Origin of the sequence: Buttiauxella warmboldiae, assembly GCF_003818135.1 — a bacterium.
Lineage (GTDB): Bacteria > Pseudomonadota > Gammaproteobacteria > Enterobacterales > Enterobacteriaceae > Buttiauxella > Buttiauxella warmboldiae.
On sequence record NZ_RPOH01000047.1, the window covers coordinates 1 to 57,671 of the forward strand.

General features: G+C 54.3%; 52 protein-coding genes, 1 pseudogene and 1 riboswitch (1 of these 54 running past the window's edge). Of the genes and pseudogenes, 32 read left to right on the plus strand and 21 right to left on the minus strand.

The window, feature by feature from the left end:
- Positions 1–48: 48 nt before the first annotated feature.
- A complete protein-coding gene (gene serA, locus EHN07_RS12210; RefSeq protein ID WP_124024411.1) occupies positions 49–1,287 on the minus strand; it encodes a phosphoglycerate dehydrogenase in 1,239 nt (412 codons plus the stop codon).
- A 282-nt stretch (positions 1,288–1,569) separates the two neighbouring features.
- Positions 1,570–2,229 (minus strand): ribose-5-phosphate isomerase RpiA, encoded by a 660-nt coding sequence (rpiA, locus tag EHN07_RS12215; RefSeq protein WP_124024412.1) that lies wholly within the window; start codon positions 2,227–2,229, stop codon positions 1,570–1,572.
- A 167-nt stretch (positions 2,230–2,396) separates the two neighbouring features.
- Here rpiA and argP point away from each other — a divergent pair, with 167 nt between their 5' ends.
- A complete protein-coding gene (gene argP, locus EHN07_RS12220; RefSeq protein WP_124024413.1) occupies positions 2,397–3,296 on the plus strand; it encodes a DNA-binding transcriptional regulator ArgP in 900 nt (299 codons plus the stop codon).
- 43 nt (positions 3,297–3,339) lie between these two features.
- Here argP and EHN07_RS12225 read toward each other — a convergent pair whose 3' ends face one another.
- From EHN07_RS12225 to tkt, 7 genes are all read right to left on the minus strand, one after another.
- Entirely contained in the window at positions 3,340–4,071 is a 732-nt protein-coding gene (locus EHN07_RS12225) for an oxidative stress defense protein (protein ID WP_124024414.1), read from the minus strand.
- Between the two features lie 108 nt (positions 4,072–4,179).
- Positions 4,180–4,815 carry an arginine exporter ArgO gene (gene argO / locus EHN07_RS12230; RefSeq protein ID WP_124024415.1) on the minus strand — a complete coding sequence of 212 codons (636 nt, stop codon included), beginning with the start codon at positions 4,813–4,815 and terminating at the stop codon, positions 4,180–4,182.
- A 134-nt stretch (positions 4,816–4,949) separates the two neighbouring features.
- Entirely contained in the window at positions 4,950–5,810 is an 861-nt protein-coding gene (mscS, locus tag EHN07_RS12235; RefSeq protein ID WP_124024416.1) for a small-conductance mechanosensitive channel MscS, read from the minus strand.
- Between the two features lie 178 nt (positions 5,811–5,988).
- Positions 5,989–7,065 (minus strand): class II fructose-bisphosphate aldolase, encoded by a 1,077-nt coding sequence (gene fbaA, locus EHN07_RS12240; RefSeq protein WP_124024417.1) that lies wholly within the window; start codon positions 7,063–7,065, stop codon positions 5,989–5,991.
- Positions 7,066–7,167: 102 nt separating this feature from the next.
- Positions 7,168–8,331, minus strand: coding sequence for a phosphoglycerate kinase (gene pgk, locus EHN07_RS12245; protein WP_124024418.1), 1,164 nt, complete (start codon positions 8,329–8,331; stop codon positions 7,168–7,170).
- 49 nt (positions 8,332–8,380) lie between these two features.
- The gene (gene epd / locus EHN07_RS12250) at positions 8,381–9,400 is read right to left on the minus strand and encodes an erythrose-4-phosphate dehydrogenase (RefSeq protein ID WP_124024419.1); all 1,020 of its coding nucleotides are present in this window, start codon (positions 9,398–9,400) and stop codon (positions 8,381–8,383) included.
- A gap of 331 nt (positions 9,401–9,731) precedes the next feature.
- Entirely contained in the window at positions 9,732–11,723 is a 1,992-nt protein-coding gene (gene tkt, locus EHN07_RS12255; RefSeq protein WP_124024420.1) for a transketolase, read from the minus strand.
- Positions 11,724–11,987: 264 nt separating this feature from the next.
- On the opposite strand from tkt, the gene loiP reads away from it, so the two are divergent.
- Positions 11,988–12,746 carry a metalloprotease LoiP gene (gene loiP, locus EHN07_RS12260; RefSeq protein WP_124024421.1) on the plus strand — a complete coding sequence of 253 codons (759 nt, stop codon included), beginning with the start codon at positions 11,988–11,990 and terminating at the stop codon, positions 12,744–12,746.
- A gap of 93 nt (positions 12,747–12,839) precedes the next feature.
- On the opposite strand, the gene speB is transcribed toward loiP, so the two are convergent.
- From speB to yqgB, 3 genes are all read right to left on the minus strand, one after another.
- Positions 12,840–13,760 carry an agmatinase gene (gene speB / locus EHN07_RS12265; RefSeq protein ID WP_124024422.1) on the minus strand — a complete coding sequence of 307 codons (921 nt, stop codon included), beginning with the start codon at positions 13,758–13,760 and terminating at the stop codon, positions 12,840–12,842.
- Positions 13,761–13,925: 165 nt separating this feature from the next.
- A complete protein-coding gene (gene speA / locus EHN07_RS12270) occupies positions 13,926–15,902 on the minus strand; it encodes a biosynthetic arginine decarboxylase (RefSeq protein ID WP_124024423.1) in 1,977 nt (658 codons plus the stop codon).
- Positions 15,895–16,041 carry an acid stress response protein YqgB gene (gene yqgB, locus EHN07_RS12275; protein ID WP_148085469.1) on the minus strand — a complete coding sequence of 49 codons (147 nt, stop codon included), beginning with the start codon at positions 16,039–16,041 and terminating at the stop codon, positions 15,895–15,897. Before yqgB ends, speA begins: the two co-directional genes overlap by 8 nt.
- 685 nt (positions 16,042–16,726) lie before the next feature.
- Between yqgB and metK the strand changes: the two genes are divergently transcribed.
- From metK to ruvX, 8 genes are all read left to right on the plus strand, one after another.
- The gene (gene metK / locus EHN07_RS12285) at positions 16,727–17,881 is read left to right on the plus strand and encodes a methionine adenosyltransferase (RefSeq protein WP_124024424.1); all 1,155 of its coding nucleotides are present in this window, start codon (positions 16,727–16,729) and stop codon (positions 17,879–17,881) included.
- Positions 17,882–18,271: 390 nt separating this feature from the next.
- Positions 18,272–19,666: a sugar porter family MFS transporter gene (locus EHN07_RS12290; protein ID WP_124024425.1), complete on the plus strand. Its 1,395-nt coding sequence runs from the start codon at positions 18,272–18,274 to the stop codon at positions 19,664–19,666.
- A 72-nt stretch (positions 19,667–19,738) separates the two neighbouring features.
- Positions 19,739–20,254, plus strand: a complete 516-nt coding sequence (locus EHN07_RS12295) for a SprT family zinc-dependent metalloprotease (RefSeq protein ID WP_124024426.1) — start codon at positions 19,739–19,741, stop codon at positions 20,252–20,254.
- A gap of 92 nt (positions 20,255–20,346) precedes the next feature.
- Positions 20,347–21,054, plus strand: a complete 708-nt coding sequence (gene endA, locus EHN07_RS12300) for a deoxyribonuclease I (RefSeq protein ID WP_124024427.1) — start codon at positions 20,347–20,349, stop codon at positions 21,052–21,054.
- Between the two features lie 53 nt (positions 21,055–21,107).
- Positions 21,108–21,839, plus strand: a complete 732-nt coding sequence (gene rsmE, locus EHN07_RS12305) for a 16S rRNA (uracil(1498)-N(3))-methyltransferase (RefSeq protein ID WP_124024428.1) — start codon at positions 21,108–21,110, stop codon at positions 21,837–21,839.
- Between the two features lie 15 nt (positions 21,840–21,854).
- A complete protein-coding gene (gene gshB / locus EHN07_RS12310) occupies positions 21,855–22,802 on the plus strand; it encodes a glutathione synthase (RefSeq protein ID WP_124024429.1) in 948 nt (315 codons plus the stop codon).
- 95 nt (positions 22,803–22,897) lie between these two features.
- Positions 22,898–23,461, plus strand: coding sequence for a YqgE/AlgH family protein (locus tag EHN07_RS12315; protein WP_124024430.1), 564 nt, complete (start codon positions 22,898–22,900; stop codon positions 23,459–23,461).
- Positions 23,461–23,880: a Holliday junction resolvase RuvX gene (gene ruvX, locus EHN07_RS12320; RefSeq protein WP_124024431.1), complete on the plus strand. Its 420-nt coding sequence runs from the start codon at positions 23,461–23,463 to the stop codon at positions 23,878–23,880. Before EHN07_RS12315 ends, ruvX begins: the two co-directional genes overlap by 1 nt.
- On the opposite strand, the pseudogene EHN07_RS20885 reads toward ruvX, so the two are convergent.
- Together EHN07_RS20885 and EHN07_RS12325 are read right to left on the minus strand one after the other, a co-directional pair.
- Positions 23,877–23,999, minus strand: a pseudogene (locus EHN07_RS20885) (type II toxin-antitoxin system HicB family antitoxin); the annotation flags it as partial. The gene ruvX and the pseudogene EHN07_RS20885 overlap by 4 nt on opposite strands.
- 48 nt (positions 24,000–24,047) lie before the next feature.
- A complete protein-coding gene (locus EHN07_RS12325) occupies positions 24,048–25,037 on the minus strand; it encodes a type IV pilus twitching motility protein PilT (protein WP_124024432.1) in 990 nt (329 codons plus the stop codon).
- Between the two features lie 15 nt (positions 25,038–25,052).
- Between EHN07_RS12325 and EHN07_RS12330 the strand changes: the two genes are divergently transcribed.
- Genes EHN07_RS12330 through hemW form a run of 5 tightly spaced genes read left to right on the plus strand, consistent with a single transcriptional unit; the run spans position 25,053 to position 28,368 of the window.
- On the plus strand, positions 25,053–25,757 hold the full coding sequence (locus tag EHN07_RS12330) for a YggS family pyridoxal phosphate-dependent enzyme (protein WP_124024465.1): 705 nt from the start codon (positions 25,053–25,055) through the stop codon (positions 25,755–25,757).
- A 26-nt stretch (positions 25,758–25,783) separates the two neighbouring features.
- Positions 25,784–26,338: a YggT family protein gene (locus EHN07_RS12335; protein ID WP_124024433.1), complete on the plus strand. Its 555-nt coding sequence runs from the start codon at positions 25,784–25,786 to the stop codon at positions 26,336–26,338.
- The gene (gene yggU / locus EHN07_RS12340; protein WP_124024434.1) at positions 26,335–26,625 is read left to right on the plus strand and encodes a DUF167 family protein YggU; all 291 of its coding nucleotides are present in this window, start codon (positions 26,335–26,337) and stop codon (positions 26,623–26,625) included. The genes EHN07_RS12335 and yggU overlap by 4 nt, the downstream gene beginning before the upstream one ends.
- A gap of 20 nt (positions 26,626–26,645) precedes the next feature.
- Positions 26,646–27,239, plus strand: coding sequence for an XTP/dITP diphosphatase (locus EHN07_RS12345; RefSeq protein ID WP_124024435.1), 594 nt, complete (start codon positions 26,646–26,648; stop codon positions 27,237–27,239).
- On the plus strand, positions 27,232–28,368 hold the full coding sequence (gene hemW / locus EHN07_RS12350) for a radical SAM family heme chaperone HemW (protein WP_124024436.1): 1,137 nt from the start codon (positions 27,232–27,234) through the stop codon (positions 28,366–28,368). Before EHN07_RS12345 ends, hemW begins: the two co-directional genes overlap by 8 nt.
- Before the next feature lie 41 nt (positions 28,369–28,409).
- Here hemW and EHN07_RS12355 read toward each other — a convergent pair whose 3' ends face one another.
- Together EHN07_RS12355 and sgrT are read right to left on the minus strand one after the other, a co-directional pair.
- Entirely contained in the window at positions 28,410–29,588 is a 1,179-nt protein-coding gene (locus EHN07_RS12355; RefSeq protein ID WP_124024437.1) for a sugar efflux transporter, read from the minus strand.
- A 198-nt stretch (positions 29,589–29,786) separates the two neighbouring features.
- Complete coding sequence (gene sgrT, locus EHN07_RS12360; RefSeq protein WP_124024438.1) at positions 29,787–29,948, minus strand: glucose uptake inhibitor SgrT; 162 nt, start codon at positions 29,946–29,948, stop codon at positions 29,787–29,789.
- Between the two features lie 88 nt (positions 29,949–30,036).
- Between sgrT and sgrR the strand changes: the two genes are divergently transcribed.
- The 4 genes from sgrR (at position 30,037) to thiQ (ending at position 35,127) form a co-directional block, all read left to right on the plus strand.
- Positions 30,037–31,695, plus strand: coding sequence for an HTH-type transcriptional regulator SgrR (gene sgrR, locus EHN07_RS12365; RefSeq protein WP_124024439.1), 1,659 nt, complete (start codon positions 30,037–30,039; stop codon positions 31,693–31,695).
- A gap of 35 nt (positions 31,696–31,730) precedes the next feature.
- Positions 31,731–31,830, plus strand: a riboswitch (TPP riboswitch).
- A gap of 36 nt (positions 31,831–31,866) precedes the next feature.
- Positions 31,867–32,850 (plus strand): thiamine ABC transporter substrate binding subunit, encoded by a 984-nt coding sequence (thiB, locus tag EHN07_RS12370; RefSeq protein ID WP_124024440.1) that lies wholly within the window; start codon positions 31,867–31,869, stop codon positions 32,848–32,850.
- On the plus strand, positions 32,826–34,439 hold the full coding sequence (thiP, locus tag EHN07_RS12375) for a thiamine/thiamine pyrophosphate ABC transporter permease ThiP (protein ID WP_124024441.1): 1,614 nt from the start codon (positions 32,826–32,828) through the stop codon (positions 34,437–34,439). Before thiB ends, thiP begins: the two co-directional genes overlap by 25 nt.
- Positions 34,423–35,127 (plus strand): thiamine ABC transporter ATP-binding protein ThiQ, encoded by a 705-nt coding sequence (thiQ, locus tag EHN07_RS12380; protein ID WP_124024442.1) that lies wholly within the window; start codon positions 34,423–34,425, stop codon positions 35,125–35,127. Before thiP ends, thiQ begins: the two co-directional genes overlap by 17 nt.
- Here thiQ and EHN07_RS12385 read toward each other — a convergent pair.
- Positions 35,111–35,884, minus strand: a complete 774-nt coding sequence (locus EHN07_RS12385; RefSeq protein WP_124024443.1) for a DedA family protein — start codon at positions 35,882–35,884, stop codon at positions 35,111–35,113. The genes thiQ and EHN07_RS12385 overlap by 17 nt on opposite strands.
- 216 nt (positions 35,885–36,100) lie before the next feature.
- On the minus strand, positions 36,101–36,946 hold the full coding sequence (gene araC, locus EHN07_RS12390) for an arabinose operon transcriptional regulator AraC (protein ID WP_124024466.1): 846 nt from the start codon (positions 36,944–36,946) through the stop codon (positions 36,101–36,103).
- Between the two features lie 342 nt (positions 36,947–37,288).
- Between araC and araB the strand changes: the two genes are divergently transcribed.
- The 6 genes from araB (at position 37,289) to rluA (ending at position 47,425) form a co-directional block, all read left to right on the plus strand.
- Entirely contained in the window at positions 37,289–38,995 is a 1,707-nt protein-coding gene (gene araB, locus EHN07_RS12395) for a ribulokinase (RefSeq protein ID WP_124024444.1), read from the plus strand.
- A gap of 10 nt (positions 38,996–39,005) precedes the next feature.
- Entirely contained in the window at positions 39,006–40,508 is a 1,503-nt protein-coding gene (gene araA, locus EHN07_RS12400) for an L-arabinose isomerase (protein WP_124024445.1), read from the plus strand.
- 75 nt (positions 40,509–40,583) lie between these two features.
- Positions 40,584–41,279, plus strand: coding sequence for an L-ribulose-5-phosphate 4-epimerase (gene araD, locus EHN07_RS12405; RefSeq protein WP_124024446.1), 696 nt, complete (start codon positions 40,584–40,586; stop codon positions 41,277–41,279).
- A 77-nt stretch (positions 41,280–41,356) separates the two neighbouring features.
- Positions 41,357–43,717 (plus strand): DNA polymerase II, encoded by a 2,361-nt coding sequence (gene polB / locus EHN07_RS12410; RefSeq protein ID WP_124024447.1) that lies wholly within the window; start codon positions 41,357–41,359, stop codon positions 43,715–43,717.
- 142 nt (positions 43,718–43,859) lie between these two features.
- Positions 43,860–46,766 carry an RNA polymerase-associated protein RapA gene (gene rapA, locus EHN07_RS12415; protein WP_124024448.1) on the plus strand — a complete coding sequence of 969 codons (2,907 nt, stop codon included), beginning with the start codon at positions 43,860–43,862 and terminating at the stop codon, positions 46,764–46,766.
- Positions 46,766–47,425, plus strand: a complete 660-nt coding sequence (gene rluA / locus EHN07_RS12420) for a bifunctional tRNA pseudouridine(32) synthase/23S rRNA pseudouridine(746) synthase RluA (RefSeq protein WP_124024449.1) — start codon at positions 46,766–46,768, stop codon at positions 47,423–47,425. Before rapA ends, rluA begins: the two co-directional genes overlap by 1 nt.
- A gap of 59 nt (positions 47,426–47,484) precedes the next feature.
- On the opposite strand, the gene djlA is transcribed toward rluA, so the two are convergent.
- Entirely contained in the window at positions 47,485–48,294 is an 810-nt protein-coding gene (gene djlA, locus EHN07_RS12425; RefSeq protein WP_124024450.1) for a co-chaperone DjlA, read from the minus strand.
- Between the two features lie 183 nt (positions 48,295–48,477).
- Here djlA and lptD point away from each other — a divergent pair, with 183 nt between their 5' ends.
- From lptD to apaH, 6 genes are read left to right on the plus strand one after another with little or no spacing between them, the layout of a single operon-like run.
- Positions 48,478–50,856 carry an LPS assembly protein LptD gene (gene lptD / locus EHN07_RS12430; RefSeq protein WP_124024451.1) on the plus strand — a complete coding sequence of 793 codons (2,379 nt, stop codon included), beginning with the start codon at positions 48,478–48,480 and terminating at the stop codon, positions 50,854–50,856.
- Positions 50,857–50,909: 53 nt separating this feature from the next.
- Positions 50,910–52,202 carry a peptidylprolyl isomerase SurA gene (surA, locus tag EHN07_RS12435; protein ID WP_124024452.1) on the plus strand — a complete coding sequence of 431 codons (1,293 nt, stop codon included), beginning with the start codon at positions 50,910–50,912 and terminating at the stop codon, positions 52,200–52,202.
- Complete coding sequence (gene pdxA, locus EHN07_RS12440; protein WP_124024453.1) at positions 52,195–53,184, plus strand: 4-hydroxythreonine-4-phosphate dehydrogenase PdxA; 990 nt, start codon at positions 52,195–52,197, stop codon at positions 53,182–53,184. The genes surA and pdxA overlap by 8 nt, the downstream gene beginning before the upstream one ends.
- Positions 53,181–54,008 carry a 16S rRNA (adenine(1518)-N(6)/adenine(1519)-N(6))-dimethyltransferase RsmA gene (gene rsmA, locus EHN07_RS12445; protein WP_124024454.1) on the plus strand — a complete coding sequence of 276 codons (828 nt, stop codon included), beginning with the start codon at positions 53,181–53,183 and terminating at the stop codon, positions 54,006–54,008. Before pdxA ends, rsmA begins: the two co-directional genes overlap by 4 nt.
- Positions 54,009–54,010: 2 nt before the next feature.
- The gene (gene apaG / locus EHN07_RS12450; RefSeq protein WP_124024455.1) at positions 54,011–54,388 is read left to right on the plus strand and encodes a Co2+/Mg2+ efflux protein ApaG; all 378 of its coding nucleotides are present in this window, start codon (positions 54,011–54,013) and stop codon (positions 54,386–54,388) included.
- Between the two features lie 4 nt (positions 54,389–54,392).
- A complete protein-coding gene (apaH, locus tag EHN07_RS12455) occupies positions 54,393–55,244 on the plus strand; it encodes a bis(5'-nucleosyl)-tetraphosphatase (symmetrical) ApaH (protein ID WP_124024456.1) in 852 nt (283 codons plus the stop codon).
- A gap of 70 nt (positions 55,245–55,314) precedes the next feature.
- Here apaH and folA read toward each other — a convergent pair whose 3' ends face one another.
- Complete coding sequence (gene folA, locus EHN07_RS12460) at positions 55,315–55,794, minus strand: type 3 dihydrofolate reductase (protein WP_124024457.1); 480 nt, start codon at positions 55,792–55,794, stop codon at positions 55,315–55,317.
- A 269-nt stretch (positions 55,795–56,063) separates the two neighbouring features.
- On the opposite strand from folA, the gene EHN07_RS12465 reads away from it, so the two are divergent.
- On the plus strand, positions 56,064–56,678 hold the full coding sequence (locus tag EHN07_RS12465; RefSeq protein WP_124024458.1) for a LysE family translocator: 615 nt from the start codon (positions 56,064–56,066) through the stop codon (positions 56,676–56,678).
- A 47-nt stretch (positions 56,679–56,725) separates the two neighbouring features.
- Here the strand turns inward: EHN07_RS12465 and kefC are convergent, their stop codons facing one another.
- On the minus strand, positions 56,726–57,671 hold the 3' portion of the coding sequence (gene kefC, locus EHN07_RS12470) for a glutathione-regulated potassium-efflux system protein KefC (protein ID WP_124024459.1). 911 nt of this gene lie beyond the right edge of the window; the window shows 946 of its 1,857 coding nt (coding positions 912–1,857); the start codon falls outside the window, past its right edge — the gene reads right to left on this strand; the stop codon is at positions 56,726–56,728.

Genomic DNA, 57,671 nt, shown 5'->3' on the forward strand with positions numbered 1-57,671 from the left:
TCTTTGTCAGCAATCTCAGGAGCCCTCGCGGACTCCCCGGATTTGAAATTAGTAAAGCAAACGAGCGCGGATGGTACCCGGAATCGCTTTCATAGATTTGAGTGCTGCCTCAGCCACATCTTCCGCTGCATCGACATCAATCACCACATAACCCATTTGCGGGGTGGTTTGCAGATACTGCGCGGCGATGTTAATCCCCTGCTCCGCAAAAATCTGGTTCAGCGCGGTCAAAATACCCGGGCGGTTTTCGTGGATGTGCAGCAGACGACTGGTGCTACCCCCGTGTAACGGCAGAGAAACCTCAGGGAAGTTCACCGCAGAGAGCGTAGAGCCGTTATCGGAGTATTTCGCCAGCTTACCCGCCACCTCCAGGCCGATGTTTTCCTGCGCTTCCTGAGTTGAACCGCCGATGTGCGGCGTCAGGATCACATTGTCAAACTCACACAGCGGCGAAGTGAACGGGTCGCTGTTGGTTGCAGGCTCGGTTGGGAAGACATCGATAGCCGCGCCCGCCAGGTGCTTGCGGGCCAGCGAGTCGCACAGAGCAGGAATATCAACAACGGTACCGCGTGCACAGTTAATCAGTAACGCGCCGGGCTTCATTAATGCCAGCTCATTTGCGCCAATCATATTCTTAGTGGAGGCGTTTTCAGGCACGTGCAGACTCACCACATCGCTCATATTGAGCAGGTCAGAGAGATGCTGAACCTGAGTAGCGTTACCCAGCGTCAGTTTGTTCTCAATATCATAGAAGTAAACGTGCATCCCCAGCGCTTCAGCCAGAATACCCAGCTGCGTGCCGATATGGCCGTAACCAATGATGCCGAGTTTCTTGCCGCGCGCTTCATAAGAACCGACTGCCAGCTTGTTCCATACCCCGCGATGCGCTTTGGCGTTGGCTTCAGGTACGCCACGCAGCAGCAGCAGCAGCTGGCCGATCACCAGTTCAGCCACCGAGCGGGTGTTGGAGAACGGAGCGTTAAATACCGGCACGCCGCGTTTAGCCGCAGCCTCCAGGTCAACCTGGTTTGTCCCGATACAGAAGCAGCCCACCGCCACCAGCTTTTCCGCCGCCGACAGAATATCTTCAGTTAGGTTAGTACGGGAACGCAGACCGATGAAATGCGCATCACGGATCGACTCTTTCAGGGCTTCGCTGTCCAGCGCACCTTTGTGGTATTCGATGTTGGTATAGCCTGCCGCGCGTAGATTATCCACGGCTTTCTGGTGTACGCCTTCCACCAGCAGGAATTTAATTTTGTCTTTATCCAGTGATACTTTTGCCATTTCCCGACCCTATTTTCAGAACTGATGTTGTGCTGTGTGATAAGAGACCCTGTAGCCAAAATATCAAAAATTACGGGCGGGGCAATATAAACGATTGCGCAGCCAGCGGGCCAGAACCGGACTAAGCCGCGATAGACAGCACAAAATGCTGAGCCAGAGAGAGAACCAGGAATGAAAAGCAGGCAGAGTTTAAGAATGTGACATATGTCACCAAATTTGCCGTTAGATTATTTTGTCATTTTTTATGCATTATTTTGGGGCGCTTGATACGCCCCGGTAAGATCATTTCACTATGGTTTTCACGCCGTCTGCGGTACCAATCAACGCGACATCCGCGCCGCGGTTAGCAAACAACCCCACAGTGACCACGCCCGGCAAACCGTTGATGGCATTTTCCAGCGCGACAGGATCGATGATGCTCAGACCATACACATCCAGAATAATGTTGCCGTTATCGGTCACCACGCCCTGGCGATATTCCGGGCGGCCGCCCAGTTTTACCAGTTCACGCGCCACGCAGCTGCGCGCCATCGGAATCACTTCCACCGGCAGCGGGAAATTGCCCAGGATAGCCACCTGCTTGGATGCATCGGCAATACAGATGAACTTTTCCGCGACGGATGCGATGATTTTTTCACGGGTCAGGGCCGCGCCGCCGCCTTTGATCATCTGCATCTGGCCGTTGATCTCATCCGCACCGTCAACATAGATCCCCAGGGAATCAACTTCGTTAAGATCGTAAACCGTGATACCAAGGCTTTTCAGTTTGGCGGTAGAAGCATCGGAGCTGGAAACAGCGCCATCAATCTGATGCTTAATGGTCCCGAGAGCATCAATAAAGTGCGCGGCGGTGGAGCCGGTACCCACACCAACGATGGTGCCCGGTTGCACATACTGTAATGCTGCCCAGCCGACTGCTTTTTTCAGTTCATCCTGCGTCATGGTTTTTTGCCTGTGCTGTGAAAACTGACGCGCATTATAGAGCAAGCGGCAAATAAATGTCCTGCGGTTGCCGTAATACTCGGGCGAACTTTGCGGTTTTAGTCTGGATCGACGGAAAATTTATGTCATAGTGCTGAGATAACAAAGACAGGAGTTAGCAAACGACAATGAAACGCCCGGACTACAGAACGCTACAGGCGCTGGATGCGGTGATCCGTGAACGAGGATTTGAACGCGCGGCGCAGAAGCTCTGCATTACTCAATCCGCAGTTTCACAGCGTATCAAGCAGCTGGAAAATATGTTCGGCCAACCATTGTTAGTGCGCACTGTGCCTCCACGTCCAACCGAGCAGGGGCAAAAATTACTGGCGCTTTTGCGTCAGGTGGAGCTGCTGGAAGAAGAGTGGCTGGGTGATGAACAAACGGGTTCTACGCCGTTGCTGCTGTCGCTTGCGGTCAACGCCGACAGCCTGGCCACCTGGCTGTTACCGGCGCTGGCCCCGGTTCTCGCCGACTCCCCTATTCGCCTGAATCTGCAAGTGGAAGATGAAACCCGCACCCAGGAACGCCTGCGTCGTGGCGAAGTGGTCGGCGCGGTATCAATACAGCCGCAGCCGCTGCCAAGCTGCCTGGTCGACAGACTCGGCGCGCTGGATTATCTGTTTGTCGGTTCGAAAGATTTTGCCGCGCGCTATTTCCCGAATGGCGTCACGCGTTCAGCGCTGCTTAAAGCGCCAGCTGTGGCGTTTGACCATCTGGACGATATGCACCAGGCGTTTTTACAACAGAACTTCGATTTGTCACCGGGCAGCGTGCCGTGCCACATCGTTAACTCGTCCGAAGCCTTCGTACAACTAGCGCGCCAGGGCACCACCTGCTGCATGATCCCACATCTGCAAATCGAAAGAGAGCTGAACAGCGGCGAGCTAATCGATCTGACGCCGGGCCTGATGCAGCGCCGTATGCTGTACTGGCACCGCTTTGCACCGGAAAGCCGGATGATGCGCAACGTGACCGATGCGCTTCTCGAGTACGGGCATAAGGTTTTACGCCAGGACGCAGAATAGTATTTATCCCCTCTCCCTTTCAGAAAGAGGGTGAGGGTAAAATTTACTTCGCGGCTTCGCCCTGAGCGCGTTCCAGCTCGAACACCACATCAACCTGGTCGGCAAACTGAATCGTTTGCTGATCGTAGGTATCCTGCGCCGATACTGGCGCTGCCGCATCCGCTTTCATCATCCGCACCATTGGCGCTGGCTGGTAGTTAGAGACGTGGTAGCGCACGCTGTAAACTGGCCCCAGCTTGCTGCTAAAGCCCTCGGCTAACAGCTTTGCCTGGCGAGCCGCATCGTCGATGGCCGCTTTACGCGCTTTGTCTTTGTATTGTTCCGGGTTGGCGACGCCAAGAGCAACGGAGCGAATTTCGTTAAGCCCCGCTTTCAGCGCCCCATCAAGCAGCTCGTTCATTTTGTCGAGCTTGCGCAGCGTGACATCAACCTGGCGCACGGCACGGTAGCCTTTCAGCTGCGTTTTGCCATCTTTCAGGTATTCATATTCTGGCTGAGTCCGCAGGTTGGCGGCGTTAATGTCTTTCTTTTCAACACCACTTTGCTGCAAGAATGTCAGGTACTGCGCCACGCGTTCGTCAGCCTGTTTCTTCGCTGATGCCGCATCTTTGGCAGAGACATTCACTTCGATAGCGAGCGTGGCAATATCAGGAACTGCGTCCACGCTGGCGGTGCCGGATGTCACGACATGTGGGCCATTGGGCAATTCATCGGCCAATGCCGGAGTCGCAACTAATCCTACTAAAGCAGCCAGTACCAGGTTTTTAAACTGCACTATAATTTCTCCATGCTATATTTCACTAACATTACGCCCGAAAACTGCACGGGCTTCTGGCAGCAAGCTTAGCCTGAAATGCATGTTTGTCTATCGGATTAGGGCGAATTACCCCATCAGCGAGGTAAGATGGCGAACACCGTCAGCCGCAAGCTGCAGGGCAATAAACCACATCACCAGGCCGACGACGCCATTAATAATACGCTGGGCTTTGGCGGTACGCAGACGAGGCGCAAGCCATGCCGCCATCAATGCCAGGCCATAAAACCACAGGATTGACGCACTGGCGGTGCCAAGCGCAAACCAGCGCTTCGGTTCATCAGCCAGCTGCCCGCCAAGACTGCCTAAAACGACAAAGGTATCCAGATAGACATGCGGGTTAAGCCAGGTCACCGCCAGCACGGTGGCGATAATTTTCCAGCGCCCTTGCTTCATCACTTCAGCGGAGGCCAACTCAACGCTACTGCTCATCGCGGTGCGTAGTGCGCCCCAACCGTACCACAGCAAAAAGGCCACGCCGCCCCAGGTCACAATCGCCAACAACCAGGGCGACTGCATCAGAAGCGCGCTGCCGCCAAAAATGCCTCCGCAGATCAGTATCAAATCGCTAATCGCGCAAAGAGAAGCAATCATCAGATGGTACTGGCGGCGAATGCCCTGGTTCATCACAAAAGCATTTTGCGGACCGAGTGGCAGGATTAACGCCGCACCCAATGTAAACCCTTGAAAGAAATAAGATAACATGATGATTCACTCTTCAGTATTTAGCGACTGAGGAAGAGTTTAATGGGGAAGAATCATTAGAGGAAATGGATAATTTTAATGGTTTATTAGCCAAACTAATAAACCACGGGCCAGCCGAAGCTGGCCCCGGACAATCATTCTTGTGCAGGTTCTTTCACACGTTTGAAGTTCACATCCATCTGCGGATACGGGAAGCTAATGCCCTGGGCGTCAAACTCTTTTTTAATACGTTCCAGCACATCCCAGTAAACATTCATCAGGTCGCCGCTGTTGCTCCAGGCGCGCACCACAAAGTTGATGGATGAAGGCCCAAGCTCATTCAGCCGCACGGTGATATCACGATCTTTGAGCACGCGCTCATCGCTGGTGATGATGTCGGTCAGGATTTGCTTCACCTGGTCGATGTCGGAGTCATATGCCACGCCAATAATAAACTCGTTGCGGCGTACCGGTTCGCGGGAAAAGTTGATGATATTGCCGGCGATAATTTTACCGTTTGGCACCACGACGATTTTGCCATCCAGCGTGCGCAAGGTGGTGGAGAATATCTGCACGTTAAGCACAGAGCCTGCGATCCCACCGAGATCGACATATTCACCCGCACGGAACGGGCGGAAGGTGACAAGCAACACACCAGCAGCCAGGTTTGAAAGCGACCCCTGAAGCGCCAGACCAATGGCTAAACCTGCGGCACCCAGCACAGCGATAACGGAGGCGGTTTGTACACCAACGCGCCCTAATGCTGCAATTAAGGTGAAGGCGATAATGCCATAACGCACCAGGGCGGAAAGGAAATCGGCCACGGTGGCATCAATATTACGCGCCAGCATCACGCGGTTGATGCCGTTAGCGACCACGCGAGCGACGATCATCCCGACGATAATAATCGCAATCGCCGCCACAATGTTGACCGCATAGCTCAGCAGCAATGCCTGATTGCGCACCAGCCAGCCTCCGGCATTGTTAATACTGTCTACTACGTTGAGATCTTCCATTCACGGTTCCTTGTCATTACACAAATTCTGCGCCGCAAAGGCACAACAGAGATTTTAAAGGGTAAACAAAACAGGCGAATATGCCAAGTTAGTCACAATATTGCTTAAAAAATCGCTGAAAATAGGCCCAAAAAAACCCGCGCGAGGCGGGTTAGATTTAAGCATTTACTGCTGCAAATTACAGAACGTCGATTGCGTTCAGCTCTTTGAAAGCCTGCTCCAGACGGGTAATCATAGAGGTCTGTGCAGCACGCAGCCATACGCGTGGATCGTAGTATTTCTTGTTCGGCTGGTCTTCGCCTTTCGGGTTGCCCAACTGGCCCTGCAGATAAGCTTCGTTCGCTTTGTAGTAGTTCAGGATGCCTTCCCAGGTTGCCCACTGGGTATCGGTATCGATGTTCATTTTCACTACGCCGTAGCTTACGGAGTCTTTGATTTCCTGAGCAGAAGAGCCGGAACCGCCGTGGAAGACGAAGTTCAGGCTGTTGTGCGGCAGGTTATGTTTCTTAGAAACATAGTCCTGAGAATCGCGCAGGATAGTTGGAGTCAGAACCACGTTGCCGGGTTTGTAAACGCCGTGTACGTTACCGAAAGAGGCCGCGATAGTGAAACGTGGGCTGATAGCATTCAGTTTTTCGTAAGCGTAATCAACGTCTTCTGGTTGAGTGTACAGAGCAGATGCGTCCATATGGCTGTTATCTACGCCATCTTCTTCGCCGCCGGTGCAACCCAGTTCAATTTCCAGAGTCATGCCGATTTTGGACATACGCTCCAGGTATTTAGCACAGATTTCGATGTTCTCTTCCAGCGACTCTTCAGACAGGTCAATCATATGAGAAGAGAACAGTGGTTTGCCCGTTGCTGCGAAGTGTTTTTCGCCCGCGTCCAACAGACCGTCTAACCATGGCAGCAATTTCTTCGCGCAGTGGTCAGTGTGCAGAATAACTGGAACACCATAGTGTTCAGCCATCAGATGCACATGGTGCGCACCAGAAATGCCGCCCAGGATTGCAGCCTGTTGGCCTTCAGCTTTCAGGCCTTTACCTGCCATGAATGCCGCGCCACCGTTAGAGAACTGCACGATAACGGGTGCTTTTACTTTGGCAGCAGTTTCGATAACGGCATTGATGGAGTCAGTACCTACGCAGTTCACTGCTGGCAGTGCGAAGTTGTTTTCTTTTGCTACCTGGAAAACTTTCTGTACGTCATCACCGGTGATAACACCTGGTTTTACGAAATCAAAAATCTTAGACATGGTTGTTTGTCCTGTATCGTCGGCCGTTAGAAAAAACGTTTGAGCCACCTAAGAGTGAGCAGTGGCAAAAAATAAACGGGCAGGAAACCCTGCCCGCCATCATCACTTCTTAGCGCGCTCTTCGAGCATCGCTACTGCTGGCAGAACTTTGCCTTCCACGAATTCGAGGAATGCGCCGCCACCCGTGGAGATATAGGAGATCTTGTCAGCAATACCGAACAGGTCGATGGCTGCCAGAGTGTCGCCGCCGCCTGCGATAGAGAATGCTTCGCTGTCTGCGATTGCATTAGCAACGATTTCAGTCCCTTTACGGAAGTTCGGGAATTCGAACACGCCAACCGGGCCGTTCCACAGAATGGTTTTTGCATTCTTCAGGATTTCAGCCAGCTGCTCGGCTGATGCATCACCGATATCCAGAATCTGTTCGTCAGCTTTCACGTCGTTGACCGATTTCAGCGTTGCGGCAGCAGACTCAGAGAACTCAGTCGCTACGCGCACATCAGCAGGAACCGGGATATCACAGATAGTCAGCAGGCGTTTAGCTTCATCAACCAGGTCTGCTTCATACAGGGATTTACCCACGTTGTGGCCCTGGGCTGCAACGAAGGTGTTGGCGATGCCGCCGCCAACAATCAGCTGGTCAGCAATTTTGGACAGGGAATCCAGAACGGTCAGTTTGGTAGACACTTTAGAACCGCCAACGATAGCTACCATTGGACGAGCAGGTTCTTTCAGGGCTTTACCCAGCGCGCTCAGCTCTTCAGCCAGCAGCGGGCCTGCACAAGCGATATCGGCAAATTTGCCCACGCCGTGAGTAGAAGCCTGCGCACGGTGAGCGGTACCGAATGCGTCCATAACAAATACGTCGCACAGCGCTGCGTATTTTTTAGACAGGGTTTCGTCGTCTTTCTTTTCGCCTTTGTTAAAGCGAACGTTTTCCAGAACCACCAGTTCACCGGCAGCCACTTCAACGCCGTCGAGGTAATCTTTAGCCAGGCGTACTGGAGAAGACAATTTGTCTTTCAGGTAGTTAACAACCGGCAGCAGAGAGAATTCTTCGTTGTACTCGCCTTCAGTCGGACGACCCAGGTGAGAAGTTACCATCACTTTAGCGCCTTGCTTCAGGGCCAGTTCGATAGTAGGCAAAGAGGCACGGATACGCGCGTCAGATGTCACTTTCCCTTCTTTAACCGGTACGTTCAAATCTGCACGGATAAGAACTCGCTTTCCAGCCAGATCTAAATCGGTCATCTTAATTACAGACATGGTGAATCCTCTCGTTGATTCTTAAAGTTTTGCGGACGCTTTATGCGCCTTACCTGAAACCACTTGCGGCCATGACTAACGTCGTGTCGAGCATTCGGTTAGCAAAGCCCCATTCGTTATCACACCAGACTAAAGTTTTAATCAGATGTTGCCCACTGACCCGGGTTTGCGTGCCGTCAACAATGGCACTGTGCGGATCGTGGTTAAAATCAGTCGAGACCAACGGTAATTCCGTATAGTCAACTATACCATGAAATGAATCCCGTGCTGCCTTTTGCAGCAACTCATTGACTTCACTGGCATTAACTGCATTTTTCACCGTCACGCTTAAATCAATTGCCGTGACGTTGATGGTCGGTACACGTACCGCAATCGCTTCAAAACAATCGTCAAACTGCGGGAAAATACGGGTGATACCGGCCGCAAGACGCGTATCGACAGGAATAATAGACTGGCTGGCGGCACGGGTGCGGCGCAAGTCCGGATGATAGGCGTCAATAACCTGTTGATCGTGCATGGCCGAGTGAATGGTAGTCACCGTGCCCCACTCAATGCCGAAAGCGTCATCCAGCAATTTGATAATGGGAATAATGCAGTTTGTGGTGCAGGAAGCATTGGAAACAATACGATGTTCAGCGACCACGCTTTCATGATTCACACCGTAAACCACGGTGGCATCAAGGTCGTTACCGCCAGGATGGGAGAAGAGAACTTTTTTGGTGCCGGCGGCCAGATGCGCTTCACCGTCTGCACGGGAGCCAAACACACCGGTACAGTCGAGCACCACATCCACGCCCAGCTCACGCCACGGTAAATTTGCGATTTCCGGCTCATGCAGGATACGGATGGCGTCATCGCCTACCCATAACTGGCTGCGTTCCTGACGCACATCCCAGGCGAAGCGGCCGTGGCTGGTGTCGTACTTCAACAGATGCGCCATACCCGCAGCGTCAGCCAGTTCATTGATTACTACGACGGTAATTTCCGCACGGCGACCGGATTCGTACAAAGCACGTACCACGTTGCGCCCAATGCGACCGAAGCCATTAATTGCTATGCGTACGGTCATATCTCTCCTGCCAGAATGCCTGAGACTAAGTGGCTGACAGAGTAATCCAGCAATCGTCTGAGGGGAATCCTCGCGCTCTCGAAACGGCAATTGTTTGCTTAATTGTCGAACATTGATTCGACTGAAACGCTTCAGCCATGTTAAGCGATACGGGGAATAAATGGAACGCCACCCGGGGAGAGGCAACCGATCTTCTGACGCAGGTCACATTTTTGATGGAATAAGCGCAACGAATTTAGCGCGATGGACGAATAGTAGACAGTAAACGACTGTAGAAATACCGATAAAAAAATGGGCCGCCTGAGCGACCCATTCGTTGTGCGAACATTGATTACAGAACGGCTTTAGCCTGCTTCACAACATTCTCAACGGTGAAGCCAAACTCTTCAAACAGCTGCTCAGCAGGAGCCGACTCGCCGAAGGTGGTCATCCCCACTACCGCGCCGTTCAGGCCGGTGTATTTGTACCAGTAGTCAGCGATGCTGGCTTCGATAGCCACACGCGCCGCCACGGCTTTCGGCAATACCGCTTCACGGTAAGCCGCATCCTGCTTGTCGAAGGCATCGGTGGACGGCATGGAAACCACGCGCGCTTTGATGCCTTCTGCCGTCAGTTGATCCCAGGCTGCCACTGCCAGTTCAACTTCAGAACCGGTGGCGATCAGGATCAGCTCAGGCTGGCCTTCACAATCCTTCAGAATGTATGCCCCACGGGCAACATCTGCCAGTTGCTGTTCGGTACGATCCTGCTGTGCCAGGTTCTGACGGGAGAAGATCAGCGCCGTCGGGCCGTCGTGACGTTCTACCGCGTATTTCCACGCCACCGCAGACTCAACCTGGTCACACGGGCGCCAGGTGCTCATGTTTGGCGTCACACGCAGGGCGGCAAGCTGCTCCACAGGCTGGTGAGTTGGGCCATCTTCGCCCAGACCGATAGAGTCGTGGGTGTAAACCATCACCTGGCGTTGCTTCATCAGCGCCGCCATACGCACCGCGTTGCGGGCATATTCCACAAACATCAGGAAGGTGGAGGTGTACGGCAGGAAACCACCGTGCAGCGCGATACCGTTGGCAATCGCCGTCATCCCGAATTCACGCACGCCGTAATGGATATAGTTACCGGCCAGATCTTCGTTAATCGCCTTAGAGCCGGACCAGATAGTCAGGTTAGACGGTGCCAGGTCCGCAGAGCCGCCGAGGAATTCTGGCAGCAGGTGGCCGAAGGCTTCGATGGTGTTCTGGGAGGCTTTACGGCTGGCGATTTTCGCCGGGTTCGCCTGCAGGTTTTTGATGAACTCCTGCGCTTTGGCAGCGAAATCAGCTGGCATATCGCCTTTCATACGACGGGTAAATTCTGCCGCTTCCTGCGGGAAGGCGCGAGCGTAGGCAGCGAACTTCTCGTTCCATGCCGCTTCTTTCGCCTGGCCTGCTTCTTTCGCATCCCACTGAGCGTAGATTTCAGTCGGGATTTCAAACGGCGCGTGTTTCCAGCCCAGAGCTTCACGGGTCAGCGCGATTTCCGCGTCACCCAGAGGTGCGCCGTGGGAATCGTGCGTACCGGCTTTGTTCGGCGAACCGAAACCGATGATGGTTTTGCACATCAGCAGTGAAGGTTTGTCGGTAACGGCTTTAGCTTCTTCAACCGCGCGTTTGATGGCGTCAGCATCGTGACCGTCAACGCCGCGCACCACGTGCCAGCCGTAGGCTTCAAAGCGTTTTGCCGTATCGTCGGTGAACCAGCCTTCAACGTGGCCGTCGATGGAGATACCGTTGTCATCATAGAAGGCAACCAGTTTACCCAGACCCAGCGTCCCCGCCAGCGAGCAAACTTCGTGGGAAATGCCTTCCATCATGCAGCCATCACCCAGGAATGTGTAGGTGAAGTGGTCGACGATGTCATGACCAGGACGATTGAACTGCGCCGCCAGGGTACGTTCTGCGATTGCCATACCGACTGCGTTGGCAACCCCCTGACCCAGTGGGCCAGTGGTGGTTTCAACACCGGCGGTGTAGCCCACTTCCGGGTGGCCCGGCGTTCTGGAATGCAGCTGACGGAAGTTTTTCAGCTCTTCGATTGGCAGGTCATAACCTGTGAGGTGCAACAGGCTGTAAATCAGCATTGAACCGTGACCGTTAGACAGCACGAAACGGTCACGGTCAGCCCATGCCGGGTTGTTCGGGTTATGGTTCAGGAAATCGCGCCACAGGACTTCGGCAATGTCGGCCATACCCATAGGGGCGCCCGGGTGACCGGATTTGGCTTTTTGTACTGCGTCCATGCTGAGTGCACGAATAGCATTGGCAAGCTCTTTACGAGAGGACATTTTGACTCCAGATCGGATGGTTGAAGGTCAGGCCTTGACTACTATGCGTAATGGGCTACGCCCAAAAAAATTGCCATCAATGTACCGCAAGCCGTGTGCCATGTACATGGAGCATCCTTTTGTCCGCTTAAGAAATCTCTGGTTCCTGATCGCATTTAGCGCTTGAGGCTGCGCACGCTTCGTTATCTTCTTTATACTGAAGCACATTCCCAGCCCTCTAAGGCTGGAACCCCAGAGCCGTTGTCATCAATAAAGGATATTGGCATGAAGATACGCCCAATTTTACTGAGCCTGAGCGTTGCTACCCTACTGAGCGGCTGCCAGAACATGGACTCCGGCGGCCTGCTGGCTTCCGGCGCGGAAGCCTTTCAGGCGTACACATTAAGCGATGCGCAAGTTAAAGCGCTGAGTGATAAATCCTGCGCTGAACTCGACGGCAAAGCGAGCATCGCGCCCGCCAGCAGCGAGTATGCAAAACGGCTGAGCAAAATATCCTCCGCCCTGGGCGATAACATCAACGGCATGCCGGTGAACTACAAAGTTTACGTCACCAAAGACGTCAACGCTTTTGCCATGGCTAACGGCTGTATCCGCGTATATAGCGGCCTGATGGATATGATGAACGATAACGAAGTCGAAGCGGTGATCGGCCATGAAATGGGCCACGTCGCACTCGGCCATGTGAAGAAAGGGATGCAGGTCGCTCTGGGAGCTAACGCAGCTCGAGTTGCAGCGGCCTCTGCGGGCGGTGTGATTGGCAGTTTGTCGCAGTCACAACTCGGCGATTTGGGCGAGAAACTGGTGAATGCGCAGTTCTCCCAGCGCCAGGAATCTGAAGCCGATGATTACTCGTATGATTTGTTGAGAAAACGCGGGATTAACCCAATCGGCCTGGCGACCAGTTTTGAGAAGTTAGCAAAAGCAGAAGAAGGCCGCCAAAGCTCAATGCTAGACGACCATCCGGCTTCGGCTGAACGCGCGCAGCATATTCGAGACCGTATGGCTGCGGATGGCCTGAAGTAAGATAAAAAAATGGTGGATGTCGCGTAAACCACATCCACCATTAATTCGACTTTCCGCGGTCAGATTAGCGCAAGCGCCATCCGCCACAAACGATTACTCGCCTTTCTTAGCTGCCTGGATATACAGCATTTCCAGCGCCAGCGTGGCACCCGCCAACGCGGTAATTTCAGACTGGTCGTAGGCCGGAGCGACCTCCACCACGTCCATGCCAACGATGTTCAAATCTTTCAGGCCACGCACCAGTTTCAACGCACGGTCAGTGGTCAGGCCGCCGATCACTGGCGTACCGGTACCTGGCGCGAAAGCCGGGTCGATACAGTCGATATCAAAGGTCAGATAAACCGGCATATCACCCACAATCTGCTTCACCTGCGCCAGCACGTCATCAACGGTGCGGTCATTTACCTGACCCGCATCTAACACGGTAAAACCGTTATCTTTATCGAACTCGGTACGAATACCAATCTGCACAGAATGGTTCGGATCGATCAAACCCTCTTTTGGCGCGGTGTAGAACATGGTGCCGTGATCGAACTCGCAGCCGTTGGCGTAGGTATCGGTGTGAGCATCGAAATGCACCAGCGCCATTTTGCCGAAGTGCTTAGCATGCGCGCGCAGCAGCGGCAGAGTGACGAAATGGTCGCCACCGAAAGAGAGCATACGCTTGCCGGAAGCCAGCAGCTTTTCCGCATGAGCCTGTAGGCGCTCGCTCATATCACGCGCATCACCGAAGGCGTAAACCAGGTCGCCGCAATCCACGACATTCAGACGATCGCGCACATCGAAGTTCCACGGGAAGCGATTTCCTTCCCATGCCAGGTTAGTAGAGACCTGACGGATTGCCGCTGGGCCATGACGTCCGCCGGCACGACCCGATGTTGCCGCATCAAACGGCACGCCGGTGATAACCCAATCGGCATCGCTGTCATATGGCATGAAATTCAGCGGAAAACGCAGAAAGCCGAAGGCATTAGATACCAGGGAGTTGTCGTATTGATGGCCTAAGGTACTCATGGTTTGACCTCGTGATGATAATTGTTATTAGCAAAAAAAAGTCCCCACCGCGTCGTTAAACCCGACGAGGAAGGGACTGGATTCATTCAGGCTGCTTGTTGACGCGAATTATCGCCCAACGCGGCATTATTTGTACACTAATCACTCTAAATAAAGACGAGTAATTTACTCGTCTTCTAAATAAGTATAGCCATACAAACCCGCCTCGAACTCTTCGAGGAACTGCTGCTGTAAGCCTGCATCCAGATCGGTCTGTTTGACCTGATCGCGGAAGTGCGTCAGCAAGGTGTTTGGATCGAGCTGCACGTATTGCAGCATATCCGCAACGGTATCGCCTTCATCAGACAGCTCAACCTCTACGCTGCCGTCAGGGAACACGAACACATCAACCGCTTCGGTATCACCAAACAGGTTGTGCATATTGCCGAGGATCTCCTGATACGCGCCAACCATAAAGAAGCCGAGCAGCGGTGGGTTTTCCGCATCGTATTCCGGCATCGGCATCGTGGTGGCAATGCCGTCACCGTCGATGTAGTGATCGATGGCACCATCGGAATCGCAGGTGATATCCAGCAGCACCGCACGGCGTTCCGGGATCTGGTTCAGCCCTTCCAGCGGCAGCACCGGGAACAGCTGGTCGATGCCCCATGCATCCGGCATCGACTGGAACAGCGAGAAGTTGACGTAAATCTTATCCGCCATCCGCTCCTGCAGTTCATCGATGATCGGACGGTGCGCACGGTTGCTGGGATCCAGCAGGCGCTGAATTTCATGGCACATGCTCAGATAGAGCTGTTCCGCCCAGGCACGCTCCTGCAGAGAGTAACTCCCTGACGCGTAGCCAGTATGGATGTCGTGCAGGTCAATCTGGCTGTCGTGCAGCCATTCGCGCAGCGAGCGGCGGTTGTTCGGCTGGTGCATTTCGCCCCAGGTTTCCCACATGCTTTGCAGCGCGCGCGGCGCGTTTTCGGCCGGAGACGTTGGCGTGGTGTATTCGTTGCGCTCAACACCGATGATGTTGGACACCAGCACGGTGTGGTGCGCGGTTACCGCACGCCCGGACTCGGTAATCACCGTTGGGTGCGGCAGGCCATGCTCTTCACAAGCATCACCGATAGCCCAGATAATATTATTCGCGTATTCGTTCAGACCATAGTTGACCGAACAATCAGACTGCGAGCGCGTGCCTTCATAGTCCACGCCCAGACCGCCGCCGACATCGAAGCATTCGATGTTAACGCCCATCTTGTGCAGTTCAACGTAGAAACGCGCAGACTCACGCACGCCGGTGGCGATATCACGAATGTTCGCCATTTGTGAACCGAGGTGGAAGTGCAGCAGCTGCAGGCTGTCGATACGACCGGCTTCACGCAACATATCAACCAGTTGCAGAACCTGCGTCGCCGCCAGGCCAAATTTGGATTTCTCGCCGCCTGAGGACTGCCATTTGCCGGAGCCTTGTGACGCCAGACGCGCACGCACGCCAAGACGCGGCACCACGTTCAGGCGCTCGGCCTCCTCCAGCACGATGCGAATTTCCGACATCTTCTCGATGACCAGATAGACCTTGTGGCCCATTTTCTCGCCGATCAGCGCCAGACGGATGTACTCACGGTCTTTATAGCCGTTACAGACAATCACCGAACGCGTCATGCCAGCGTGCGCCAGCACAGCCATCAATTCCGCTTTAGAACCTGCTTCCAGGCCCAGCGGCTCGCCGGAATGAATCAGTGATTCAATCACGCGACGGTGCTGGTTCACCTTAATCGGGTAAACGAGGAAATAGTTGCCGTTATAGCCGTAAGATTCGCGCGCACGTTTAAAGGCGGCGTTAATCGAACGCAGGCGATGCTGCAAAATCTGCGGGAAGCAGAACAGCGCAGGCAGACGCTGCCCCTGTGCTTCACGGGCTTTTACCAGTTCGGCGAGATCGACACGCGCTTCCGGAACATCGGGGTCCGGACAAACGGTAATGTGGCCCAATTCGTTGACGTCGTAATAGTTATTGCCCCACCAGGCAATATTGTAAGTACGCAGCATTTTGCTGGCTTCCTGGGAGCTCATGGCAACCTCCTGCATGGAGCGGTGTACGTCCTGCTCGCCCACTGACGAACCCGAAGCGGAAGAGATTTTGTCAGACATGGCGAACCTCAAATTTAAACGAATATGCAAAACAGTTGACTACTATCGCAGGGGTATCCCGCAATAACAACCCATTAACAGCGCGTAGCGGCAGCATAAGACGCTGACAGACAAACTGTGCGACCGGCTTCTTTTTCATATTATTGTAAAACACGTAACCGAGCTTCGTTAAAGGAGTCGGCGAAACCACGAGAATACTCTTATCAGCGACAAGAGAGCCTGAGTGCTGAATTTCGCGGATTTAAAAACCGGCCCGGGAATCCATTGATGCACAAGGACAGAGATAACATCGGCAGGAGACTGGCAAAGAGATGCTGGATGCAAGGGACACAGAGACGACCTGGACGGACGCGAAGTTGTGCGAAAGACAGCGGTTCATTAATGAAGTCACCTCCACGCATACCAGAAGCATGCGACAAGCTAAAGCTTAAAAATTTGCTCAACCCGGCTGGAAGTGGGCAACACAAAAATGTGTGCTTGTTGAATGAGCCGCGCGCGCCGCTTTATACCGATAACTGACGAAAAATGCAAAGCAAAATTCCCGCGCCTACCACAGATATCAAGAAATTTCGCTATTGCCGTATCTACAAAATTCATCATTGACGATTTTATGCTGAAACTTGCAGCCGTAAAAATCACTGGTAATCTGTTTATTGAATCACCTAGAATAGCCGTCCAGATGTTAATCCATCTATACAGATACACTGTTAGACTGCCTGTAATGAGATCTGTGGCAAAAAAGCTGCAAATCAGTCTATTGCACCAATATAAGCGGCATAGGGCGGCAGCCTGCACTAACCTGATTCTCTTAGGGTACATAAAATATGGCTAGACACCTTTTTACATCCGAGTCTGTTTCTGAAGGACATCCTGATAAAATCGCTGACCAGATCTCCGATGCGGTACTGGATGCGATTCTTGAACAAGATCCGAAAGCACGCGTAGCTTGCGAGACTTACGTTAAAACCGGCATGGTGATGGTGGGGGGTGAAATCACTACCAGCGCCTGGGTGGATATCGAAGAGATCACTCGTAATACCGTGCGTGAAATCGGCTACGTGCATTCTGATATGGGCTTTGATGCCAATTCATGTGCGGTGCTGAGCGCTATCGGCAAGCAGTCTCCGGATATCAATCAGGGCGTTGACCGTACCGACCCGCTCGAGCAAGGCGCTGGCGACCAGGGCCTGATGTTTGGTTATGCGACCAACGAAACCGACGTGTTGATGCCAGCCCCAATCACCTACGCACACCGTCTGGTTCAACGCCAGGCTGAAGTGCGTAAGAATGGCTCCCTGCCGTGGCTGCGCCCGGATGCAAAAAGCCAAATCACCTTCCAGTACGACGACGGTAAAATCGTCGGTATTGATGCCGTGGTTCTGTCTACCCAGCACTCCGAAGATGTTCAGCTGAAAACGCTGCAGGAAGCGGTGATGGAAGAGATCATCAAGCCAGTTCTGCCAGCAGAATGGTTGAATGCATCCACTAAATACCACATCAACCCAACTGGTCGTTTTGTTATCGGTGGCCCAATGGGCGACTGCGGCCTGACCGGGCGTAAAATTATCGTTGATACCTACGGCGGCATGGCTCGTCACGGTGGCGGTGCGTTCTCCGGTAAAGATCCGTCGAAAGTGGACCGTTCTGCGGCGTACGCGGCGCGTTATGTGGCGAAAAACATCGTTGCTGCGGGCCTGGCTGACCGCTGTGAAATCCAGGTTTCTTACGCCATCGGCGTGGCTGAGCCAACGTCTATCATGGTTGAAACCTTCGGCACTGAGAAAATCTCTACCGAGCAGCTGACTCTGCTGGTGCGCGAGTTCTTCGATCTGCGTCCATACGGCCTGATTCAGATGCTGGACCTGCTGCACCCAATCTACAAAGAAACCGCAGCATACGGTCACTTTGGTCGTGAACATTTCCCGTGGGAAAAAACCGACAAAGCAGCATTGCTGCGTGATGCTGCTGGCCTGAAATAATCCCCACCAGCCCATCATCACACTTTAAAGGCCAGCGCTTCGCTGGCCTTTCGCTTTATTCCCCCCTCCTCCTGAAGTTATTCTCTCAGCCAATAGCTGGTCAGTGAGAGCGGTTACACATCAGTTACCCACGTATTAATTAAGACTGTTCTGCATGACAATAATTTGTTGCTGCGCTAGTTACAAAAATTTTCAGACTAGTCTCGGGTGTAAATTTTTCACTTTATTTTCTATAGTTAACCAGCTGTTTTTAATCAAATAATAGCAAATACACTTCTTGACATTAGTGTAACCGATTACACTAGCGTGAGTTGAATCACATAATTTAACCCGAAATTAACCTACCCTTAATTGCGAGATATCCCCCAAATTATTCAACTGGAGAGCAAGATGCCTGAAATAAAAAAACAAGGGCGCTCGAACAAAAGCATGACTTTTTTTGTCTGTTTCCTCGCCGCCCTGGCCGGTTTGCTTTTTGGCCTTGATATCGGCGTGATTGCCGGTGCCCTGCCGTTTATCGCAAAAGATTTCCAGATAACCGCGCATCAGCAGGAATGGGTTGTCAGTTCGATGATGTTCGGTGCCGCAGTCGGTGCGGTTGGCAGCGGTTGGCTCTCCTTCCGCATCGGGCGCAAATACAGCCTGATGATTGGTGCCGTACTGTTCGTGGTGGGTTCGCTGTGTTCGGCCTTCGCACCTGACGCTGAAATTCTGATTATCTCCCGCGTGCTGCTGGGCCTGGCTGTAGGGGTAGCCTCTTATACCGCGCCGCTTTATCTGTCGGAAATCGCGCCAGAAAAAATCCGCGGCAGCATGATTTCGATGTACCAGTTGATGATCACCATCGGTATTCTCGGCGCCTACCTTTCCGATACCGCCTTCAGCTACAGCGGTTCATGGCGCTGGATGCTGGGCGTCATCACTATTCCAGCCCTGATTTTACTGGTGGGCGTTTTCTTCCTGCCGGACAGCCCGCGCTGGTTCGCGGCCAAACGCCGTTTCCACGATGCCGAGCGTGTGCTGTTGCGCCTGCGTGATACCAGTGCCGAAGCCAAACGCGAGCTCGAAGAGATCCGTGAAAGCCTGAAGGTAAAACAAAGCGGCTGGTCGCTGTTTAAAGACAACAGCAATTTCCGCCGCGCGGTGTTCCTCGGCATTCTGCTTCAGGTGATGCAGCAGTTCACCGGCATGAACGTCATCATGTACTACGCGCCCAAAATCTTTGAAATCGCCGGATTCACCAACACCACACAGCAAATGTGGGGCACGGTGATCGTTGGTCTTATTAACGTCCTGGCAACCTTTATTGCCATCGGCCTGGTTGACCGCTGGGGCCGTAAACCGACGCTGGTTCTGGGCTTCACGGTGATGGCGGTGGGTATGGGTATTCTTGGTACCATGCTGCATATTGGTATCCATTCGCAGGGGGCGCAATACTTTGCTATTGCGATGCTGCTGATGTTTATCGTCGGTTTCGCCATGAGTGCCGGCCCGCTGATTTGGGTGCTGTGTTCTGAAATCCAGCCGCTTAAAGGCCGTGACTTCGGTATCACCTGCTCCACCGCGACCAACTGGATTGCTAACATGATTGTCGGCGCCACTTTCCTGACCATGCTGAACACGCTGGGCAATGCGAACACCTTCTGGATCTACGCGGCGCTGAACCTGTTCTTCATCGTACTGACCCTGTGGCTGATTCCGGAAACCAAACACGTTTCTCTGGAACATATCGAGCGTAACCTGATGAAAGGCCGTCGCTTACGTGAGATTGGTGCTAGCAACTAAGCAATACTCGCCCTTCTCCCTGACCGGAGAGGGGCTTGCACCCAGCCCCTGCGCGCACTATTCTTGCCGGTTATGAAATCCCCAAGACTCCCAATCGCTATCCAACAGGCCGTTATGCGCTGCCTGCGGGAAAAGCTCCAGCAGGCAAACCTGCATTTAGGCCGTCACTATCCGGAACCAAAACTGGTTTATCAGCAGCGTGGTACGGCTGCAGGAACCGCGTGGATGGAGAGCTACGAAATCCGCCTGAATCCCGTCTTGCTGATGGAAAACCAGCAGACATTCATCGATGAAGTTGTCCCGCATGAACTGGCGCATTTATTGGTCTGGAAGCACTTTGGCCGCGTGGCGCCACACGGCAAAGAGTGGAAATGGATGATGGAAACCGTGCTTGGCGTTGCCGCCCGCCGCACCCATCAGTTTGCGGTACAGTCCATCCGCAAGAATACCTTCCCCTATCGCTGCCGCTGCCAGCTGCATCAGCTCACCATCCGACGCCATAACCGTGTCGTGCGCGGCGCAGCGCAATACCGCTGCGTTCACTGCGGCGAGCAGTTAAAACCAGAAGTTACAACTGACTGTAATTAAAAATATTAAGCTTAAATTTTCCTGATGCTGCTGATTGAAACTGGATAAATCATCAGGTACCGTGCGGGCACGTTTTAGTAAGGATTCTGGAAATGTCTCGCAAAATTTCTTTGGCTGTTGCTGTTGTTGCAGCCTGCTGTTCTTTTTCCGCTTTTAGCGCCGGTATCAATAATTTTTCTCAGGCCAAAGCCGCAGGCGTTAAGGTCAATGCCGACGCACCCGGCGATTTCTATTGCGGATGCAAAATTAGCTGGGAAGGAAAGAAAGGTATTCCCGATCTTGAGTCCTGCGGTTACAAAGTCCGTAAAAATGAAAACCGCGCCACGCGCATCGAGTGGGAGCACGTCGTCCCGGCCTGGCAATTCGGCCACCAGCGCCAGTGCTGGCAAGATGGCGGGCGTAAAAACTGCGCCAAAGATCCGCAATATCGCAAAATGGAAAGCGATATGCATAACCTGCAACCCGCGGTAGGCGAAGTGAATGCCGACCGTAACAACTTTATGTATAGCCAGTGGAACGGCGGTGAAGGCCAGTATGGGCAGTGTGCGATGAAAGTCGATTTCAAAGATAAAGTCGCCGAGCCGCCAGCCCGCGCCCGTGGGGCCATCGCCCGCACCTACTTTTATATGCGCGACCAGTATCAGCTCAATCTTTCACGCCAGCAAACCCAGCTATTTGAGGCCTGGAATAAGCAATATCCGGTAACGGCCTGGGAGTGTGAACGCGACGAACGTATCGCGAAAGTTCAGGGCAATCATAACCCTTATGTGCTGCGGGCTTGCCAGGCGCAAAACAGCTAACCTACACTAGCGGGAATTGTTACCACCGTTCCCGCTTCTGGATATTAAATACCATGCGTATACCCCGCATTCATCACCCCGAACTTCTCACCGTCGGCCAGGACGTAGCGCTTTGCGAAGATGCAGCAAACCACGTTGGTCGCGTCCTGCGCATGAGTGCCGGTCACGCGCTGCAATTATTCGACGGCAGCAATCAGGTTTTTGCCGCTGAAATCATCCAGGCAGATAAAAAAAGTGTACGGGTGAAAGTGCTGAGTGCCAGCCTTGACGATCGCGAATCCCCCCTGCATCTGCATCTGGGCCAGGTGATGTCACGCGGCGAGAAAATGGAATTCACCATTCAGAAAGCGGTAGAGCTCGGTGTGAATGTGATTACGCCTTTGTTTTCTGAGCGCTGTGGCGTAAAACTGGATGCCGAGCGCCTGAATAAAAAGCTCGGGCAGTGGCAGAAAATTGCCATTGCTGCCTGTGAACAGTGTGGCCGAAATAGCGTGCCAGAAGTTCGCCCGGCGATGGATCTTGAAAAGTGGTGTACGGAGCAAGATGGCAGCCTGAAGCTGAATCTTCATCCACGTGCCAGCGCCAGCATCAATACGCTGCCGCAACCTGTTGAGCGTGTGCGCCTGCTGATCGGCCCGGAAGGGGGATTAACGGCGGATGAAATTGCCATGACCGCACGTCATCAGTTTACTGATATTCTGTTGGGACCTCGCGTTCTGCGTACTGAGACTACCGCGCTCACCGCCATTACCGCACTGCAGGTGCGTTTTGGCGACCTGGGCTAAAAACGGAGAAAAACCATGATCAAGCTCGGCATCGTGATGGATCCCATCGCACATATTAATATCAAAAAAGACTCAAGCTTTGCCATGCTGCTGGAGGCCCAGCGCCGTGGCTACGAGCTGCATTACATGGAAATGGCCGATCTCTATTTGATCAACGGTGAAGCCCATGCGCGCACCCGCCTGCTCACCGTCGAGCAGAACTACGATAAATGGTATCAATTTGGCAGCGAGCAGGACATTCAGCTGGCCGATCTCGACGTGGTGTTGATGCGTAAAGATCCGCCGTTTGATACCGAATTTATCTACGCGACCTACATTCTTGAGCGCGCCGAAGAAAAAGGGACGCTCATAGTTAACAAGCCGCAGAGCCTGCGCGACTGTAACGAAAAGCTGTTCACCGCCTGGTTTGCAGACTTAACCCCGGAAACGCTGGTGACGCGCAACAAAGCGCAGCTTAAAGCCTTCTGGCAGCAGCACGGCGACATCATCCTCAAGCCGTTAGACGGCATGGGGGGTGCTTCTATTTTCCGCGTCAAAGAAGGCGATCCTAATATCGGCGTGATTGCTGAAACGCTGACCGAGCTGGGCAACCGCTACTGCATGGCGCAGAACTACATCCCTGCGATTGTCGACGGTGACAAACGCGTTTTAGTCGTTGATGGCGAACCCGTGCCGTATTGCCTGGCGCGTATTCCACAGGGTGGCGAAACGCGCGGTAATCTGGCCGCCGGTGGTCGCGGCGAACCGCGTCCATTAACTGAAAGCGACTGGGAAATTGCCCGCCGTGTGGGTCCAACGCTAAAAGCTAAAGGGCTGATTTTTGTCGGCCTGGATATTATCGGCGATCGCCTGACCGAAATTAACGTCACCAGCCCAACCTGCATTCGTGAAATCGAAGCCGAATTCCCGGTATCTATCACGGGTATGCTGTTTGACGCTATCGAAAAACGTCTGGCTAAATAATCCTCAGAGCGGGCCTGGCCCGCTCAATAGTGGTAAACTGACCACTCTTTGCGCGCGCTATGCCGCCTTTTTAACCGGAACCCGAACTTCTGACAATGAATTTACAGCATCACTTTCTGATTGCCATGCCGGCGCTCCAGGACCCTCTGTTTAAGCGCGCTGTCGTCTATATTTGCGAACATAACGACGAAGGCGCGATGGGGATAATCATTAATAAACCCCTGGAAAATCTGCAGGTTGACGGTGTTCTGGAAAAGCTAAAAATCAAGCCGGAACCGCGTGACGCCGCCATTCGCCTGGATAAACCCGTTTTTATTGGCGGCCCGCTGGCGGAGGATCGGGGTTTTATTCTCCATTCCCCACCGAACCGTTTTGCCTCCAGCATCCGCATTTCTGACCAAACCGTTATCACCACCTCCCGGGACGTGCTGGAAACGCTCGGCACCGCGCAACAACCAGAGGATGTGATTGTTGCTCTCGGCTACTCCTCGTGGGAAAAAGGCCAGCTGGAACAAGAGATTCTGGACAATGCCTGGCTAACCGCTCCGGCAGACGCTGCGGTTCTTTTCCATACCCCGATTTCCGAACGCTGGCGCGAAGCGGCAAAATTAATCGGCATCGATATCTACAATATGCCAAGTGAAGCGGGACACGCCTGATGAGCAGTGGAACACTATTAGCCTTTGATTTCGGCACCAAAAGTATTGGGGTAGCCATCGGCCAGCGCATTACCGGTACCGCGCGCCCGCTCACCGCCCTGAAAGCACAGGACGGCACGCCGGACTGGAAGGTTATTGAAAAAATCCTTAAAGAGTGGCAACCCGATGAAGTGATTGTTGGCCTGCCGCTGAATATGGATGGCACCGAGCAACCCCTTACCGTACGCGCGCGTAAATTTGCCAACCGTCTGCATGGCCGTTTTGGCGTTAAAGTCTCTTTGCAGGATGAGCGCCTTAGCACCGTTGAAGCGCGTGCCGGCTTATTCGAACACGGCGGCTTCCGGGCGCTGAACAAAGGCAGCATTGACTCAGCTTCCGCCGTTATCATCCTTGAAAGCTGGTTTGACTATCATCCCTAGTCTTTTTTGCTATCAGGCGTATCGGCATCCTCTTTGAGAAGCTCACGCCTGGCCGCAACGGCCAGAAAATGGCTGCGATCTCTGTAACCCGATTCTGGCTGTTTTACTCGATTATCAATTGCTGGCGCTTTTTGCAGCAAAAATATCAACAACACCGCCTGATATCTCTATTTTTCACCGAGTTTCCCCTCACGGACCAATACCGCCTCACTCTGCGTAAAACTCTGCATCCCGTGCTGCTGGCCGGTTTGTATCAGCCCCGGCAGCTGATGGGTTTTTCCTTCACGGATAAGATTCGCCACGGCAGGCGTGTTCACCAATAGTTCATACAGCGCCACTCTTGCGCCGTGACCATCCGGCAGAAGCTTCTGCGCCAGCACGGCTTTCAGGCTTCCGGCAAGCTGGCTGCGCACCCTATTTTTTTCTTCCGCAGCAAAGACGTCCAGCAGCCGTTCTACGGCAGGTGCTGCACCTCGGGTATGGAGCGTTGCCAACACCAGATGCCCGGTTTCGGCGGCAGTCAGCGCAAGGCGGATGGTTTCGCTATCCCGTAACTCCCCCAGCAAGATCACGTCGGGATCTTCACGTAATGCAGCACGTAAACCAGCGGCAAAAGATCCACAATGCTCCCCCACCTCACGCTGTTGGATTAAGCAGCGCTGGGGGCGGTGAACAAATTCAACGGGATCTTCAAGGGTAAGAATATGCCCGTCGAACTGCTGGTTAAGAAAGTCCACCATCGCCGCAAGCGTGGTGGATTTTCCACTGCCGGTGGCTCCGGTCACCAGAATTAGCCCGTCGGGAGATTGTAATAATTCGGGAATTATCGCCGGGACGTTTAGCGCCCCGAGCTGCGGGCTGTCGGAAGCTAACAATCGCAGCGCCAGCGAGTAACCGTTTAGCTGACGGAAGGCGTTAGCGCGCAGCCGCGTCCCCGCTTTCAGCGTCACGGCAAAATCTAACTGCCCGCAGGCTTCAAGCTGCTCTCGCTGCCCCCGGGTAAGCCAGGCATCCAGCAACGCTTCGGGGCGTGGAGCACTTTCAGCCAGCGGCTCAAGCCGCCCTTGTCTGCGCCAGCGCGCAGGAAGCTGCGCGCACAGGTGTAGATCGGAAGCGTTATGCTTTACACTAAGGGCCACAATTTCTTCGATATCCATATCACTTTCCAACCTATGAACGAGATAGCGCACAATCTGGCACAGGTTCAGAATAAAATCCTGGCGGCAGCGGAACGCTGCGGCCGCGCCCCAGAAGAAGTGACCTTGCTTGCAGTCAGCAAAACGAAGCCTGCAGGCGCCATCGCAGAAGCGGTGGCGGCCGGGCAGCGGGTTTTTGGTGAAAACTACGTGCAGGAAGGCGTGGACAAGATCCGTTACTTTGCCCAAATCGGTGAAGTTCCGCTGGAATGGCACTTTATCGGCCCGCTACAGTCGAATAAAAGCCGTCTGGTTGCGGAGCATTTTGACTGGTGCCACACCGTGGACAGGCTGCGTATTGCCACGCGCCTGAGCGAACAGCGCCCGGCTGATATGGCGCCGCTTAACGTGCTGATGCAAATTAATATCAGTGATGAACAAAGCAAATCCGGCATTGCGCTGAGTGAACTTGATGCGCTTGCCGCTGAGGTTGCCGCACTGCCGGGTTTGCGGTTACGAGGTTTAATGGCGATCCCTGCCCCTGAACCTGATTACGAGCGCCAGTTAGCGGTTTGCCAGAAAATGGCTGACGCTTTCGCCGCGCTCAAAAACCGTTATCCAACGGTTGATACGTTGTCCCTGGGCATGACCGATGACATGGACGCCGCGATTGCCGCAGGCAGCACCATGGTGCGCATTGGAACCGCTATTTTCGGCGCGCGGGATTATTCCGCTCGTTAATCACAAAATAATAATTGAGGAACGCCATGCTGACGTTGACTTTCCTGGTCAAAACGCTGATTGAACTGTACGTAATGGTGCTGCTAATTCGCATCTGGATGCAGTGGTCACGCTGTGATTTTTACAATCCTTTTGCGCAGTTTATCGTCAAGATTACCCAGCCGGTTCTCGGGCCGCTACGCCGGGTGATTCCGTCGATTGGGCCAATTGATACCTCTTCACTGCTGCTGGCCTTTATTCTCACCACGCTGAAGTATCCGATTCTGCTGCTGATTCAGGTGGGGGCGCTGTCGCTTGATCCGATGAACCTGCTGGTTGGCCTGCTATCGCTGCTGAAATCCGCCGGTACGCTGGTGTTCTGGGTGATTATTATTCGCTCGCTGATGAGCTGGATTAGCCAGGGCCGCAGCCCGGTCGAATACCTGCTGATGCAGCTCACTGAACCCATGATGGCACCGATTCGCCGTGTGATTCCGGCCATGGGCGGCATTGATTTCTCCGCGATGGTGGTGATTTTGATCCTCTATGCGCTTAATTATCTCGGTATGGATCTGTTCCCGGGGCTTTGGTATTTGCTGTGAGTGCCGTGAGTCAAACCGCAGAAGGGCTGGTTTTACGGCTGTATATTCAGCCTAAAGCCAGCCGCGATAGCATCATTGGGCTACATGGCGACGAGCTAAAAGTCGCCATCACCGCCCCACCGATAGACGGCAAAGCCAACGCCCATCTGGTAAAGTATCTGGCCAAACAGTTTAAAGTTGCCAAAAGCCTGGTTGTGGTTGAGAAAGGCGAACTGGGCCGCCATAAGCAAGTAAAGATTATCGAACCGCAACACATCCCGACGCAAATCGCGGCATTGCTCGAATAATTTCACAGGATTTTCTCACTATGCAAAAAGTTGTCCTCGCGACCGGTAACGCCGGTAAAGTGCGTGAACTCGCTGATTTACTGGGTGATTTCGGTCTCGATGTTATAGCGCAAACTGAATTAGGCGTAGAGTCTGCCGAAGAAACCGGGCTGACGTTTATTGAGAACGCCATTCTGAAAGCTCGCCACGCGGCGCAAACTACCGGCCTGCCAGCGATTGCCGATGATTCTGGTCTGGCGGTTGACGTGCTGGGGGGCGCGCCGGGGATTTACTCAGCGCGTTACGCCGGTGAGGATGCCTCCGATCGGCAGAACCTGGAAAAGTTACTGGCTGCACTAAAAGATGTGCCGGACGAGCAGCGCAAAGCACGTTTCCACTGCGTGCTGGTGTATATACGCCACGCCGAAGACCCAACGCCGCTGGTGTGCCACGGTAGCTGGGAAGGCCAGATTACTCGCGAATCTGTGGGTAGCGGTGGTTTTGGCTACGACCCAATCTTCTTTGTTCCGAGTGCAGGCAAAACCGCCGCTGAACTGACTCGTGACGAAAAACGCGCGATCTCCCACCGCGGGCAAGCGCTAAAACTGTTACTGGAAGCAATGAAAAATGGCTAATTTGCCGCCGCTGAGTCTCTATATTCACATCCCGTGGTGCGTGCAGAAGTGCCCCTACTGTGACTTTAACTCCCACGCATTAAAGGGCGACGTCCCCCACGACGAGTATGTCGCCCACCTGTTGCGCGATCTGGATAACGACGCGCCAATGGCTCAAGGACGTGAAATAAAGACCATCTTTATCGGTGGCGGTACGCCAAGCCTGCTTTCAGGCGAGGCGATGCAAAATCTGCTCGACGGGGTGCGTGCGCGCCTGCCGTTGGCAGCGGATGCAGAAATTACCATGGAAGCCAACCCGGGTACGGTAGAAGCAGACCGTTTCGTCAGTTATCAGCGCGCTGGCGTGAACCGTATTTCTATTGGCGTGCAGAGTTTCAGCGAGCCGAAACTCAAGCGTCTGGGGCGTATTCATGATGCCGGTGAAGCGCAACGCGCGGCACGCCTGGCAAGCGGCCTTGGCCTGCGCAGCTTCAACCTGGATTTGATGCACGGCCTGCCGGATCAGTCACTGGAAGAGGCGCTGGACGATTTGCGCCAGGCGATTGAACTTAACCCGCCGCATCTCTCGTGGTACCAGCTGACGATTGAACCCAACACGTTGTTTGGCTCGCGCCCGCCCACATTGCCGGATGATGATGCGCTGTGGGATATTTTCGAGCAGGGCGATAAGCTGCTGAACGCGGCGGGTTATCAGCAATATGAAACCTCGGCCTACGCCAGACCAGGCTATCAGTGCCAGCACAACCTGAACTACTGGCGCTTTGGCGATTACCTGGGGATTGGCTGTGGTGCACACGGTAAAATTACATTCCCAGATGGCCGTATTTTACGTACCGCGAAAACGCGCCATCCACGCGGTTATATGGCCGGTAAATATCTCGACCACCAGCACGATGTGGAGCAAGCCGATAAGCCGTTCGAGTTCTTTATGAACCGCTTCCGCCTGCTGGAAGCCGCGCCGCGCCATGAATTTAAGCGCTATACCGGGCTTGATGAGTCGGCGATCCGTGTACAGCTCGACGAAGCGATAGCTAAAGGTTATGTACTCGAAACCGAGGAGTGCTGGCAGATTACCGGGCATGGCAAGCTGTTTTTGAATTCGCTGCTGGAGCTGTTCTTAGCGGAGTAGCCTGATGTTGTATGGCGGCAACCCGCCATACAGCACCCACCTTAAATATTCTGTACGCGGCTCGTCAACACCAACGCCACGACGGCCAAACCGGCCATTAACCAATACACCGAATAGTGCCCAAAACTCTCCGCCAGCGCCCCTTGTAAAACCCCGGCCAGAATTACCCCGGTTGAAATACTATTAGTGAACAGCGTGGTCGCAGACCCCGGCCTGCCGGGCATTAAATCCTGGAACCACAGCATGCCGATCCCCGCAACAATCCCGATAAATACCGCATTAAATAGCTGAAGCAGCAGAAGAGCCGTACGGCTATGAAACAGAATCAGCCCGAGGTAAAACAGCACCCCAGCCGCAACGGCAACCACCATCATGCGGCGCTTGCCGAAGCGTTTCACATAGTAACCCGCGAGGATCATCGCCGGAATTTCCAGCCCCGCAGCGGTCCCCATCAGCAGCCCGGCCAGCGATTCAGGCAGCCCTAAATCACTGCTGACCCACAGCGGCATGTCGATGATATACATGGTGTTGCAGGTCCACATCAGCATCGAGGCGATAAACAGCATACGCACGTTTTTATCTTTCCAGCCGCTGACCTGGGTGAGCGCCACATCCGCAGGCTGCTCAATTCTGGCGACTGACGGGAGCGCAAAAAAGATAATCGCCAGCGAGATAACAAAAATCCCCGCAGCAATAAGAAACATGGTGGTGAAGCCATAGTTTAGCGCCAGCATAAACGATAGCGGCGGGCCAATAACCCAGGCAAGAGAGAGCTGCGCGCGCATTATCGAGCTGAACATCACCACTTCCCGTGCCGAGTTATCGGCATATTCACGGGCAAGGGCAAATATTTGCGGCATCGCGGTATTGGCAATAGACGCGAACATGACGCCAATGGTGATTAACGTCAGGTAATGGCGGTTAAAAGCAAAAAGCACACAGTTTGCTACTGCCATCACGCAACAAACCATAATCAGTTTGCGACGATCGCCCTGATTATCTGAACGCTTCGCCAGCGCCAGACTGACGAGGATCCCGGCTATCGCATTGACGGTATAAAACAGGCCGACCCAGAATGGACGTACCTCGACTTCGCGACTTAAAAACAGGCTAAGCGTGGGGGCCTGAAGCGCCCCGGCAATCCCCATCATAAAAGCCACTACCATAAAGGCCGCATACACCGGATTGAGGCGTCGTCCTTTTGTCAAAAACCACAGCATGCAGAAATTCCTTTTGTCCGGGCGCTCATTGAGTGTGCAAAACGTCAACTATACCCTAAATAATTCAGGTTGCAGGTAGAGGGTAAGTGAGTGCAGCCAACCCCCTGCCGCTTGAAGTATGACGGGTATAAAAAAGCCAGCAGGAACAATCTGCTGGCCTGGTGATATCACCAATTCTCAGTTACACATCTCGGTAAGTCAGCGCTTCCCGGCCGCGGGAACGGTAATCTCCCACTGCATTAAGTCCTCGAGCATCTTCAGACGTTGCGATGCCGTCAGGCGAGCCAGCCATCCAGCAGAAACACATTGTGTTGCGGCAAAATACTGTTGATAAAACTTAACCATCGGCGACCGTTTCATCTGCACCTCCTCACTTTCAACGTTGATGATTATTGGCGTAATATGAGGAAAGTTAAATTGATGAGTTTCTGCCGGGAGTTCCTCTTTTATGGTGTCCAGTCGACTGCAACAACAATTCATCCGCCTGTGGCAGCACTTTGAAGGTAAAGCACAGGAGACGACGCTGAATGATTTAGCCGACCTGCTGAATTGCTCGCGCCGCCATATGCGAACCTTACTGAGCGCGATGCAGGAAAAGGGCTGGCTGAGCTGGAGAGCGGAAGTGGGGCGCGGAAAGCGTTCACAGCTGGAGTTCCTCTACACCGGCCTGGCGCTTCAGCAGCAGCGGGCCGAGGATCTTCTGGAGCAGGATCGTATCGATCGGCTGGTACAGATCGTTGGCGATAAAGCCGCGGTGCGCCAGATGCTGATCTCCCATCTTGGGCGCAGCTTCCGCCAGGGGCGGCATATTCTGCGGGTACTTTACTATCGTCCGCTGCTAAACCTGTTACCCGGCTCGGCCTTACGCCGTTCAGAAACCCATATTGTGCGGCAAATTTTCAGCGGGCTAATCCGCATAAATGAGGAAAATGGGGAACTGGAAGCGGATATTGCCCACCACTGGCAGCAAATTTCCCCATTACACTGGCGTTTTTATCTGCGCCCCGGCATTCATTTCCACCATGGCCGCGAGCTGGATATGCTCGATGTGATGGCTTCCCTGCAACGCATTAATTGCCTGCCGCTGTATTCGCATATCACGCAAATTACCTCGCCCACGGCGTGGACGCTGGATATCACCCTTTCACAGCCGGACTGCTGGCTACCGTGGCTGCTGGGCAGCGTCAACGCGATGATCCTGCCGCGTGAATGGCAAACGCTGCCTGACTTTGCCCGGCAGCCGGTCGGCTCCGGCCCCTATTCGGTGGTGCGCAACAATGCCAATCAGCTCAAGATCCAGGCCTATGATGATTATTTCGGCTACCGCGCATTAATAGACGAAGTGAACTTCTGGGTATTGCCCGATATTGGCGAAGACGTCAGCTGCGCGGTGCAATTATCGGGCATGCCCGACAGTGAAAAAGCCGTCGAAAGCCGTCTGGAAGAAGGCTGCTACTACATCCTGTTTGACAGACGATCCCCGTCCGGCAGCCAGGCGTCAGTGCGCCGCTGGCTCAGTCATGTGCTGGCACCGATTCATCTGCTTTATAGCGCAGGCGAGCAGAACCAGCAGTACTGGTTCCCGGCATATGGCTTGCTGCCGCGCTGGCACCACACCCGGCCTCAGCCCGCGCTCGAAAAGCCTGCCGGGCTTGAGTCCGTAACGCTGACGTTTTATCGCGACCACGTCGAACACCGGACGATCGGTAAAGTGATGGAAGAGCTGCTGGCACGCGTTGGCGTTAAGCTTGTGATCCAGGAGGTGAGCTATGAAGAGTGGTATCAGGGCGATGCCGAAAGCGATATCTGGCTTAACAGCGCCAACTTTACTCTGCCGCTGGAATTTTCACTCTTTTCGCATCTTTATGAAGTACCGCTGATTCAAAAATGCATTGCGATTGACTGGGAAACCGATACCCGAAAATGGCATAACGGCGAGCTTGCGCTGCCTGAGTGGTGCCAGCAGCGCGTTGAAAGCAATGATATTTTACCGTTAATCCACCACTGGCTACGCATCGAGGGGCAGCGCAGCATGCGCGGCGTGCGCATGAATACGCTGGGCTGGTTTGACTTTAAATCAGCGTGGTTTGCGCCGCCGGAACCATAGCGCTTCCGAATCATTAAGGAAGCCAGTAGAATCGCAACTGCTCAACGGGGTGCTAAGACGAAAGTCTGGCTGAGATAATACCCGTCGAACCTGATCCGGATAACGCCGGCGAAGGGATTTGAGGACCAACACTCAAAATCCTTTGCCACCCCTAATGCCAAGAGGTGCAAAGTGTTGAAAAAATTTCTGCCGTTACTGGCGCTCATCGCCGCCCCTGTTTTTGCCAAACCCCTGCTGACCGTTTACACCTACGACTCCTTTGCCGCCGACTGGGGCCCGGGCCCGGCGGTGAAAAAAGCCTTCGAAGCGGGCTGTGATTGCGAGCTGAAATTCGTCGCCCTCGAAGATGGCGTTTCGCTGCTTAACCGTCTGCGTATGGAAGGTAAAAACAGTAAAGCCGACGTGGTGCTGGGGCTGGATAACAACCTGCTGGAAGCGGCCGCGCAGACGAAACTGTTCGCGCCATCCAATGTCGACGCCAGCGCGTTGAAAATCCCTGGCGGCTGGAACAACGACACCTTCGTGCCGTTCGATTACGGCTATTTCGCCTTCGTGTACGATAAAAACAAACTGAAAAACCCGCCGCAAAGCCTGCAAGATCTGGTAGAAAGCGACCAGCAATGGAAAGTGATTTATCAGGACCCGCGCACCAGCACGCCCGGTTTAGGCCTGCTGTTATGGATGAACAAAGTCTACGGCGACAAAACGCCTGAAGCCTGGGCAAAACTGGCGAAGAAAACCGTTACCGTCACCAAAGGCTGGTCTGAGGCTTACGGCCTGTTCCTGAAAGGGGAAGGCGATTTAGTGATGAGCTACACCACCTCCCCTGCCTATCACATCATCGAAGAGAAAAAAGAGAACTACGCGGCGGCCAGTTTCAGCGAAGGCCATTATTTACAGGTGGAAGTGGCGGGTCGTTTAGCCTCCAGCAAACAGCCAGAGCTGGCTGGGAAATTTATGAAGTTCATCACTTCTCCAGGCTTCCAGAACGCCATCCCAACTGGCAACTGGATGTATCCGGTGGCTGACGTCAAACTGCCAGAAGGCTTTAACGGGCTGGTGAAACCGCAAACCACGCTTGAGTACAGCGCTCATGAAGTGGCAAGCCAACGCGCCGGCTGGATTAGCGAATGGCAACGCGCCGTCAGCCGCTGATCCCCGGCTGGCTGATCCCAGGGCTATTTGCCGCCGCGCTGGTGGTGGCTGTCGCCCTGGCGGCTTTTCTGGCGCTGTGGTTTAACGCGCCGCAGACCGATATCCGCGCCCTGTTGCAGGACAGCTATTTATGGCACGTGCTGCGCTTCTCTGTCTGGCAGGCATTGCTTTCAGCGCTCCTTTCGGTATTCCCGGCTATTTTTCTGGCGCGCGCGCTTTATCGCCGCCGCTTTCCCGGCAGGCTTGCGCTATTACGTCTGTGTGCCATGACGCTGGTGCTGCCGGTGCTGGTGGCGGTATTCGGTATTCTGACGGTTTACGGACGTGAAGGCTGGCTCGCCTCCCTTTGCGCAAGGCTTGGAATAGAGTGGGTTTTCTCGCCGTATGGTTTACAAGGCATTTTATTAGCCCACGTCTTCTTTAATCTGCCAATGGCGACCCGCCTGCTGCTGCAGGCGCTGGAAAATATCCCCAGCGAGCAGCGCCAGATCGCCGCGCAACTCGGCATGCAGGGCTGGAATTTCTTCCGTTTTGTCGAATGGCCGTGGCTGCGCCGCCAGATCCTGCCTGCCGCGGCGCTGATTTTTATGCTCTGTTTCGCAAGCTTTGCCACCGTGCTGTCACTGGGCGGCGGGCCGCAGGCAACCACCATTGAGCTGGCAATTTTCCAGGCGCTCAGCTACGACTACGATCCCGCGCGGGCGGCACTGCTCGCATTAGTCCAAATGATTTGCTGCCTGGGGCTGGTATTGATGAGCCAGCGCCTCAGCAAAGCGATTCCGGTGGGCATCAGCCAGATGCAGGGCTGGCGTGACCCGCAGGATAAGCTGCGGCGTAAACTGTGCGACGGGCTGTTAATTACGCTGGCACTAATGCTGCTGCTGCCGCCGCTTTTGGCGGTAATTATTGATGGCATCAATAGCGGTTTTAGCCGCGTGCTGTCACAGCCGATTCTCTGGCAGGCTTTATTTACCTCGTTAAGAATTGCAGTCGGCGCGGGATTGATAAGCGTAGTCATCACGGTGATGCTGCTGTGGAGTTCGCGGGAACTGCGCCTGCGCAACCGCGCATTTGCCGGGCAGGCAGCACTGGAACTGAGCGGCATGCTGATTCTGGCAATGCCGGGGATCGTACTGGCAACCGGCTTTTTCCTGCTGCTCAACAACACCGTGGGGTTACCCCAATCGGCCGATGGCATCGTCATGTTTACCAATGCGCTGATGGCGGTTCCCTATGCGCTTAAGGTGCTGGAAAACCCGATGCTGGATGTGGCTGAACGCTATAACAAATTGTGCCAGTCGCTAAACATCAGCGGGTTAAATCGCCTGCGTTATATTGAGCTGCGGGCGCTAAAACGCCCGCTGGCGCAGGCGCTGGCGTTCGCCTGCGTGCTGTCGATTGGGGATTTTGGCGTCGTGGCGCTGTTTGGCAATGAAGATTTCCGCACGCTGCCGTTTTATCTCTATCAGCAAATGGGTTCATATCGCAGCCAGGATGGCGCCGTTACCGCCCTGATACTGCTGATGCTGTGCTTTGCTTTATTCACTTTGATTGAAAAACTTCCGGGACGCCATGCTAACGCTGACTGATGTAACCTGGCTTTATCACCACTTGCCGATGCGTTTTTCTCTGACGCTAAACGCCGGGGAACGCGTTGCGGTGCTGGGGCCAAGCGGCGCCGGGAAAAGTACGCTGCTCAGCCTGATTGCCGGTTTTCTGACCCCTGCCAGCGGGCAGATCGGCCTTAGCGGTGACGACCATACTCGCACGCCTCCCGCACAGCGCCCGGTTTCGATGCTGTTTCAGGAAAACAACCTTTTCACGCATTTGACGGTACGCCAGAACATTGGGCTGGGGTTAAATCCCGGGCTCAAGCTCACTGCTACGCAACAAGATCGTCTGGCGACCATTGCCAGCCAGATGGCGATCGGCGATTTGCTCGAGCGGCTTCCCTCGCAGCTTTCCGGCGGCCAGCGCCAGCGCGTCGCCCTCGCTCGTTGTCTGGTGCGCGAACAGCCGATTTTGCTGCTCGATGAGCCGTTTTCAGCACTCGACCCGGCCCTGCGCCAGGAAATGCTCACGCTGCTGGATAACCTGTGCCGCCAGCAGCAGCTGACGCTGCTGATGGTTTCACACAGTATTGAAGATGCGGCACGGATTGCCGAAAGAAGCCTGGTGGTGGTCGATGGCCGCATCGCCTGGGATGGCGACACGGCAACCTTATTGAGCGGGGAAGCCAGCGCGTCCGCGCTGTTGGGAATTAATGGTGCCCGGTGAGCACTTTCCACAGAATTTCACGGTAAATCGGCATTAGCGGATGCATTTGGATCGCCACAAAGCCGCCTGTCGCCAGCACCGCCATTGCGGGTGCTAACCAGCGCAAACGGGCGCGTGGCAGGTACTGCGTCAAACGATCGGAACTGGCCTTATCGCTACGCCACCAGCGCCAGCACAGCCAGGCCGCAAGCCAGATGCCGAGCGCCACCGCCAGCAGCAACCATTTAAAGCTGCCGCTTTGCATATCCGCCGGGATATCAATCGCCGCGCCCGCCAGTATCCCCGGTAAGAAATAGATCGGCGGCCAGAAGAGACAACCAATAATATTCGGGATGATAAATTTCGCCACCGGAAGGTCCAGCATGCCTGCGACCATCGGCACCAGCGGGCGCGTCGGGCCAACAAAGCGACCAACAAGAATAGTAAACATGCTGTGCTGATGCAGGGCGTGCTCGGTTTTATCCAGCAGCGCTTTATTCTTTTTTATAAACGACCAGCGGTGCAGCGGCCCCTTGAAACGGCCCCCAAGCCAGAACGAAATCCAGTCGCCCAGCAGGCAGCCCACCGTTCCCGCAGCCCAGGCGTGATAAAAACCCACCTGGCCGCCGCCAATCAGCGCGCCAAGCCCCGCCATCATTACCGTACCGGGAAGGATCAGCCCCACCAGCGCCAGCGATTCGAGAAACGCCACCAGCATCACCGCAAAAAGCGAATACGCCACTGACTGAGTAATAAAGTGTTCCAGCAAAGCTTCCATAAAGCATCCGTCGAGAAACGAGTGGGCGATTCTCCTGAGTGATGAGAGTAACGTCAAGCCATCAATTGTATGAATATCCCCTTCATACTTCACGCTGTAGATGCGTTGACTGCACCCGCTCGCCCCAGTCACATAGTTTGCTATGCTCCTGAGGACTTACGGCCTGGTCGCCTTTCTACAACGCGAATTATTTTGGGGATAGATAAATAGTAGTACTTACTCACATCCCGCGCGGAACTCGCTCGGGCTGGCCCCGGTACATTTCTTAAACACGCGCGAAAAATAGAGCTGATCTTCAAAACCGACGTTGCGCCCGACGCTGGCGATCGGCATACGCGTGGTGCTGAGCAACAGTTTTGCCTGAAGGATGCGCTGGTCTTCGCGCCAGCTTAATACGCTGACGCCAAGCTGCTGGCGGAACAGATGCGACAGGCGCGAGGGCGACAGGCAGACGTGCTGGGCAACGCTTGCGATCTCAAAATGGTGATCGGCCAGATGGTCGCTAATGTACTGGCACGCATCGCGTACGCGGTTATCAAGCGGGGGGTTAAGCGAGGCACTTAACACTTCCATGCGCCGTAGCAGGAGCTGTTCTAGCAGATTGATCGCCAGCAGCTCTGCGTAACGCCCTTCCGCCTGCCCGGCCTCAATAATCTGCCCAAACAGCTGAGAAAAGTTTTGCTGGTGCGCGTCGTCCGGGCGAAAAAAACCGGTGTGGGCAAAAATCGGCTCCCAGTTCAGCCACTCCTGCCAGTACGCCCGGGGGCGGAAGTAGACCCACTGGTGATACCACTCTTTGCTCTCGGGCGCCCGGCCATAGTGGTGCACCTCTCCCGGAGGGAACAGCAAAATATCGCCGGGGCGGCAGAGGTAATTTTTCCCCTGGTTATTGATAACGCCTTCACCGCGCACGGTTAAATTCAGAATGTAGCCTTTCATCCCAAGCGGGCGGTCAATGAAAAAATCCAGCGGCCCTCCCGCTTCTATCGGCGTTAAACCGGCCACCAGGTGGGCGTTAAAGGAGTACCCCGGCAACAGGGGATCGTTTTGCATTTCAGCCATCATCAAACTCGCTATTCAATTGGCATAACGGAAACAATTTGTCCATATCCCTGACCCGGTTCATCCGCCCCCGGGTGCCGAAACATTCCGCGGCTCTGATGGCATCATAACGCCGTAATTTAACTGGACAGATGCTTTTCATGCGCCAGAAATCACGTTTTGTGAAGATAGCCAAAGTGTTTATAAAAGTAGCAGAAATATCCACATCGATTATTTGCGGGGCGTCACATTTCTCAGCGGCACAGCTTATTTATCCATAACTACAGCGGATCCGCCCTGACGGTTTTGCAGCATAAAAACTAATGTCATTCCCATAGCTAACAGGTCAGGGAGTTTTAAAAAATGTCGATTGCGCTGGGCCTCGATTTTGGCAGTGATTCCGTTCGCGCTTTAGCCGTAGATTGTGACAACGGCACCGAACTTGCCACCAGCGTGGAGTGGTATCCGCGCTGGCAGGAAGGGCAATACTGTGACGCCCCAAACAACCAGTTTCGCCACCATCCTCGCGACTACATTGAATCCATGGAGCGGGCGGTCAAAACCGTGCTGGCGCAACTTTCTGCTGAACAACGCGCCCGGGTTTGCGGCATTGGCGTCGACAGCACCGGCTCCACTCCCGCCCCAATTGATGCCCAGGGCAATGTGCTGGCACTGAGGCCGGAATTTGCCGACAACCCAAACGCCATGTTTGTGCTGTGGAAAGATCATACTGCGGTTGAAGAGGCCGAAGCGATTACCCGCCTGTGCCATATGCCTGGGAAAAATGATTATTCCCGCTACATTGGCGGCATTTATTCCAGCGAGTGGTTCTGGGCAAAAATCCTGCACGTCACCCGTGCCGACCCGAAGGTGGCGCAGGCGGCGGTATCCTGGATTGAGCTATGCGACTGGGTTCCGGCGCTGCTCTCCGGCACGACGCGCCCACAGGATATCCGCCGCGGGCGCTGTAGCGCCGGGCATAAATCTCTGTGGCATGAAAGCTGGGGCGGCCTGCCGCCAGCCAGCTTCTTTGATGAATTAGATCCCATCATTAACCAGAACCTGGCTTACCCGCTGTTCAGCGCAACCTGGACGGCGGATATTCCGGTGGGCAACCTTTCTGCCGAATGGGCTGAGCGCCTGGGCTTGCCGCAAAGCGTGGTGATTTCCGGCGGGGCGTTTGACTGCCATATGGGTGCCGTTGGCGCAGGAGCGCAGCCTAATACGCTGGTAAAAGTTATTGGCACCTCGACCTGCGACATTTTAATTGCCGACAAACCCACAGTCGGCGAACGCGCCGTGAAAGGGATTTGCGGGCAAGTGGATGGCAGCGTAGTGCCTGATTTTATTGGCCTTGAAGCCGGGCAATCCGCCTTTGGTGATATCTACGCCTGGTTTGGGCGCGTGCTGGGCTGGCCGCTGGAACAGCTGGCGGCGCAGCACCCGGAACTACGCGAGCAAATCAACGCCAGCAAGAAACAGCTGCTGCCTGCGTTAACGGAAGCCTGGGCGAAAAACCCTTCCCTTGAGCATCTGCCGGTAGTGCTCGACTGGTTTAACGGCCGCCGCACCCCGAATGCCAACCAGCGCCTGAAAGGCGTGATTACCGACCTGAACCTGGCAACCGATGCGCCCGCGCTGTTCGGTGGGCTGATTGCCGCCACGGCCTTCGGCGCGCGCGCGATTATGGAATGCTTTACCGAACAGGGGATACCGGTCACTAACGTGATGGCCCTCGGCGGTATTGCACGCAAATCACCGGTCATCATGCAGGTGTGCTGCGATGTGCTCAATCGTCCTTTGCAGATTGTTGCCTCTGACCAGTGCTGTGCATTAGGCGCGGCAATTTTTGCCGCCGTTGCCGCAGGCAAACATGCTGATATCTCCCGGGCACAACAGGCGATGGCGAGCCAAATCGAAAGCACCTTGCAGCCAATCCCGCAGCGCGCCGAACGCTTTGAACAACTTTATCGCCGCTATCAGCAGTGGGCGGTTAGCGCGGAACAACATTATCACCCTTCAGCCCCTGCCGCGACCTCTCGCGCAGCCCAGGCCACAGTGACCCATTAAGGACAAAGCGATGAATATTTTTGAACAATATGAAGTGTGGTTTGTCATCGGCAGCCAGCATCTGTACGGCGCAGAAACGCTGCGCCAGGTGAATCAACATGCCGAGCAGGTGGTGAACGCACTCAATAAAGAAGCCAAACTGCCGTGCAAACTGGTGCTGAAACCGCTGGGCACCACGCCTGACGAAATTACCGCTATCTGCCGTGATGCCAGCTACAGCGATAAATGCGCCGGGATGGTGGTGTGGTTACATACCTTCTCACCGGCCAAAATGTGGATCAACGGCCTGAGCATCCTGACCAAACCGCTGTTGCAGTTCCACACCCAGTTCAATGCGCAGATCCCGTGGGGCAGTATTGATATGGACTTTATGAACCTGAACCAGACCGCCCACGGCGGCCGCGAGTTCGGTTTCATCGGCGCTCGTATGCGCCAGCAGCACACCGTCGTGACCGGCCACTGGCAGGATCCGCAAGCGCATCAGCGCATTGGTTCCTGGATGCGCCAGGCGGTTTCAAAACAAGATACCCGTCAACTGAAAGTCGTTCGTTTCGGCGACAACATGCGTGAAGTGGCCGTGACTGACGGCGATAAAGTCGCAGCGCAGATGAAGTTTGGTTTTGCGGTCAATACTTACGCCGTGGGCGACCTGGTTGAGGTGGTCAACGCCGTCAGCGAGGGTGACATTAACGCGCTGGTGGATGAATACGAAAGCAGCTACCGCCTGAGCGCCGCCGCGCAAATCAACGGGGATAAACGCCAGAACGTCATCGATGCCGCGCGCATTGAATTGGGAATGAAACAGTTCCTTGAACGAGGTGGATTTCACGCATTCACCACCACCTTTGAAGATCTGCACGGCCTGAAACAGCTTCCGGGCCTCGCCGTGCAGCGCCTGATGCAGCAAGGCTACGGCTTTGCGGGCGAAGGCGACTGGAAAACTGCCGCTTTGCTTCGCATCATGAAGGTGATGTCAACCGGTCTGCAAGGCGGCACCTCATTTATGGAGGACTACACCTATCACTTCGAAAACGGCAACGATATGGTGTTGGGTTCCCATATGCTGGAAGTTTGCCCGTCTATATCAACGCCTGAAAAACCGATCCTTGATGTGCAGCAACTGGGGATCGGCGGTAAAGACGATCCTGCACGTTTGATCTTCTCGACAAAAACCGGCCCTGCGCTTAATGCGAGTCTTATCGATCTCGGCGATCGCTTCCGTCTGCTGGTGAACTGCGTCGATACCGTCGAAGCGCCGCATCAGCTGCCGAAACTGCCTGTCGCCAATGCGCTGTGGAAAGCGCAGCCGGATCTGCCTACCGCATCCGAAGCGTGGATCCTGGCAGGTGGTGCGCACCACACCGTGTTCAGCCAGTCTCTGACGCTTGACGATATGCGCCTGTTCAGCGAACTGCACGGTATCGAACTGGCGGTTATTGATAACGACACCCGCCTGCCTGCGTTTAAAGACTCTCTGCGCTGGAACGAGGTTTATTACAGCTACAAACGCTGAGGCATTTCGCTCCTCATCCCGGTCCCCCTCTCCCTGGAGAGAGGGCCAGGGCGAGGGAAAATCCCGGAGAACGATATGTTAGAACAACTCAAACGTCAGGTGCTGGAAGCAAACCTTGCATTACCCAAACATCATCTGGTCACCCTGACCTGGGGTAACGTCAGCGCGGTAGATCGCAAGCGCGGCGTGCTGATCATCAAACCGTCGGGCGTCGATTACAGCGTCATGACCGCGGAAGATATGGTGGTTGTGAGCCTGGAAACGGGCGAAGTGGTGGAAGGTGATAAAAAGCCTTCTTCTGATACCCCAACACACCGCCTGCTGTACCTGCAATTTCCGCACATTGGCGGGATTGTCCACACCCATTCACGCCATGCGACAATCTGGGCACAGGCTGGTCAGTCAATACCTGCAACCGGGACGACTCATGCGGATTACTTCTACGGCACTATTCCCTGCACCCGCAAAATGACCGATGAAGAGATCAATGGCGATTACGAATGGCAAACCGGTGAAGTGATTGTAAAAACCTTTGCTGAACGTGGAATCGACGCCGCGCAAATGCCCGGCGTATTGGTCCATTCTCACGGCCCGTTTGCGTGGGGCAAAGATGCAGTCGATGCGGTACACAACGCCATCGTGCTGGAAGAAGTGGCCTATATGGGCATATTCTGCCGCCAGCTCGCGCCGGAGTTAGCGGATATGCAGCAAACGCTGCTGGATAAACACTATCTGCGTAAGCATGGCGCAAAAGCTTATTACGGGCAGTAAGCACTGTATATAAAAGCAGTAAAGCCGTATGAAGTGGTCTATAATCAGGCCACTTTTTTCTGTTATGAGAATGCAGCGTGTCGCAAGCTCGTCAGGGGTTTCTCTTAACGCGTCACTGGCGAGATACCCCGCTCGGTACTGAAATTGAATTCTGGCTGGCCACGGATGATGGCCCGGTGAAGGTACGCCTGCCGCCCCAGGAGTCAATCGCCTTTATTCCACAATCGCAGCAGGCCGAAGCGGCACGTCTGCTCGCAAACGAAAACCAGTACCGGCTCACGCCGCTGCCCCTCAAAGATTTCCACCGCCAGCCCGTTTGCGGCCTGTATTGCCGCCAGCATCGCCAGTTAATGCGCCTGGAAAAAATGCTGCGCGACGGCGGAATTAAAGTTTATGAAGCCGATATTCGCCCGCCCGAACGTTTTCTGATGGAACGCTTTATCACCGCCCCTGTCTGGTTTCGCGGTGAGCAGCAAAATATGCTGGTGGCTGAAACCAGGCTGAAGCCCTCCCCCGACTATCGCCCGCCGCTGAAATGGGTGTCGCTGGATATTGAAACCAACCGTCACGGCGAGCTGTATTGCATCGGCCTTGAAGGGTGTGGGCAGCGCATTGTGTATATGCTGGGCCCGGAAAATGGGGATGCCAGCGGGCTGGATTTTACGCTGGAATATGTCGTCAGCCGCCCGCTGCTGCTCGAAAAACTCAACGACTGGTTCGCGCATCACGATCCTGATGTGCTGATTGGCTGGAACGTGGTGCAGTTCGATTTACGCGTGCTGCAAAAAATGGCCGAACGTTATCAGGTCCCACTACGTCTTGGGCGTGAAAATAGCGTGCTTGAGTGGCGCGAGCATGGATTCAAAAAAGGGGTGTTCTTCGCGCAGGCAGCCGGACGGGTGATTATCGATGGTATCGAAGCATTGCGCTCTGCCTTCTGGAATTTCTCCTCTTTTTCCCTCGAGTCGGTTTCTCAGGAATTACTTGGCGAAGGTAAATCTATCGATAATCCCTGGCAGCGCATGGACGAAATTGACCGCCGCTTTGCCGAAGATAAGCCCGCACTGGCGAAATATAATCTCAAAGACTGCGAGCTGGTCACGCGCATTTTCCACAAAACCGAGCTGATGCCATTCCTGCTGGAGCGCGCCACGGTCAACGGTTTGCCGCTTGACCGCCACGGCGGTTCGGTGGCGGCATTTGGGCATCTTTATATTCCACGCATGCATCGCGCCGGCTACGTGGCGCCAAATCTCGGCGAAGTGCCGCCGCAGGCAAGCCCCGGCGGCTATGTGATGGATTCGCGTCCGGGTCTTTATGATTCCGTGTTAGTGCTGGATTACAAAAGCCTTTATCCGTCAATTATCCGCACCTTTCTTATCGACCCGGTAGGCCTGGTGGAAGGGATGGCGCAGCCTGAGCCGCAGCACGCGGTGGAGGGTTTTCTGGGCGCTTATTTTTCCAGAACTCAACATTGCCTGCCGGAGATCGTCGGGCAGATCTGGTCAGGCCGCGATGAGGCAAAACGTCACGGCAATCAGCCGCTGTCACAGGCGTTGAAGATCATCATGAATGCCTTTTATGGCGTGCTGGGCACCAGCGCCTGCCGTTTCTTCGATCCTCGACTCGCTTCGTCGATCACCATGCGCGGGCATCAGATCATGCTGCAAACCAAAGCGTTGATCGAATCTCAGGGCTATGACGTGATTTACGGCGATACGGATTCCACCTTCGTCTGGCTCAAAAAAGCCCATTCAGAGGAGGATGCCGCGCGCATCGGCAAGCAATTGATGAACTATGTGAATGCGTGGTGGAAAACACATTTGCAGGAGACTCAGCAACTCGACAGCAAGCTTGAGCTGGAATTTGAATCGCATTTTTGCCGCTTCCTGATGCCAACCATTCGCGGCGCCGTGGAAGGTTCCAAAAAGCGCTATGCGGGAATGATTCAGCAACAGGATAAGCAGCGCATGGTGTTTAAAGGGCTGGAAACCGTACGCACCGACTGGACGCCGCTGGCTCAGGAGTTTCAGAAAACGCTTTATTTACGGGTTTTCCGTCATGAGCCGTATCAGGATTACATCCGCGAAACCATCGCCAGTTTGATGGCGGGTGAGCTGGACGAGCAGCTGATTTATCGCAAACGGCTGCGCCGCCCGCTCGGTGAATACCAGAAAAACGTACCGCCGCACGTGCGTGCTGCGCGTCTGGCCGATGAACATAATCAACGGCTTGGGCGGGCGCCCCAGTACCAGAATCGCGGCACCATCAGGTATGTGATCACCACCAACGGTCCGGAACCGGTGGACTATCAGGAATCACCTCTGGACTACGATCACTACCTGACGCGCCAGCTCCAGCCGGTGGCCGAAGGAATTTTACCCTTCCTTGAGGATGACTTTGCTACACTGATGACAGGGCAATTAGGGCTATTTTGACGGTGACGAATCCATTGGCTTCCAGTACCATAGCGCCCTCTTAAATCATCCTTAACTCTACTTTGAACTACCGCCCCCTTTGCGCGCGGTGGTTTTACTATTGCCTGCAAATCTTAGTAACTGATAATAGAGCCGAAATCTTATGCCTTTTACACTTGGTCAACGTTGGATCAGCGACACCGAAAGCGAACTGGGACTGGGAACCGTGGTCGCTTTAGACCCACGCATGGTAACCCTGCTCTACCCTGCCACCGGTGAAAATCGTCTGTACTCCCGAAGTGACTCGCCTATCACACGCGTGATGTTTAATCCGGGTGATACCGTCACCAGCCATGAAGGCTGGCAACTCAAAGTTGATGAAGTTAAAGAAGAAAACGGTTTGCTTGCCTACATTGGCACCCGTCTGGATACCGAAGAAGCCGGCGTCATGCTGCGCGAAGTGTTCCTCGACAGCAAGCTGGTGTTCAGCAAGCCGCAGGACCGGCTTTTCGCCGGGCAAATCGACCGCATGGACCGTTTCGCCCTGCGCTACCGTTCCCGCGTTTACCAGAGCGAACAGTATCGCCAACCGTGGAGCGGCCTGCGCGGTATGCGCACCAGCCTGATCCCGCACCAGCTGAATATCGCCCACGATGTGGGCCGTCGCCATGCGCCGCGCGTCTTACTGGCGGACGAAGTAGGCCTGGGGAAAACCATTGAAGCCGGGATGATTTTGCACCAGCAGCTGCTGGCCGGCAGCGCTGAACGCGTGCTGATTGTGGTGCCGGAAACCCTGCAACACCAATGGCTGGTTGAAATGCTGCGCCGCTTTAACCTGCGCTTCTCCCTGTTTGACGACGAGCGTTATGCCGAAGCCCAGCACGACAGCGATAACCCATTCGAAACGGAACAGCTGGTTATCTGCTCGCTGGATTTTGTGCGCCGCAGCAAGCAGCGCCTTGAGCACCTGTGTGAAGCCGAATGGGATTTGCTGGTGGTCGATGAAGCGCACCATCTGGTGTGGAGTGAAAATGCGCCAAGCCGTGAATATCAGGCTATTGAACAGCTGGCCGAATATGTTCCGGGCATCCTGCTGCTAACCGCGACGCCTGAACAACTGGGCATGGAAAGCCACTTCGCACGCCTACGGTTACTCGACCCGAGCCGCTTCCACGATTTCGAGCAGTTTGTTGCAGAGCAGCAGCACTACCGCCCGGTTGCCGATGCCGTTGCTTTACTGCTGGCGGGCAATCATCTGACCAACGATCAGCTTAATATGCTGAGTGAGTTAATTGGCGAGCAGGATATCGAACCGCTGCTGCAAACGGCGAACGGTAACCGTGAAGGCAGCGATGCGGCGCGTCAGGAACTGATTTCCATGCTGATGGACCGCCACGGCACCAGCCGCGTGCTGTTCCGTAACACCCGTAATGGCGTGAAAGGGTTCCCGAAACGCGAGCTGCACACCATCCGTTTACCGCTGCCAATGCAGTATCAAACCGCGATTAAAGTCTCCGGCATTATGGCCGCGCGTAAATCTGTTGAAGAGCGCGCCCGCGACATGCTGTATCCGGAACAGATTTACCAGGAATTTGAAGGGGACAGCGGCACCTGGTGGAACTTCGACCCGCGTGTTGAATGGCTAATGGGCTACCTCACCAGCCATCGCTCACAGAAGGTGCTGGTGATCTGTGCCAAAGCCGCGACCGCCCTGCAGCTTGAGCAAGTGCTGCGCGAGCGCGAAGGTATTCGTGCAGCGGTGTTCCATGAAGGGATGTCGATTATCGAGCGTGACCGTGCTGCGGCCTGGTTTGCCGAAGAAGACACCGGTGCGCAGGTACTGCTGTGCTCCGAGATTGGCTCCGAAGGGCGTAACTTCCAGTTCGCAAGCCAGCTGGTGATGTTCGACCTGCCGTTTAACCCGGACCTGCTGGAGCAGCGTATTGGCCGTCTGGACCGTATCGGCCAGGCGCATGATATTCAGATCCACGTTCCTTATCTGGAAAAGACCGCGCAATCGGTGCTGGTGAAGTGGTTCCACGAAGGTCTGGACGCCTTCGAGCACACTTGCCCTACCGGCCGTACGATTTATGACAGCGTGTATCCGCAGCTGGTTGAGTATCTGGCCGCGCCGGAAAATACCGACGGTTTCGAAACGCTTATCAAGCAGTGCCGTGAACAGCACGACATGTTGAAATTGCAGCTTGAGCAGGGGCGTGACCGCCTGCTGGAAATTCACTCCAACGGCGGTGAGAAATCACAAGCGCTGGCAGCGTCCATTTCCGCGCAGGATAACGATACCAACCTGGTGAGCTTTGCACTGAACCTGTTCGATATCGTCGGCATTAATCAGGATGACCGGGGCGACAACATGGTGGTGCTGACGCCTGGCGACCATATGCTGGTGCCAGACTTCCCGGGCCTGCCGGAAGACGGCTGCACCATTACCTTCGAGCGTGATGTGGCGCTGTCGCGTGAAGATGCGCAGTTTGTCACCTGGGAACATCCGATTATCCGTAACGGCCTGGATTTGATTCTTTCAAGCGACATCGGTAGCTGTGCGCTGTCTTTGTTGAAAAACAAAGCGCTGCCGGTGGGCACCTTGCTGCTGGAGCTAGTGTATGTGGTTGAGGCGAAAGCGCCTAAGCAGCTGCAGCTTAACCGCTTCCTGCCTCCGACACCGGTGCGCATGCTGGTGGACAAAAACGGCACTAACCTTGCCGCGCAGGTGGAGTTTGAAAGCTTTAACCGCCAGCTCAGCACGGTGAATCGCCATACCGGCAGCAAGCTGGTGAATGCGGTGCAGCAAGATGTTCACGCTATTTTGCAGCTGGCAGAAGAGAAAGTGGAAGCCGCAGCGCAGGTGCTGATTAAAGCGGCGCGCGAAGAAGCGGATGAGAAGCTAAGCTCTGAGCTTTCCCGTCTGGAAGCGTTAAAAGCGGTGAATCCGAACATTCGTGACGATGAACTCGAGGCCATCGAGAGCAACCGTCAACAAGTGCTGGAAAGCCTTGCGCAGGCAAACTGGCGGCTGGATGCGCTGCGTCTGATCGTGGTGACGCACCAGTAATGATAATGGAACCCTATAACCCGCCAACCGATCCCTGGCTGGTCATTCTGTATCAGGATGAGCACATGATGGTCGTCAACAAACCTTCGGGCCTGTTGTCGGTGCCCGGGCGGCTTGATGAGCATAAAGACAGCGTGATGACCCGTATTCAGCGTGATTTTCCACAGGCAGAATCGGTGCATCGTCTGGATATGGCCACCAGCGGCGTGATTGCCGTGGCGCTGACCAAAGCGGCAGAGCGCGAGCTGAAACGCCAGTTCCGTGAACGTGAGCCGCAAAAGCAGTATGTGGCGCGGGTTTGGGGCCATCCAGAGGCGGAAGAAGGTTTGGTGGATTTGCCGCTGATTTGCGACTGGCCGAACCGGCCAAAGCAGAAAGTGTGTTATCAAACCGGCAAAGCGGCGCAGACAGAATATCAGGTGCTGGAGTATGCGCCAGATAACTCCGCGCGCGTGCTGTTAAAACCTATTACCGGACGTTCCCACCAGCTGCGCGTGCATATGCTGGCGCTGGGCCACCCGATTCTGGGCGATCGCTTTTACGCCTCGCCTGAAGCATTAGCGATGGCGCCGCGTTTGCAGCTTCATGCGCAAATGCTGACCATTACTCATCCCGAGTACGGAACGCCGATGACGTTTCGCGCTCCGGCTGATTTCTGACCATCCCCTCTCCCCAAAAGGGCGAGGGGATTAATCCCACGAATGGATAAGGGTTTACTCTACTTGAACCCTTTCGCCGTTTTAATCAGGTCGTAGGCTTTCTGAATTTCCTGCGCCTTCTGCTTCGCCATTTCCATCATTTCTGGCGGCAGACCTTTGGCGACCAGCTTGTCCGGGTGATGCTCGCTCATTAATTTACGGTAGGCGCGTTTAATCGCGGTGGCGTCATCGCTGCTTTTCACGCCCAGCACGTTGCAGGCATCTTCAAGCGTTGGCCCACGCTGCTGCTGAAAGCCCCCGCCCTGCGAGCGGCTGTATCCGCCGCCAAACTGCTGGCCGCCTTCCATCATGCGTAAGAACTGATCGAACTGGACGCGTGAAATGCCAAGCTCTTCGGCAATCACATACAGCACGGCTCGTTCGTTAGGATGCAGGGAGCCGTCTGCGAACGCCGCCTGGATTTGAATTTCAAGAAACATCCGAATCAGGTCAAAACGGCCAAAGCAGACGCTGCGTAACTGACGCATTTTCTCACGTAGCGGGTAGCCGTTCTCCTTACCCACCCGAAACGCATGCTGCGCCGCGCTGCGCGCGTCACCGTGTAATTGCATCCGATCCATTAATAGCGAGGCTATCTGGATATCGGCTTCCGTGACGCGCCCTTTTGACTTGGTCAGATGCCCCATCACTTCAAAGGTGGTGCTAAAAAATAGCGACTGACGCTGCTGTTGGTTAGAAAACCAGGACTGACGACGGCTGCGCACCTTATCAATGGCATGGCCAATCAGTAACCCTAAAACCAGACCCCAGAAGCCACCGCCCATAATAAGTGCTATTGCGACACCGAGTACTTTTCCCCAATACTGCATATACTCCCCAAATCGTCATGCCGTCGGCTAGAATTTGCTTTATCATACCCGTCATTGATCGCGGTGCCTAACGAGAGACTGCTAAACCGGCAGGATTAATACTAGCGCTGCCGTGATGAGTAAGTTAGTCTCTGACCGTTTGCCGACGCTAAGCCATTGATGATGGAACAACGAATAACTCGTATGAAAAAACGTATTCCCACCTTGCTGGCCACCTTGATTGGCGCAGCGTTATATAGCCAACAAGGCATGGCTGCCGATCTTGCGTCGCAGTGTATGCTTGGTGTGCCGAGTTACAATCGCCCTTTGATTGAGGGGGATACCAACAACCTGCCCGTCACTATAAATGCCGATAGCGCAAAAGGAAATTATCCTGATGACGCGGTGTTTAGCGGCAACGTTGATATTCAGCAAGGCAACAGTCGCCTGCGGTCTGACGAAGTGATCCTGCATCAGAAACAGGTTGAGGGCCAACCCGACCCGGTTCGCACCGTCGACGCGGTGGGCAACGTGCATTACGACGATAATCAGGTGATTCTGAAGGGGCCGAAAGCCTGGTCAAACCTGAATACCAAAGATACCAACGTCTGGAAGGGCGACTACCAGATGGTAGACCGCCAGGGTCGCGGAACGGCCGACCTGATGAAACAGCGGGCGAATAATCGCTATACCATTCTGGAAAATGGCACCTTTACTTCCTGCCTGCCGGGTTCTAATACCTGGAGCGTGGTGGGGAGCGAAGTGATTCAGGATCGCGAAGAAGAAGTGGCTGAAATCTGGAACGCCCGTTTTAAAATCGGCCCGGTTCCGGTCTTCTATAGCCCTTACCTGCAGCTGCCGATTGGCGATAAACGCCGCTCCGGTTTCCTGATCCCCAATGCGAAGTACAGTACGACAAACTATTTCGAATTCACGCTTCCGTATTACTGGAATATTGCACCAAACTTTGATGCCACCATCACACCGCACTATATGCATAAGCGCGGTGGTGTTCAGTGGCAGAACGAATTCCGCTATCTGACCAAAGCGGGGGCGGGGATTATTGAATTCGATTATTTGTTGTCAGATAAACAGTACAAAGAAGATCAACTGGCTAAACCACCGCAGAATCAAGACAAGGACGATCGCCGCTGGCTATTTTACTGGAATCATAGCGGCGTGATGGATCAGGTGTGGCGTTTTAATATCGACTACACCAAAATCAGCGATCCAACCTACTTCAACGATTTTGATTCAAAATACGGTTCCAGTACCGATGGCTATGCCACGCAGAAATTTAGCGTCGGCTATGCTGTCAAAAATTTTGACGCCACGCTGTCTACCAAGCAGTTCCAGATTTTTGAATCGCAACAAAATAATGGTAAAAATTCATATAGCGCGCAACCGCAGCTGGACGTCAATTTTTATCACAATGATGTTGGACCATTTGATACTCGCATTTATGGCCAGGCGGTTAAGTTTACTAACTTTAATAACAATATGCCGGAAGCGACCCGCCTGCACCTTGAACCGGTGATTAGCCTGCCCCTGTCAAACGGTTGGGCAAGTCTGAATACCGAAACCGAACTGCTGGCGACGCATTATCAGCAGGATAATCTCGAAAAATACGAAAAAAACGTCAATGCTAAAAGTAAATTAGAATCATCGGTTAACCGTACGTTGCCGCAATTTAAAATGGACGGCAAGCTGATTTTTGACCGCGATATGGACTCTGCCGCAGGCTGGGCTCAGACCCTGGAACCGCGCGTGCAGTATCTGTACGTGCCCTATCGTGACCAGAGCAATATTAATAACTACGACTCATCGCTGCTACAGTCTGATTACAGCGGCCTGTTCCGCGACAGGACTTACGGTGGTCTTGACCGTATCGCATCGGCCAATCAGATGACTACCGGCGTCACTTCACGCATTTATGATGCTGCAGCGGTTGAACGTTTTAACGTTTCAGTAGGTCAAATCTACTACTTCACCCGGTCCCGCACCGGTGATGAAGCTATTAATAGTGAAAAAGGTGACGAAACGGGTTCGCTAGTCTGGGCTGGCGATACCTACTGGCGTATGACGGACCGCTGGGGTTTACGCGGTGGGCTTCAGTACGACACGCGCCTGGATAACGTTGCTACCGGCAATGGCGTTATTGAATATCGCAAAGACAACGATCGTCTGGTGCAGTTGAACTACCGTTATGCCAGCCCTGAGTATATTGGTGCAACTGTTTCTAAGATCAACATTAGTGCGCCACAGTACAAAAACGGCATTTCACAGGTTGGGATGACGGCCAGCTGGCCTGTTGTTGACCGCTGGTCGGTTGTCGGCGCGTATTATTACGACACCAATGCACAACAGGCCGCTGACTCCATGCTGGCCGTGCAGTACAACTCCTGCTGTTATGCGATTCGTGTAGGCTACGAGCGTAAAATTAACGGCTGGGAAAAAAACCAAAGCAAATACGACAACGTAATTGGCTTTAACATCGAGTTACGCGGCCTGAGCTCCAACTACGGCCTGGGCACACAGCAGATGTTGCGCTCCAACATTCTGCCGTATCAGAGCTCGATGTAATTCACTTTGACTAGAATTAGCAGTCCGCTTTGCGGCTAAGAAATGGAAAAAGTATGAAGAATTGGAGAACGCTGCTTCTCGGTTTCGTCCTGGCGGCAAATACAACCTTCGCGGCCCCGCAAGTGGTCGACAAAGTTGCAGCCGTAGTGAACAACGGTGTGGTACTGGAAAGTGATGTTAGCGGCATGATGCAGTCGGTGAAGACGGGCGCCCAGCAAGCCGGGCAGCAGCTTCCTGACGATGCCACTTTGCGTCATCAAATTCTGGAACGTCTGATTATGGATCAGATTATCCTGCAGATGGGGCAGAAGATGGGCGTCAAGGTGAGCGATGAGCAGCTGGATAAAGCCATTGCTGACATTGCGGCGCAGAACAAGATGAGTATGGACCAGATGCGTAGCCGTCTGGCCTATGACGGGGTGAACTACAACACTTACCGTGCTCAGATCCGCAAAGAGATGACCATTTCGGAAGTGCGTAATAACGAAGTGCGTCGCCGCGTCTCGATCCTGCCGCAAGAAGTTGATGCGCTGGCACAGCAGGTGGGCAACCAAAACGACAGCAGCACCGAGCTGAATTTAAGCCACATCCTGATCCCACTGCCAGAAAACCCGTCTTCTGCTCAGGTCGATGATGCGGAAAAACAGGCGCGTGATATCGCAGCACAAGCCCAAAGCGGTGCGGATTTCGGCAAACTGGCAATCACCTACTCTGCTGACCAGCAGGCGCTGAAAGGCGGCCAAATGGGTTGGGGCCGTATCCAGGAGTTACCGTCTATTTTCGCCCAGGCGTTAAGCAGCGCGAAAAAGGGTGACATCATCGGCCCGATTCGTTCAGGCGTGGGCTTCCACATCCTGAAAGTGAACGATTTGCGCGGGCAGAGCCAGAGCATTTCTGTGACTGAAGTGCATGCCCGCCATATCTTGCTGAAATCATCCCCCATTATGAGTGACGATCAGGCGCGCGCTAAACTGAACCAGATCGCGGCGGATATTAAGAGCGGCAAAACCACCTTCGCTGCGGCAGCCAAATCTTTCTCTGAAGATCCCGGCTCGGCTAACCAGGGCGGTGATTTAGGTTGGGCATCGACAGAGATCTACGATCCGGCTTTCCGTGATGCGCTTTCCAGAATGCACAAAGGCGAAATGAGTGCGCCAGTTCACTCCTCATTTGGCTGGCACCTGATTGAACTGATGAATACCCGCAACGTTGATAAGACCGATGCGGCACAGAAAGATCGTGCGTATCGTATGCTGTTCAACCGTAAGTTCTCTGAAGAAGCGCAGACCTGGATGCAGGAACAACGCGCCTCCGCTTACGTAAAAGTTATTGGTAGCAATGGCTAATATCCATCGCGTGGTCATCACTCCCGGCGAACCCGCCGGGATTGGCCCCGACCTGGTCATCGCGCTGGCAAGCCGCGACTGGCCCGTTGAACTGGTTGTCGCCGCTTCGCCTGAACTGCTGCTGGAACGAGCAGCCCTGCTCGGCCTTCCTCTGAGGATTAAATCTTACCAGCCCGGCACGCCGGCAAGCCCGCAAGCTGCTGGCACGCTCACCGTTCTTCCTGTCGAATTACGCGCTCCAGTCGTCCCGGGACAGCTGGATGTGAGAAACAGTGCCTATGTGGTCGAGATGCTGGCCCGTGCCTGTGATGGCTGTATTAACGGCGAGTTTGCCGCACTGATCACCGGCCCGGTACATAAAGGCATTATTAACGATGCCGGTATTCCCTTTAGCGGCCATACCGAATTTTTTGAAGAGCGTTCACACAGCGAAAAAGTGGTGATGATGCTGGCAACCGAAGAGTTGCGCGTCGCGCTGGTGACCACGCATCTGCCGCTCAAAGCCATTAGTGATGCGATAACGCCAGATTTATTACGCCAGATAATCATCATCCTGTATCATGACCTGCAAACCAGGTTTGGTATCGCGCAGCCGCACGTGCTGGTTTGTGGCCTCAACCCCCATGCCGGGGAAGGCGGCCACATGGGGACGGAAGAAATTGATACCATCATTCCCGTGCTCAATGAAATGCGCGCTCTGGGAATGAAGCTTTCTGGCCCGCTACCGGCAGATACGCTGTTTCAGCCGAAGTATCTCGATTGTGCCGACGCAGTACTGGCGATGTACCACGATCAGGGCCTCCCGGTACTCAAATACCAGGGATTTGGCCGCGCGGTAAATATCACGCTGGGCTTACCTTTTATCCGCACTTCGGTTGACCACGGCACCGCGCTAGAACTGGCGGGTCTTGGGAAAGCCGATGTCGGCAGTTTTACTACGGCGCTTAATCTCGCCATCAAGATGATTGTTAATACTCAATGAATACTCGTGTCCACCAGGGCCATTTAGCCCGTAAACGTTTTGGACAAAACTTCCTTAATGACCAGTTCGTTATCGACAGTATTGTCTCTGCTATTAATCCACTAAAAGGCCAGGCGATGGTTGAAATCGGCCCCGGCCTCGGCGCATTAACCGAGCCTGTGGGTGAACGCCTGGATGAGATGACCGTTATCGAGCTGGACCGCGATCTTGCAGCCCGTCTGCAAACGCATCCGTTCCTGGCGCCTAAGCTGACGATTTATCAGCAGGATGCCATGACCATGGATTTTGGCGAGCTGTCGCAAAAAATCGGCCAGCCGTTGCGCGTATTCGGCAACCTGCCGTATAACATCTCCACGCCATTGATGTTCCATCTCTTTAGCTATACTGATGCCATTGCAGACATGCATTTTATGCTGCAAAAAGAGGTGGTAAACCGTTTAGTTGCGGGTCCCAACTGTAAAGCGTACGGTCGTTTATCCGTCATGGCGCAATATTATTGCAATGTGATTCCAGTACTTGAAGTGCCGCCAACGGCCTTCACGCCGGCACCGAAAGTTGATTCTGCCGTTGTGCGCCTGGTTCCACATGCGACAATACCCAACCCGGTGAAAGAGCTGCGCGTGTTAAGCCGCATCACCACTGAAGCCTTTAATAAGCGTCGCAAAACGATTCGTAACAGCCTGGGCCACCTGTTCAGCCCGGAAGTGATGGCTGAATTGGGTATTGATGCAACCCTGCGTGCTGAAAACATCTCGGTTGCACAGTACTGTCAACTGGCAAACTATTTGGCTGAGCATCCACAGCAGCAGCCGAAGGAGAGTTAACGATGTTAAATTCGCCCCGCGTATGCATTCAGGTACAAAGCGTTTATATCGAATCGCAGTCCTCACCTGAGAACCAACGCTTCGTCTTTGCTTATACCGTCACCATCCGCAACCTGGGGCGAACACCGGTACAATTGCTTGGCCGCTACTGGCTTATCACCAACGGCAACGGCCATGAAACTGAAGTTCAGGGCGAGGGCGTAATTGGCGTCCAGCCGCATATTGAACCGGGCAACGAATACAGCTATACCAGCGGTGCGGTACTCGAAACACCGCTTGGCACCATGCAAGGCCATTATGAAATGGTCGACTCCCAGGGCGAAGCTTTCCGCGTCGCTATTCCCGTATTCCGTCTGGCTATTCCAGCCTTCATTCACTGATACGATGTCTACCTACCTGATTGGCGACGTTCACGGCTGTTACGATGAACTACTCGCCCTGCTGCAACAGGTTGAATTTACGCCTGGCAAAGATGTTTTATGGCTTACGGGCGATCTTGTCGCGCGTGGCCCCGGCTCGCTTGAAGTGCTGCGTTACGTGCGAGAGCTCGGTGAGAGCGCGCGTATCGTCCTCGGTAACCACGATCTCCACCTTCTTGCCGTTTATGCCGGTATCAGCCGCAATAAGCCTAAAGATCGCGTCTCTCCGCTGCTCGAAGCGCCCGATGCCGACGAGCTGCTTAACTGGCTACGCCGCCAGCCTCTGCTGCAGGTTGATGAAGAGAAAAAGCTGGTGATGGCTCACGCGGGGATTACGCCACAGTGGGATCTGAATACTGCCATAGCCTGCGCACGTGATGTCGAAGCGGTGCTGTCGAGCGACAGTTACCCGTTATTCCTTGATGCGATGTATGGCGATATGCCAAACAACTGGTCGCCGGAGCTCTCGGGGCTTGCCCGGCTGCGGTTCATTACTAACTCGCTGACCCGCATGCGTTATTGCTTCCCGAATGGGCAGCTGGATATGTACTGCAAAGACACGCCGGAAAGCGCGCCTGCACCGCTGAAACCGTGGTTTGCCATCCCGGGCCCGGTAACCGCTGAGTATTCCGTCATCTTCGGACACTGGGCATCACTGGAGGGCAAAGGTACGCCAGAAGGGATTTACGGGCTGGATACCGGTTGCTGCTGGGGTGGAGAGCTAACCTGCCTGCGCTGGGAAGATAAAACTTATTTCACTCAGCCATCCAATCGCAGGCCCGATGTCGGCGGTGGTGAGACGGCTATCGCTTCATAAGCAATAAACAAAAAGAAGGAAAAACCCCGTTTTTCCTTCTTTGTCAGCAACCAGACTTTTCCTGCGCGTCTTAACGACGTTCCAGCACTTCGAAACAGTAGCCATGAGAGTTATTCTCGTCGGCATCATGGAATTCGCTGAACGTTGACTGCCACTCGTCCGGGTTGTAATCCGGGAAGTGCGTGTCCCCTTCAACTTCAGCATCGATGTGCGTCAGATACAGGCGCTGTGCTTTCGGCAGGAACTGTTCGTAAACACGCCCGCCGCCAATCACCATAATCTCTTGCGCATCACCACAGGCCTTAATCGCCTCTTCCACCGACGAAACCCACTCCACGCGCTCATCGGAGCCAGGTTTGCTACTGATGACGATATTCTTGCGGCCCGGCAGCGGGCGACCGATAGATTCCCAGGTCAGGCGCCCCATCACGACAGGTTTATTCAACGTATTACGTTTAAACCATGCCAGATCGGCAGGCAAATCCCAGGGCATGGCGTTTTCCATACCAATAACACGATCTACCGCTAATGCAGCAATCAGACTGATCATTCTAGTAATCCAGGGGTGGTGAAAAAATTGCCGCCACTATACGGAAAGCGCATTCTTTCGTCGACTGTCCGCGGGCATGTCTGAGAGAATTTTTTTGTTCTGCTACTGTAAACGCGTAACGTATTGCTTCCTGATTGAGCAGGAACAACGGGTTAGCATAAAAGCGCCAGAAGCGTCGTAAAAAATTCTTCACTGTCGTCCCTTACGTTATAGGAATATCTGATAGCTGCGGTATAGTTCACGTTTCTTTATCTGTTGTGGATTAAACCATGTTAGAAACCACGCTTTTTGTCGCCACCATTGCCACGTTAGGGATGCTTTCTCCCGGGCCTGATTTCTTTCTGGTGATTAAAAATGCTGCCCGCTACCCGCGCGTTGCCGCAATGATGACTTCGCTCGGCGTGATCGGCGGCGTCGCCACTCATATGACCTATTGCGTGGCTGGGCTTGCGGTGGTGATCACCACGACGCCATGGCTGTTCGACCTGCTGAAATATGCCGGCGCGGCTTATCTGATCTGGGTGGGCCTGCAGGCGTTGCTGGCTCGCGGCGGCAGCAAAATGGACGTCAGCAATATTGAACGCCAGCAAACCACGCTGAAAAAAGCCTTCTTACAGGGTTATTTGTGCAACCTGCTCAATCCCAAAGCAACGCTGTTTTTCCTTTCCGTCTTCACCCAGGTATTGAGCGTGAACTCCGGCACCATGGAAAAACTCTGGTATGCGGGCGTTATCCTGATGCTGTCAGTGGTCTGGTGGCCGCTATTAGTGGTGCTGATTCAGAGCGAACCGGTGCGCCGCGGCCTTGCCAAAGCCCAGAAGATTATCGATAAGCTGCTGGGCGGCATGCTGATAGCGCTTGGGATCAAAGTCGCATTGAGCTAAAAAAAAGTGGATGGCGCAACTGCGCTTATCCACCTACCGCGATTTTGTTATTGCGGTTTGACCGGCGGTTCATCCGCCAACTTTCCCGAATGCAGCCCCTCTTCCGTTCCCTGCCAGCCATGGCGCTGAATCACGTTCAGATGCGAACGGTCTTCGTTAATCACTTCAGTCAGCATCGCACTGGTACGTTTAAGCACGTCGGCCCGGGCTGACCAGTCTGGAGCCGGAACCATCTCTTCAACCATTTGCCTGTTAAAGCGGCGGAAATGATCGGCGCGCTCCCGGGCTTCGTAGCTTCCCACCCCCAGCCCCTCAAGCGCCTGGCGCCCCACTTTCAATGCCCCTTCAAATGTCTCGCGTTCAGGCTGCTCCACCCCTAGCTGACGCAGGCGAATAAAGTGGTCAAGATCGCGCGCACGGGCAATCACTTTCAGATGCGGGAAGTGCTCCCGCACCCGTTCGGCTAGCTGCATATTGGCGTCGGGGTCGTCGATGGCGTTGATCAGCACTTCCGCTTTCGCAGCACCCGCAGATTCCAGTAAATCCACGCGCGTCGCGTCACCATAAAACACTTTGGTACCAAACTTACGCAGCGTCTCAATGTGGTCAGGATCGTGGTCAAGAACCACCATTTTCACCCCGCTGGTCAGCAACAAACGTCCGGCGATTTGCCCGAAGCGCCCGAAGCCTGCAACGATCACGCGCGGCTGCTCTTCGTCGATTTCGTCGGCTTCACGCGCCTGCTCTTTGCCAGATTTTTCCAGGCGATTGAGCAACACCAGCAGCAGCGGCGTTGCTGCCATAGAGAGCGCCACCGCAAGCGTCAGCGATTTTGCCCAGCTGTCGTCCAGCACCTGCGCCATGCGCGCGGTGCCAAAAATCACAAAGGCGAATTCACTACCCTGCCCGAGCAGAACGGCAAACCAGCGCCGCTGTTTGCGCGGCACGCTTAGCGGTTTTGCCACAATCCATAGCGTGATGATTTTAATCGCC

Bases quoted from the DNA above. Each gene is read 5' to 3' on its own strand.
- serA (WP_124024411.1), bottom strand. From the start codon at position 1,287: ATGGCAAAAGTATCACTGGATAAAGACAAAATTAAATTCCTGCTGGTG.
- rpiA (WP_124024412.1), bottom strand. From the start codon at position 2,229: ATGACGCAGGATGAACTGAAAAAAGCAGTCGGCTGGGCAGCATTACAG.
- argP (WP_124024413.1), top strand. From the start codon at position 2,397: ATGAAACGCCCGGACTACAGAACGCTACAGGCGCTGGATGCGGTGATC.
- argO (WP_124024415.1), bottom strand. From the start codon at position 4,815: ATGTTATCTTATTTCTTTCAAGGGTTTACATTGGGTGCGGCGTTAATC.
- mscS (WP_124024416.1), bottom strand. From the start codon at position 5,810: ATGGAAGATCTCAACGTAGTAGACAGTATTAACAATGCCGGAGGCTGG.
- fbaA (WP_124024417.1), bottom strand. From the start codon at position 7,065: ATGTCTAAGATTTTTGATTTCGTAAAACCAGGTGTTATCACCGGTGAT.
- pgk (WP_124024418.1), bottom strand. From the start codon at position 8,331: ATGTCTGTAATTAAGATGACCGATTTAGATCTGGCTGGAAAGCGAGTT.
- epd (WP_124024419.1), bottom strand. From the start codon at position 9,400: ATGACCGTACGCATAGCAATTAATGGCTTCGGTCGCATTGGGCGCAAC.
- tkt (WP_124024420.1), bottom strand. From the start codon at position 11,723: ATGTCCTCTCGTAAAGAGCTTGCCAATGCTATTCGTGCACTCAGCATG.
- loiP (WP_124024421.1), top strand. From the start codon at position 11,988: ATGAAGATACGCCCAATTTTACTGAGCCTGAGCGTTGCTACCCTACTG.
- speB (WP_124024422.1), bottom strand. From the start codon at position 13,760: ATGAGTACCTTAGGCCATCAATACGACAACTCCCTGGTATCTAATGCC.
- speA (WP_124024423.1), bottom strand. From the start codon at position 15,902: ATGTCTGACAAAATCTCTTCCGCTTCGGGTTCGTCAGTGGGCGAGCAG.
- yqgB (WP_148085469.1), bottom strand. From the start codon at position 16,041: ATGAAAAAGAAGCCGGTCGCACAGTTTGTCTGTCAGCGTCTTATGCTG.
- metK (WP_124024424.1), top strand. From the start codon at position 16,727: ATGGCTAGACACCTTTTTACATCCGAGTCTGTTTCTGAAGGACATCCT.
- EHN07_RS12290 (WP_124024425.1), top strand. From the start codon at position 18,272: ATGCCTGAAATAAAAAAACAAGGGCGCTCGAACAAAAGCATGACTTTT.
- EHN07_RS12295 (WP_124024426.1), top strand. From the start codon at position 19,739: ATGAAATCCCCAAGACTCCCAATCGCTATCCAACAGGCCGTTATGCGC.
- endA (WP_124024427.1), top strand. From the start codon at position 20,347: ATGTCTCGCAAAATTTCTTTGGCTGTTGCTGTTGTTGCAGCCTGCTGT.
- rsmE (WP_124024428.1), top strand. From the start codon at position 21,108: ATGCGTATACCCCGCATTCATCACCCCGAACTTCTCACCGTCGGCCAG.
- gshB (WP_124024429.1), top strand. From the start codon at position 21,855: ATGATCAAGCTCGGCATCGTGATGGATCCCATCGCACATATTAATATC.
- EHN07_RS12315 (WP_124024430.1), top strand. From the start codon at position 22,898: ATGAATTTACAGCATCACTTTCTGATTGCCATGCCGGCGCTCCAGGAC.
- ruvX (WP_124024431.1), top strand. From the start codon at position 23,461: ATGAGCAGTGGAACACTATTAGCCTTTGATTTCGGCACCAAAAGTATT.
- EHN07_RS12325 (WP_124024432.1), bottom strand. From the start codon at position 25,037: ATGGATATCGAAGAAATTGTGGCCCTTAGTGTAAAGCATAACGCTTCC.
- EHN07_RS12330 (WP_124024465.1), top strand. From the start codon at position 25,053: ATGAACGAGATAGCGCACAATCTGGCACAGGTTCAGAATAAAATCCTG.
- EHN07_RS12335 (WP_124024433.1), top strand. From the start codon at position 25,784: ATGCTGACGTTGACTTTCCTGGTCAAAACGCTGATTGAACTGTACGTA.
- EHN07_RS12345 (WP_124024435.1), top strand. From the start codon at position 26,646: ATGCAAAAAGTTGTCCTCGCGACCGGTAACGCCGGTAAAGTGCGTGAA.
- hemW (WP_124024436.1), top strand. From the start codon at position 27,232: ATGGCTAATTTGCCGCCGCTGAGTCTCTATATTCACATCCCGTGGTGC.
- EHN07_RS12355 (WP_124024437.1), bottom strand. From the start codon at position 29,588: ATGCTGTGGTTTTTGACAAAAGGACGACGCCTCAATCCGGTGTATGCG.
- sgrT (WP_124024438.1), bottom strand. From the start codon at position 29,948: ATGAAACGGTCGCCGATGGTTAAGTTTTATCAACAGTATTTTGCCGCA.
- sgrR (WP_124024439.1), top strand. From the start codon at position 30,037: ATGGTGTCCAGTCGACTGCAACAACAATTCATCCGCCTGTGGCAGCAC.
- thiP (WP_124024441.1), top strand. From the start codon at position 32,826: ATGGCAACGCGCCGTCAGCCGCTGATCCCCGGCTGGCTGATCCCAGGG.
- thiQ (WP_124024442.1), top strand. From the start codon at position 34,423: ATGCTAACGCTGACTGATGTAACCTGGCTTTATCACCACTTGCCGATG.
- EHN07_RS12385 (WP_124024443.1), bottom strand. From the start codon at position 35,884: ATGGAAGCTTTGCTGGAACACTTTATTACTCAGTCAGTGGCGTATTCG.
- araC (WP_124024466.1), bottom strand. From the start codon at position 36,946: ATGGCTGAAATGCAAAACGATCCCCTGTTGCCGGGGTACTCCTTTAAC.
- araB (WP_124024444.1), top strand. From the start codon at position 37,289: ATGTCGATTGCGCTGGGCCTCGATTTTGGCAGTGATTCCGTTCGCGCT.
- araA (WP_124024445.1), top strand. From the start codon at position 39,006: ATGAATATTTTTGAACAATATGAAGTGTGGTTTGTCATCGGCAGCCAG.
- araD (WP_124024446.1), top strand. From the start codon at position 40,584: ATGTTAGAACAACTCAAACGTCAGGTGCTGGAAGCAAACCTTGCATTA.
- rapA (WP_124024448.1), top strand. From the start codon at position 43,860: ATGCCTTTTACACTTGGTCAACGTTGGATCAGCGACACCGAAAGCGAA.
- rluA (WP_124024449.1), top strand. From the start codon at position 46,766: ATGATAATGGAACCCTATAACCCGCCAACCGATCCCTGGCTGGTCATT.
- djlA (WP_124024450.1), bottom strand. From the start codon at position 48,294: ATGCAGTATTGGGGAAAAGTACTCGGTGTCGCAATAGCACTTATTATG.
- lptD (WP_124024451.1), top strand. From the start codon at position 48,478: ATGAAAAAACGTATTCCCACCTTGCTGGCCACCTTGATTGGCGCAGCG.
- surA (WP_124024452.1), top strand. From the start codon at position 50,910: ATGAAGAATTGGAGAACGCTGCTTCTCGGTTTCGTCCTGGCGGCAAAT.
- pdxA (WP_124024453.1), top strand. From the start codon at position 52,195: ATGGCTAATATCCATCGCGTGGTCATCACTCCCGGCGAACCCGCCGGG.
- rsmA (WP_124024454.1), top strand. From the start codon at position 53,181: ATGAATACTCGTGTCCACCAGGGCCATTTAGCCCGTAAACGTTTTGGA.
- apaG (WP_124024455.1), top strand. From the start codon at position 54,011: ATGTTAAATTCGCCCCGCGTATGCATTCAGGTACAAAGCGTTTATATC.
- apaH (WP_124024456.1), top strand. From the start codon at position 54,393: ATGTCTACCTACCTGATTGGCGACGTTCACGGCTGTTACGATGAACTA.
- folA (WP_124024457.1), bottom strand. From the start codon at position 55,794: ATGATCAGTCTGATTGCTGCATTAGCGGTAGATCGTGTTATTGGTATG.
- EHN07_RS12465 (WP_124024458.1), top strand. From the start codon at position 56,064: ATGTTAGAAACCACGCTTTTTGTCGCCACCATTGCCACGTTAGGGATG.